General features: G+C 53.2%; 57 protein-coding genes and 1 tRNA gene (2 of these 58 running past the window's edge). 29 read left to right on the top strand and 29 right to left on the bottom strand.

The features are described from left to right. The 3 genes from O3S85_RS16005 to O3S85_RS15995 all read right to left on the bottom strand — a co-directional run. A protein-coding gene (locus O3S85_RS16005) for an abortive infection system antitoxin AbiGi family protein (RefSeq protein WP_269541708.1) crosses the window boundary here: on the bottom strand, positions 1-422 show its 5' portion. 328 nt of this gene lie to the left of the window's left edge; 422 of the gene's 750 nt are visible here — the first part of the coding sequence; the start codon lies at positions 420-422; the stop codon falls past the left edge of the window. Between the two features lie 686 nt (positions 423-1,108). Then, positions 1,109-1,774, bottom strand: coding sequence for a hypothetical protein (locus O3S85_RS16000; protein ID WP_269541707.1), 666 nt, complete (start codon positions 1,772-1,774; stop codon positions 1,109-1,111). 188 nt (positions 1,775-1,962) lie between these two features. Next, a complete protein-coding gene (locus tag O3S85_RS15995) occupies positions 1,963-2,724 on the bottom strand; it encodes an inositol monophosphatase family protein (RefSeq protein WP_269541706.1) in 762 nt (253 codons plus the stop codon). 157 nt (positions 2,725-2,881) lie between these two features. Between O3S85_RS15995 and O3S85_RS15990 the strand changes: the two genes are divergently transcribed. The 8 genes from O3S85_RS15990 to O3S85_RS15955 all read left to right on the top strand — a co-directional run bounded on the left by O3S85_RS15990 (position 2,882) and on the right by O3S85_RS15955 (position 12,348). Further along, positions 2,882-4,075 carry a hypothetical protein gene (locus O3S85_RS15990; RefSeq protein WP_269541705.1) on the top strand — a complete coding sequence of 398 codons (1,194 nt, stop codon included), beginning with the start codon at positions 2,882-2,884 and terminating at the stop codon, positions 4,073-4,075. Positions 4,076-4,183: 108 nt separating this feature from the next. Further along, entirely contained in the window at positions 4,184-5,863 is a 1,680-nt protein-coding gene (locus O3S85_RS15985) for a cytochrome ubiquinol oxidase subunit I (protein WP_269541704.1), read from the top strand. A gap of 17 nt (positions 5,864-5,880) precedes the next feature. Beyond that, the gene (cydB, locus tag O3S85_RS15980; protein ID WP_269541702.1) at positions 5,881-6,900 is read left to right on the top strand and encodes a cytochrome d ubiquinol oxidase subunit II; all 1,020 of its coding nucleotides are present in this window, start codon (positions 5,881-5,883) and stop codon (positions 6,898-6,900) included. A gap of 94 nt (positions 6,901-6,994) precedes the next feature. Next, the gene (locus O3S85_RS15975) at positions 6,995-8,446 is read left to right on the top strand and encodes a circularly permuted type 2 ATP-grasp protein (protein WP_269541701.1); all 1,452 of its coding nucleotides are present in this window, start codon (positions 6,995-6,997) and stop codon (positions 8,444-8,446) included. Between the two features lie 106 nt (positions 8,447-8,552). Continuing rightward, entirely contained in the window at positions 8,553-9,563 is a 1,011-nt protein-coding gene (locus O3S85_RS15970; protein WP_269541699.1) for an alpha-E domain-containing protein, read from the top strand. 41 nt (positions 9,564-9,604) lie between these two features. Then, positions 9,605-9,955 (top strand): hypothetical protein, encoded by a 351-nt coding sequence (locus O3S85_RS15965; RefSeq protein ID WP_269541698.1) that lies wholly within the window; start codon positions 9,605-9,607, stop codon positions 9,953-9,955. Positions 9,956-10,031: 76 nt separating this feature from the next. After that, on the top strand, positions 10,032-10,892 hold the full coding sequence (locus tag O3S85_RS15960) for a transglutaminase family protein (RefSeq protein ID WP_269541696.1): 861 nt from the start codon (positions 10,032-10,034) through the stop codon (positions 10,890-10,892). Further along, positions 10,876-12,348: a tetratricopeptide repeat protein gene (locus O3S85_RS15955; RefSeq protein WP_269541694.1), complete on the top strand. Its 1,473-nt coding sequence runs from the start codon at positions 10,876-10,878 to the stop codon at positions 12,346-12,348. Before O3S85_RS15960 ends, O3S85_RS15955 begins: the two co-directional genes overlap by 17 nt. Before the next feature lie 195 nt (positions 12,349-12,543). On the opposite strand, the gene O3S85_RS15950 is transcribed toward O3S85_RS15955, so the two are convergent. Next, positions 12,544-13,803, bottom strand: coding sequence for a carbohydrate porin (locus O3S85_RS15950; protein WP_269541693.1), 1,260 nt, complete (start codon positions 13,801-13,803; stop codon positions 12,544-12,546). A 97-nt stretch (positions 13,804-13,900) separates the two neighbouring features. Here O3S85_RS15950 and gad point away from each other — a divergent pair, with 97 nt between their 5' ends. After that, entirely contained in the window at positions 13,901-15,298 is a 1,398-nt protein-coding gene (gene gad / locus O3S85_RS15945) for a glutamate decarboxylase (RefSeq protein ID WP_269541691.1), read from the top strand. A 209-nt stretch (positions 15,299-15,507) separates the two neighbouring features. On the opposite strand, the gene O3S85_RS15940 is transcribed toward gad, so the two are convergent. From O3S85_RS15940 to O3S85_RS15930, 3 genes are read right to left on the bottom strand one after another with little or no spacing between them, the layout of a single operon-like run. Further along, entirely contained in the window at positions 15,508-16,116 is a 609-nt protein-coding gene (locus tag O3S85_RS15940; RefSeq protein WP_269541690.1) for a hypothetical protein, read from the bottom strand. Positions 16,117-16,136: 20 nt separating this feature from the next. Further along, the gene (locus tag O3S85_RS15935; protein WP_269541689.1) at positions 16,137-17,114 is read right to left on the bottom strand and encodes a hypothetical protein; all 978 of its coding nucleotides are present in this window, start codon (positions 17,112-17,114) and stop codon (positions 16,137-16,139) included. Positions 17,115-17,154: 40 nt separating this feature from the next. After that, positions 17,155-18,045, bottom strand: coding sequence for a ParA family protein (locus O3S85_RS15930; RefSeq protein ID WP_269541687.1), 891 nt, complete (start codon positions 18,043-18,045; stop codon positions 17,155-17,157). Positions 18,046-18,453: 408 nt separating this feature from the next. Between O3S85_RS15930 and O3S85_RS15925 the strand changes: the two genes are divergently transcribed. From O3S85_RS15925 to O3S85_RS15910, 4 genes are all read left to right on the top strand, one after another. Beyond that, the gene (locus O3S85_RS15925; protein WP_269541686.1) at positions 18,454-19,155 is read left to right on the top strand and encodes a hypothetical protein; all 702 of its coding nucleotides are present in this window, start codon (positions 18,454-18,456) and stop codon (positions 19,153-19,155) included. A 162-nt stretch (positions 19,156-19,317) separates the two neighbouring features. After that, positions 19,318-20,064, top strand: a complete 747-nt coding sequence (locus O3S85_RS15920) for a lipoyl protein ligase domain-containing protein (protein WP_269541685.1) — start codon at positions 19,318-19,320, stop codon at positions 20,062-20,064. A 50-nt stretch (positions 20,065-20,114) separates the two neighbouring features. Next, positions 20,115-20,498, top strand: a complete 384-nt coding sequence (locus O3S85_RS15915) for a hypothetical protein (protein WP_269541684.1) — start codon at positions 20,115-20,117, stop codon at positions 20,496-20,498. Between the two features lie 5 nt (positions 20,499-20,503). Next, positions 20,504-20,926 carry a hypothetical protein gene (locus tag O3S85_RS15910; RefSeq protein WP_269541683.1) on the top strand — a complete coding sequence of 141 codons (423 nt, stop codon included), beginning with the start codon at positions 20,504-20,506 and terminating at the stop codon, positions 20,924-20,926. Between the two features lie 3 nt (positions 20,927-20,929). Here the strand turns inward: O3S85_RS15910 and O3S85_RS15905 are convergent, their stop codons facing one another. The 3 genes from O3S85_RS15905 to O3S85_RS15895 form a co-directional block, all read right to left on the bottom strand. After that, positions 20,930-21,244: a putative signal transducing protein gene (locus tag O3S85_RS15905; protein WP_269541682.1), complete on the bottom strand. Its 315-nt coding sequence runs from the start codon at positions 21,242-21,244 to the stop codon at positions 20,930-20,932. A gap of 348 nt (positions 21,245-21,592) precedes the next feature. Next, positions 21,593-23,431 carry a translational GTPase TypA gene (gene typA / locus O3S85_RS15900; protein WP_269541681.1) on the bottom strand — a complete coding sequence of 613 codons (1,839 nt, stop codon included), beginning with the start codon at positions 23,429-23,431 and terminating at the stop codon, positions 21,593-21,595. A gap of 51 nt (positions 23,432-23,482) precedes the next feature. Beyond that, on the bottom strand, positions 23,483-23,641 hold the full coding sequence (locus O3S85_RS15895) for a YqaE/Pmp3 family membrane protein (RefSeq protein WP_269541680.1): 159 nt from the start codon (positions 23,639-23,641) through the stop codon (positions 23,483-23,485). A gap of 120 nt (positions 23,642-23,761) precedes the next feature. Here O3S85_RS15895 and O3S85_RS15890 point away from each other — a divergent pair. Then, a tRNA-Phe gene (locus tag O3S85_RS15890) sits at positions 23,762-23,837 on the top strand. 211 nt (positions 23,838-24,048) lie between these two features. Here the strand turns inward: O3S85_RS15890 and O3S85_RS15885 are convergent. The 3 genes from O3S85_RS15885 to O3S85_RS15875 form a co-directional block, all read right to left on the bottom strand. Next, a complete protein-coding gene (locus tag O3S85_RS15885; RefSeq protein ID WP_220622115.1) occupies positions 24,049-24,690 on the bottom strand; it encodes a class I SAM-dependent methyltransferase in 642 nt (213 codons plus the stop codon). Between the two features lie 48 nt (positions 24,691-24,738). Then, the gene (locus O3S85_RS15880; RefSeq protein ID WP_269541679.1) at positions 24,739-26,490 is read right to left on the bottom strand and encodes a DUF3560 domain-containing protein; all 1,752 of its coding nucleotides are present in this window, start codon (positions 26,488-26,490) and stop codon (positions 24,739-24,741) included. A 287-nt stretch (positions 26,491-26,777) separates the two neighbouring features. Beyond that, complete coding sequence (locus O3S85_RS15875; RefSeq protein ID WP_269541678.1) at positions 26,778-27,029, bottom strand: hypothetical protein; 252 nt, start codon at positions 27,027-27,029, stop codon at positions 26,778-26,780. A gap of 73 nt (positions 27,030-27,102) precedes the next feature. Here O3S85_RS15875 and O3S85_RS15870 point away from each other — a divergent pair, with 73 nt between their 5' ends. Beyond that, positions 27,103-27,357 (top strand): helix-turn-helix domain-containing protein, encoded by a 255-nt coding sequence (locus O3S85_RS15870; RefSeq protein WP_269541677.1) that lies wholly within the window; start codon positions 27,103-27,105, stop codon positions 27,355-27,357. A 121-nt stretch (positions 27,358-27,478) separates the two neighbouring features. On the opposite strand, the gene O3S85_RS15865 is transcribed toward O3S85_RS15870, so the two are convergent. Then, a complete protein-coding gene (locus tag O3S85_RS15865; protein ID WP_269541676.1) occupies positions 27,479-27,736 on the bottom strand; it encodes a hypothetical protein in 258 nt (85 codons plus the stop codon). A gap of 265 nt (positions 27,737-28,001) precedes the next feature. Between O3S85_RS15865 and O3S85_RS15860 the strand changes: the two genes are divergently transcribed. After that, positions 28,002-28,775 carry a PEP-CTERM sorting domain-containing protein gene (locus O3S85_RS15860; RefSeq protein ID WP_269541675.1) on the top strand — a complete coding sequence of 258 codons (774 nt, stop codon included), beginning with the start codon at positions 28,002-28,004 and terminating at the stop codon, positions 28,773-28,775. Between the two features lie 140 nt (positions 28,776-28,915). Here the strand turns inward: O3S85_RS15860 and O3S85_RS15855 are convergent, their stop codons facing one another. Continuing rightward, positions 28,916-29,230: a hypothetical protein gene (locus O3S85_RS15855; RefSeq protein WP_269541674.1), complete on the bottom strand. Its 315-nt coding sequence runs from the start codon at positions 29,228-29,230 to the stop codon at positions 28,916-28,918. Positions 29,231-29,234: 4 nt separating this feature from the next. Further along, on the bottom strand, positions 29,235-31,412 hold the full coding sequence (locus O3S85_RS15850) for an RHS repeat domain-containing protein (protein ID WP_269541673.1): 2,178 nt from the start codon (positions 31,410-31,412) through the stop codon (positions 29,235-29,237). 403 nt (positions 31,413-31,815) lie between these two features. Between O3S85_RS15850 and O3S85_RS15845 the strand changes: the two genes are divergently transcribed. Continuing rightward, positions 31,816-32,058 (top strand): helix-turn-helix domain-containing protein, encoded by a 243-nt coding sequence (locus O3S85_RS15845; protein WP_269541672.1) that lies wholly within the window; start codon positions 31,816-31,818, stop codon positions 32,056-32,058. A 219-nt stretch (positions 32,059-32,277) separates the two neighbouring features. On the opposite strand, the gene O3S85_RS15840 is transcribed toward O3S85_RS15845, so the two are convergent. The 13 genes from O3S85_RS15840 to O3S85_RS15780 all read right to left on the bottom strand — a co-directional run bounded on the left by O3S85_RS15840 (position 32,278) and on the right by O3S85_RS15780 (position 42,559). Continuing rightward, a complete protein-coding gene (locus tag O3S85_RS15840) occupies positions 32,278-32,556 on the bottom strand; it encodes a hypothetical protein (RefSeq protein WP_269541671.1) in 279 nt (92 codons plus the stop codon). Between the two features lie 88 nt (positions 32,557-32,644). After that, entirely contained in the window at positions 32,645-33,022 is a 378-nt protein-coding gene (locus O3S85_RS15835) for a hypothetical protein (protein ID WP_269541670.1), read from the bottom strand. A 122-nt stretch (positions 33,023-33,144) separates the two neighbouring features. Then, positions 33,145-33,666, bottom strand: a complete 522-nt coding sequence (locus O3S85_RS15830; protein WP_269541669.1) for a hypothetical protein — start codon at positions 33,664-33,666, stop codon at positions 33,145-33,147. After that, on the bottom strand, positions 33,656-34,726 hold the full coding sequence (locus tag O3S85_RS15825; protein ID WP_269541668.1) for a TrbI/VirB10 family protein: 1,071 nt from the start codon (positions 34,724-34,726) through the stop codon (positions 33,656-33,658). The genes O3S85_RS15830 and O3S85_RS15825 overlap by 11 nt, the downstream gene beginning before the upstream one ends. A 12-nt stretch (positions 34,727-34,738) precedes the next feature. Further along, a complete protein-coding gene (locus O3S85_RS15820) occupies positions 34,739-35,629 on the bottom strand; it encodes a hypothetical protein (RefSeq protein WP_269541667.1) in 891 nt (296 codons plus the stop codon). Between the two features lie 7 nt (positions 35,630-35,636). Then, on the bottom strand, positions 35,637-36,323 hold the full coding sequence (locus tag O3S85_RS15815) for a hypothetical protein (RefSeq protein WP_269541666.1): 687 nt from the start codon (positions 36,321-36,323) through the stop codon (positions 35,637-35,639). After that, the gene (locus O3S85_RS15810; protein WP_269541665.1) at positions 36,320-37,540 is read right to left on the bottom strand and encodes a hypothetical protein; all 1,221 of its coding nucleotides are present in this window, start codon (positions 37,538-37,540) and stop codon (positions 36,320-36,322) included. Before O3S85_RS15810 ends, O3S85_RS15815 begins: the two co-directional genes overlap by 4 nt. A 15-nt stretch (positions 37,541-37,555) precedes the next feature. Next, positions 37,556-37,969 carry a hypothetical protein gene (locus tag O3S85_RS15805; protein ID WP_269541664.1) on the bottom strand — a complete coding sequence of 138 codons (414 nt, stop codon included), beginning with the start codon at positions 37,967-37,969 and terminating at the stop codon, positions 37,556-37,558. 44 nt (positions 37,970-38,013) lie between these two features. Next, entirely contained in the window at positions 38,014-38,817 is an 804-nt protein-coding gene (locus O3S85_RS15800; protein ID WP_269541663.1) for a DUF4141 domain-containing protein, read from the bottom strand. A gap of 4 nt (positions 38,818-38,821) precedes the next feature. Continuing rightward, on the bottom strand, positions 38,822-39,268 hold the full coding sequence (locus tag O3S85_RS15795; RefSeq protein ID WP_269541662.1) for a hypothetical protein: 447 nt from the start codon (positions 39,266-39,268) through the stop codon (positions 38,822-38,824). Next, on the bottom strand, positions 39,265-41,904 hold the full coding sequence (locus tag O3S85_RS15790) for a VirB4 family type IV secretion system protein (RefSeq protein ID WP_269541661.1): 2,640 nt from the start codon (positions 41,902-41,904) through the stop codon (positions 39,265-39,267). The genes O3S85_RS15795 and O3S85_RS15790 overlap by 4 nt, the downstream gene beginning before the upstream one ends. After that, positions 41,897-42,238 (bottom strand): hypothetical protein, encoded by a 342-nt coding sequence (locus O3S85_RS15785; RefSeq protein ID WP_269541660.1) that lies wholly within the window; start codon positions 42,236-42,238, stop codon positions 41,897-41,899. The genes O3S85_RS15790 and O3S85_RS15785 overlap by 8 nt, the downstream gene beginning before the upstream one ends. Positions 42,239-42,286: 48 nt before the next feature. Further along, positions 42,287-42,559, bottom strand: coding sequence for a hypothetical protein (locus O3S85_RS15780; protein ID WP_269541659.1), 273 nt, complete (start codon positions 42,557-42,559; stop codon positions 42,287-42,289). Between the two features lie 187 nt (positions 42,560-42,746). On the opposite strand from O3S85_RS15780, the gene O3S85_RS15775 reads away from it, so the two are divergent. The 12 genes from O3S85_RS15775 to O3S85_RS15725 all read left to right on the top strand — a co-directional run. After that, entirely contained in the window at positions 42,747-43,682 is a 936-nt protein-coding gene (locus tag O3S85_RS15775; RefSeq protein ID WP_269541658.1) for an AAA family ATPase, read from the top strand. 95 nt (positions 43,683-43,777) lie between these two features. Beyond that, on the top strand, positions 43,778-44,116 hold the full coding sequence (locus O3S85_RS15770) for a hypothetical protein (RefSeq protein ID WP_269541657.1): 339 nt from the start codon (positions 43,778-43,780) through the stop codon (positions 44,114-44,116). Next, positions 44,113-44,583: a Spy/CpxP family protein refolding chaperone gene (locus O3S85_RS15765; RefSeq protein WP_269541656.1), complete on the top strand. Its 471-nt coding sequence runs from the start codon at positions 44,113-44,115 to the stop codon at positions 44,581-44,583. The genes O3S85_RS15770 and O3S85_RS15765 overlap by 4 nt, the downstream gene beginning before the upstream one ends. Before the next feature lie 7 nt (positions 44,584-44,590). Further along, positions 44,591-45,166, top strand: a complete 576-nt coding sequence (locus O3S85_RS15760; protein WP_269541655.1) for an RNA polymerase sigma factor — start codon at positions 44,591-44,593, stop codon at positions 45,164-45,166. A 148-nt stretch (positions 45,167-45,314) separates the two neighbouring features. Further along, positions 45,315-46,052 carry a glutaredoxin family protein gene (locus O3S85_RS15755; RefSeq protein ID WP_269541654.1) on the top strand — a complete coding sequence of 246 codons (738 nt, stop codon included), beginning with the start codon at positions 45,315-45,317 and terminating at the stop codon, positions 46,050-46,052. Between the two features lie 40 nt (positions 46,053-46,092). Then, on the top strand, positions 46,093-47,436 hold the full coding sequence (locus O3S85_RS15750) for an APC family permease (RefSeq protein ID WP_269541653.1): 1,344 nt from the start codon (positions 46,093-46,095) through the stop codon (positions 47,434-47,436). After that, a complete protein-coding gene (locus O3S85_RS15745; protein ID WP_269541651.1) occupies positions 47,433-47,858 on the top strand; it encodes an ion channel in 426 nt (141 codons plus the stop codon). Before O3S85_RS15750 ends, O3S85_RS15745 begins: the two co-directional genes overlap by 4 nt. Before the next feature lie 80 nt (positions 47,859-47,938). Further along, positions 47,939-49,270 (top strand): TolC family protein, encoded by a 1,332-nt coding sequence (locus O3S85_RS15740; protein WP_269541649.1) that lies wholly within the window; start codon positions 47,939-47,941, stop codon positions 49,268-49,270. Beyond that, complete coding sequence (locus O3S85_RS15735) at positions 49,263-51,194, top strand: heavy metal-binding domain-containing protein (RefSeq protein ID WP_269541647.1); 1,932 nt, start codon at positions 49,263-49,265, stop codon at positions 51,192-51,194. The genes O3S85_RS15740 and O3S85_RS15735 overlap by 8 nt, the downstream gene beginning before the upstream one ends. Continuing rightward, complete coding sequence (locus tag O3S85_RS15730; RefSeq protein ID WP_269541645.1) at positions 51,184-54,966, top strand: efflux RND transporter permease subunit; 3,783 nt, start codon at positions 51,184-51,186, stop codon at positions 54,964-54,966. The genes O3S85_RS15735 and O3S85_RS15730 overlap by 11 nt, the downstream gene beginning before the upstream one ends. 317 nt (positions 54,967-55,283) lie before the next feature. Further along, entirely contained in the window at positions 55,284-56,165 is an 882-nt protein-coding gene (locus O3S85_RS21290) for a methyltransferase domain-containing protein (protein ID WP_425499856.1), read from the top strand. Between the two features lie 172 nt (positions 56,166-56,337). Continuing rightward, positions 56,338-56,441, top strand: partial view of a copper resistance system multicopper oxidase gene (locus O3S85_RS15725; protein WP_269541643.1) — the 5' portion only. It continues 1,744 nt past the right edge of the window; only the first 104 of its 1,848 coding nucleotides appear in the window; its start codon is at positions 56,338-56,340; the stop codon falls past the right edge of the window.

Here is a 56,441-nt window from a genome sequence, read left to right as displayed (position 1 = left end):
CGCTTTAAATCTGCTTCGTAATTTTTCGTGTATCTTAGAATATTGACGGCCTGATGACCCAAATGGTCGATATTTTGTATGCTTTCTTTTCCCTCCAAGAAATGTAAGAGTAAGTCGCTAAGCGATGCCGCGAGAGTAGAATTAGTATCTAGATAGAATACGGGGTTCAGTCTATTGATTTGTGCCCATGTCTTTGAAAATCCAACGGCATATTTGCCGTAGCTATCAATATGATTTTTAATTTCAGATAGTGGGAGATCGCAGAAGCTCACCATTGGCACTGCTATAGATACACCAGTCTCATCAAAAATACCGTTGATATCTTCCTTGCAATAGCTGACCTGAAGTCCTTCTGATAAAATGCCCTTCAGAGCATTGATATCATTTGTGAAATGGAATACGGAACTGGAACTTATAGGCATTTTATTCGAACAGTATTATTGATGACATCTCAAAGCAAACGAACGACGTTATCCTTGGGTGATATCATGCGTTGAAAAATGTCCTCGAACCGTTAGTTCGTCAAGGCTTCGAGATGATACAGGGCATTTCCCATTCACAAAGGCCATTATTACAGTTGGTGTCCAAAATATTAATCCGATAAAGCGACTTTTAGCTCCTCCCCTTGCCAATGGGAGGCGGACGCGTAGCGGACGGAGGGGTCCGGGATGCTGGCTTGGCTAAACGCAGAGACCTCCCCGGCTCGGACTGATCGTCCGAGCCTCCCCTCCTTGCGAAGGAGGGGAGCTTTGGCGCGATTGTCGGTATACGATCTCAGGTCTGCCTTCCGGGTATCGCACTTGAACACGCCTACGCAACGCAACGAACACGCCCTTATGTTGAGGCAAACGCAGCCCGCGAGTGAAAGCGATATAGCCCCTTGTCTTGGTTGAAGCGTCGGCGACGCTTCGCGGGAGTGTCGCCGACACTTCGAGTAACAGTCGGCGACGCTTGGTAGCGCAGTCGGCGATACTTCAGATGCGGCAGAAGCCTGTATCGGGCCGACTTTTCATGCAAAAAGTATGGCCGAAAGCAGCGTTCGCGGCAATCGCAGAATGCAGTTACCCGGAGATTTATCCGCGGAGCCAGTGCACCGATGCCGTTGCAATCACTCCTTGAGCTCGGGATATTTTTTCTCGATATCCTCCTGAGCCTTGCGACTGGTGGCATAGGAGTCCGTGACCTTGCCTGATTGGTCGAAGACGTAGATGACCAGATCTAAACGCGCCAGGCTGGACGAACTGTCCCCACCGTCATAAACCGCGGTCGACGCCGTCGTTTCACCCTCTACTTCGAATTCCCAAGTTTTATCAAAGGAAACGGTGCCCTTCTTGCGCGAGCGGCTGAAGTGCCCCGAACGGCAAGTAAATACCCATGCTTTCGCCTCGACCTCGAATGGGCAAAAAGACGTCACCTTCACCTCCCAAACGCGTTTCTTATAGGTCGATTCATAAGTGGCCCCATCCATAGACATCCCACTTGAGGTTCGGCTGGAATTGTTGACCGAACGAACGCGCAGCCTGGGTGGACTCAGCTTTGCCAGCTCCTCGCGAACCAACTGCTGGGAAGGCTCATCCAGCATACTGTATTCGTAACGAAAGGTGCGGCCATCGGCAAACTTCATCGCGACAAGCCCGTCGTTGAAACCGGTAATCTGGCAGACGACTTCCTTTCCGTCGGTGTTCTTGAGCGTTAAGTAATCGTCTGCACCCATGCACTGCCCCCCTATCAGGAGCAGCAAGAACGCAATAAGGCTGGGCTGAAAGATTTTCATGTGCTTCGCATCACGGAAGTGATTTTCCCATAATCCGTGACCGGCGAATCTTATCAATCAAAAAACACCAACCAGTATCCAGGCAACCATAGAGCATTCCAGAATGACGAATGCAACTCCTGCGATGTGCTAGCGCGCACGGACATTCAACTTTCAGTAAATTTGCCCCAACGGGGCTACGCAACCCACTAACCCGGGAGCCACTCCTTGCGACCGCCAACCCATACATTGTAGGCAAAGGGTTTGTTGTTCTTGGACGGGGTAACGGAGATCGTGGCACCGCTGGCCGCAGCCAGGGCCATGCCGCCGGCGATGTCCCAGAGGCGAATCGTGTCTTCGGTATAGACGTCCATGCGACCAATGGCAACGTAGGTCAACGCGAGCGCCGCGCTGCCGACCATGCGGATTTTCTGGAAGCTCTGGACGTCCTTCACGAACGCGCGCAATGCGGTATCGCCGTAGTCACGGCCATGCGGGAAGCCGGTGCAGAGCACGGCGTGTTCCTTGAGCTCCGGCCACCAGGGGGTGAGCGGTTTGCCGTTGCAAGTAAGGCCCCAACCAGCGGCACCGGCAAAGAGTTCGTCCGCATTAAAGTCATACACGACGCCCACCTCTGGCTCCATCCCGCGCATCAGGCCGATCGACACACAGCACGCGGGCAGACCGCGCAAGTAGTTATAAGTGCCGTCCAGCGGATCGACGACCCAGTAGAGCTCGTCCTTGGTCGGCAGGGATTCGTCGCCGCCCTGCTCTTCCCCGATAATCGGCAGGCCGGTGGCCTCGCCCAGCATGCGGCGAATGAGCTTCTCCGACTCCACATCGGCCTTGAGTTTGACGTCTTTGGCGTCCTGAAAATTGACGGTGCGCAGGTCCGCCCCTTCGGCAAGCACGGCCCCGGCGGCGCGGGCGGCTTCGGTGGCGATTTTTAAGTAATCTGGCTGGTCGGGCATGGTGGGGCAGTTTGCGGAATGCCTAGCGCCGGGCAATGCATTATTCAGTCAGCCCACAAGATCGACTTCACGATTGGGACAACCAACCGACGGGTATTTTTAACAATTTTAGAGATTTACAGCAATTGGCTTTATTCTAGCATAGTGCCAATCTCCCATGAAAGCATCACTCTACTGCCTATTTGCGCTGCTAGGCACCCAAATTGCGAGCGCTGACAGCATCATCTCGATTCCGCTGCAGAAGGACACGATCACGCTGCAGAATGAGTCTACCAAGGTAGCCTATGGCCTCTACGTGAAAGTCGGCGATGGCGGCCATCACCGTTTGTTCCAGCTCGATACCGGCAGCGCGGCCTTCATGGCTGGCTATTCCTCCAGCGCCGGTGCCAACCAGTTTTGGGGTTCGTTTGACTCAATCTCCGGTGCCGAAAATCTTGGCGAGTCGTTCGGTAGCGGCGTCGAGTTCTACCCCATCACCCCCGTCCACGCCAAGGTAACACTAAGCAACTCCACCGGTTCGGATTTGTTCTCGTTTGACAATGTGCGGGTGGGCCAGGTCAAAGACGCGACCAACGCGGGCCCGGGCGACTGGGTGACCGACCTCAACAATGGCCAACCCCCGCTGCACAATAAATACTTTGGCAACTTCGGCGGACGCCTCTCCACCATCGGCTCCGGCAGCGTCAATGAGCAAAGTGTGCTCTTCTCGGCCTTGGGCCAGATCGAGGGCGTCAAAGGTTTTTCCATTCGTTTGGATGGCGGCAACGAAACCTTACGCGTCATCATGAATGACTCCGCCGGGCAGAGCTACGCCGACCAATTTTCGTTCGCCTCACTGATGCCTACATCCGGAGAGGCCAACTTCCCCATCAGCGGATTGCCCACCTATAGTGACGCCCCGGCCGCACCCGATAACTTTGCCGTGGAGGGAAGCCAGGTGGACGGAGCCAGCGGCATCTTCGACACCGGTGGCGTTGCTTTCAAAATCCCCGAGACGCCGCAGCTTCCTTCAAACCTGCTCGAAGACGGGGCGGTGATTCCGGGGGCAAACTTCGAGATCTTCATGTCGGGCGCAGGCATGGTCGATGGTCAGAATTACGAAGACTATGTGCTGTCTTTCACCACCACCGATGATGCCAACAATGGCAAAGTGGAGCAAAGCTCGCCCGGGGGCGGTGGTGCCTACAACTTCGGCACCAGCATCTACCACTACTACGAAGTGATGTACGACTTGGAAGACGGCGTGATGCGCTTTCGCGCCATCCCGGAGCCACGGGCCATCGCCATGGGTGCCCTCTGCTTTTTGGGTGTTTTGCTGCTGCGCCGCAGGCAGTCCCAAAGGCATGGTTAATACACTCAATTAAGCGTGCTAACCAATTGGTCGTCACTGGATTGTAATCGAAAAAATCTCCGAATATGCGTGCTTTCGGCGCCAAAGCAGCTTTACTCCTAAGCCTGCATGGACGTTGAAATACTTTCGCGAATCCAATTCGCCTTCACGATTGCTTTCCACTACATTTACCCGCCGATCAGCATTGGCCTGGGCGTTCAGTTGGTCTTGATGCAAGCCTTCTGGCTAAAGACCCGCAATCCACTTTACCACAACATGGCGCGCTTCTGGACGCGCGTTTTCGGCCTGAGCTTCGCGATTGGCGTCGCCACCGGCATCGTGATGGAGTTCGAGTTCGGCACCAACTGGGCAACCTACTCCCGCTTCGTGGGTGACGTCTTTGGCAGCCCGCTGGCGATTGAGGGCATCTACGCGTTTTTCCTCGAATCGGGCTTCCTCGCGATCCTGCTCTTTGGCTGGGATAAGGTAGGCCCGAAGACGCACTTTTTCGCCACGTGTATGGTCTGCCTCGGCGCACACTTTTCGGCGATCTGGATTCTCGTGGCCAACTCCTGGATGCAGACTCCGGCCGGCTTCCACCTAGCCAAGAAGGTCAAGGAAACCGCCGACGGCGTGCAGCACGATTTCAACGCCGACCTTGGCGACATTCCTTACAAGGTGTTAGAAGTGCCGCTGCCCGAAGGCTACATCCTGCAAGAGGGTGACTTGACCAGTATTCGCGCCGTGGTAACGGATTTCTGGGAAATGGCGCTCAACCCCTCCACGCTCGACCGCATCACCCACACCGTGATCGGCTGCTGGCTGACCGGGGCGTTCCTCGTCGTCAGCATCAGCGCGTTCTATCTCATTAAAAAGCGCCACGTGAAGTTTGCGCAGACCTCGCTCAAGTTCGGCTTGGCCGTAGGCTGCATCGCTTCGCTGCTCCAGCTCGTCAGCGCGGACTCCACCGCCCGCGGCGTGGCCGACAACCAACCGGTCAAGCTCGCCGCCATCGAAGGCCTGGCCGACTCCACCACCGAGGCCCCGCTCGGCATCGCGGGCATCGTCATGTGGGACAAGGATGACGAGGGCAACATCGTCGGCATCAAGGAGTATTCTTTCAAAATAAAAGGCATGCTGAGCATCCTCGTGGACGGCGATTTCCTGCACCCCGTCGAGGCCAGCAAAACGATGGTCAAGGGCCTGAATGATTTGCCCAGTGATGAGTTTATCCTGGAGCGACATCCGGGTGCCACGCCCGAAGAGATCAAAAAGATACGCCCCGAATATTGGCCCAATGTGCCCGTGGTCTTCCAGACTTACCACCTGATGATCGCGCTTGGCATGGGGCTGATCGGCATTTCGGTGCTCGGCGTCATCCTGTGGAAAACCGGCCACCTCTTCCGCACCGATATCAAGTGGGTGCGGTGGTTCCTGTGGATTTTGGTGATCTCCGTCTTCATGCCGCAGGTGGCGAATCAGGCCGGTTGGTTTACGGCCGAGATGGGCCGCCAGCCGTGGGTCGTTTATGAGATTTTGAAGACCAGCGAAGGCCTCTCCAAGGCCGTCGTCGCCGGGCAGGTGCTCAGCTCACTGATCATGTTTGCCTTCGTGTATCTGCTGCTGTTCCTCGTGTTCATCTACACGCTGACGAAGAAGATTCACCATGGCCCGAAGGATGATGAGTCCATCGAAATCCTGCCCGAGAAATGGCGCCCCATCGCGCTCAAGGGCGGCCGCCACACCAGCGCCGGGAACGACGCGGAAGACCAACCCGACCTGTCCGGCAAATCCAGCCCCGGCAACTAATCAAGGAGACTGCTACTATGGATTTAAATACTACTTGGTTCATTCTGGTCGGCGTGCTGTTCACCGGTTATGCGATGCTCGACGGCTTCGACCTCGGCGTTGGCATCCTGCACCTCTTTGACAAAAGCGACACCAACCGCCGCATCCACCTGAACGCCATTGGCCCGGTCTGGGATGGGAACGAGGTGTGGCTGGTCACCGGAGGCGGCGCGCTGTTCGCGGCCTTCCCCGAAGTTTACGCCACGGCGTTTTCCGGCTTTTACGACGCCTTCATGATGCTGCTGTGCGCGCTCATCTTCCGCGCGGTTGCGATTGAGTTTCGCAGTAAGGAAAAATTCGGCTGGTGGCGCAAAGGCTGGGACATCGCCTTTACCTTCGGCAGCGTGCTATCGGCCTTCCTGATCGGCGTCGCCATGGGTAACATCACCTGGGGCATTCCGCTGGACAAGCATCACGAGTTCACGGGTAACTTCCTGACACTGATCCACCCCTACTCGGTCTTCCTGGGCATCACGACGGTCGCGCTGTTTGCCATGCACGGCAACATCTACCTGATCCTCAAAACCGAGGGTGAGCTGCAGGCCAAGCTCCGCCGCTGGATCAAGATCACCATCCCGATCTACGTCGTCTGCTTCCTGATCTTCAACTTCTGGACGATCTACGCCTGCCCGCACATTCAGCAGGCCATTGCCGGGCGCATTCCGGTGCTCGTGATCGTCGCCACGCTGGCGGTGCTCGCCGTCGGCGCCATCCCGCGCGAGGTGCACAAAGGCCGCGAGGGCCGCGCATTTATTTTCTCCTGCGCGCAGATGGCATTCCTGATGATGCTGTTCGGCATCAGCGTTTACCCGAACATGATTTTCTCCAACCCCGACATCGCCAACAGCCTGAACATTTACAACGGCTCATCGACGGACAAGACCCTGAGCTTCATGTTCTGGGTTGCGCTCATCGGCGTGCCGATTGTGCTGACCTACACGGCTTGCGTTTATTACATTTTCCGCGGCAAGGTGAAGTTGACCGAAGAAAGTTATTAACTGGCACGCCGTTAGCTGAGCGCTTGCGATGAACCATTTTCATACCCACAATCCGTTTACAAAACGAGATAACCTGCTACGTTAGAAGCACCATATGGACCTCAGCAGCTACCAAACTGACGGCTTTTTCGATGAAATGTTTAGCGCTCCGGGCGTAGTCCGGCCCCACTACCAGAAAGTTCTGGAGCGCCTCGACCGCATGAATTTGCAGGACTTCGAGCAAAAGCAGCAAGCCGTCGATCTACTTTTCTTGCGCGCCGGCGTGACCTTCACGGTCTATTCCGACAACCAGGGCACCGAGCGGATTTTCCCGTTCGACCTGATGCCGCGCATCATCCCGCAGAGCGAATGGGAGTTCCTCGAGCGCGGGCTCAAGCAGCGCATCATCGCGCTCAACATGTTCCTGCACGACATCTACCACGATCAGAAGATCCTGAAGGACGGCGTCATCCCGCCCTCCTACGTACTATCGGCCAAGCACTTCCGCCGCGAGTTCGTCGGCTCGGACGTGCCGAAAGATATTTACATCCACATTTGCGGCTCCGACCTGATCCGCGATAAGGACGGCCGCTATCTCGTGCTGGAGGACAACGGCCGCTGCCCGTCCGGCGTATCCTACGTTTTGGAAAACCGCCAGGCTATGCGCCGCGCGTTCCCCAATCTGTTCCCCACTGCCGGCGTGCGCCCGGTGGAGAATTACGCCGAAAAGCTGCTCAAGATGCTGCGCAACATCGCGCCTAAGGGGCAGGACAATCCGACCGTTTGCGTGCTGACGCCTGGTGTTTACAACAGCGCCTACTTCGAGCACTGCTTCCTGGCCCGCCAGATGGGTGTGGAAATCGTCGAAGGCCGCGACCTGCTCGTGCGCGACTTCAAGGTTTACATGCGCACGACCAAGGGCCTCCAACAGGTAGACGTGCTTTACCGTCGCATCGACGACGACTTTATCGACCCTAGCGTCTTCCGGCCTGACTCCATGCTCGGCGTCCCGGGCCTCGTCAACGCCGTGCGCGCGGGTAACGTCGCCCTGGCCAACTCCATCGGCACCGGCGTGGCGGACGACAAGGTCATGTATTACTTCGTGCCGAAGATGATCAAATACTACCTCGGCGAGGACCCGATTCTCGACCAGGTGGAAACGTATTTGGCCTCCGAGGACAAAGACCGGCAGCACATTTTGGCCAACCTCGACAAGCTCGTGGTCAAGTCTGCCAACGAAGCCGGCGGCTACGGCATGCTCATGGGTCCCTGGGCCGAAAAGGAAGAAATCGAGCGCTTCCGCGTGGAGATCGAGCGCAACCCGCGTAACTTCATCGCGCAGTCGCCCATCTCACTCTCGCGCCACCCCACCTGGATTCCCGAAACGGAGGCCTTCGAGGGCCGCCACATCGACTTCCGTCCTTACATTCTCTACAGTGGCCCGGACGACATTTCGATCATCCCCGGCGGCCTGACCCGCGTCGCCCTCAAGCGCGGCTCACTGGTAGTCAACTCCTCCCAGGGCGGCGGCTCCAAAGACACCTGGGTCCTCTATGGCAATGAATGATTAAGACGTTCGAAGGTTCGGAAGTTCGAAGGTTCCAAAGTATTTTTTGACCACGAACACCAACCTTCAAACCTGCAAACATCCAAACTTTCGAACCTACCTACACATGCTTTCCCGCGTCGCAGATTCACTCTACTGGCTCGCTCGCTACACCGAGCGCGCTGACAACCTCGCACGCCTCGTCGAAGTCAACCTGCAGTTGCTGCTCGACTTTAAAGACCTCGACAACGACAAGCTCAAGGAACACTGGGACCCGGTTATCCGGTCCACTGGCGACGAAGAGCGCTTCTACGAACTCTATGATGAGGCCAACAGCCAGACCGTCACCGACTTCCTGACGTTCAACAGCGAGAATCCCAACTCCGTCATCGGCTGCATTTCCGCGGCGCGTGAGAATGCCCGCATGATCCGCGACCAGATCTCCAGCGAGCTCTGGGAAACGCTGAACAACCTGTATCTTTTCCTGAAGTCCAACGACGCCAAACACATCTGGGAGCACTCCGGTGCCTACGAATTCTACGATCACATCAAGGATCACTCCCTGCGGTTTCAGGGGCTCGTCGCCGCCACGCTACCGCGTGACGAATGCTACGACTTCATGCAGTTTGGCCGCTTCATCGAGCGCGCGGATAAGACCACCCGTATGCTCGACATCAAATACCACATCCTGCTGCCCAGCCCAAATGATGTCGGTGGTGCCGTGGATACCGCCCAGTGGGTCGCCCTGCTCCGCGCCGCGTCGGCCTACGACGCCTACCACGCACAATACCTGGCCAGCATCGATCCGGCCAACATCGCCGAGTTCTTGATCTTCTCGGACACCTTCCCGCGCTCGATCCGCTACTGCGTCACGCAGATCAACGCCCGTCTGCACAACATTTCCGGTTGCCCGTGGGGCAGCTACTCGAACGAGCCGGAAAAACTCTGCGGCAAGCTGATGAGCGACCTCATTTACTCCAACGTGCAGGACGTGATCAGCTTCGGCATGCACGAGTGGCTCGACCAGTGCCAGCAGCGCCTCAACGAGATCAGCCAAGCCACCTACCAGACCTATATGTTCCAAAAGCCCATCGACCTGGCCGAGGAAATCCAGCAACAACAACAACAGCAGCAGTAAACCGCGGGAACCTCGCGGACTGCCGGAGGTCTAAAGAGCGCATGATTCGTTCCACTGCGCTGTCCATTATGTTGTCAATGTCATCGGCTTCGGCGGGTGACCAAACCGGCTTGACGGCATCGGGCGACGAATACGTCAACCAGTGCCAAATCGAAGCGGATTATTACCGCAGCAAAGCCGCCGCTTTGATGCAGAAATACGAGCCACCCGCCAATGACGAAGATGCCGTCTCCCGGGTCGTGCTGGACGTATTAAAAATCCGCGCCGACCAGGAGTCTTCCTACCTGAGCCGCTTAAACAAAGCGCCCGAGGTTGACCGCGCTGCAATTTACGTGAGCGAGCTCTACCTGGACCACATTCAGCGCGAGATAGCCGCGATTGAGCGCGCCTGAGGCACGCCAACTGAGAACAGCTTTGGCTTGCCATTGTGAGCTTGAGGCATTCGCTTAGCGGCCTCAGAAGCCCGCAATGCTGTTGAACATCCACCATCGGACGACTTATCGCTATGCCCGCCCCGCGCAGGATAGCTTTAACGAAGTGCGCCTGCAGCCGATCCATCTCGACTGGCAGCGGCGGCTTTCTTTTCGGCTGACCAGCAATCCGCCGACCGCTCAGCACAGCTACCTGGACCTGTATAAAAACTGCGTCCATGTGTTGGAGCTTTCCAGGCCGCACACCGAGCTCTCCATCGAGACGCATTCCACGGTGGAAACCTCTCCGCGCCCGCTTCCCCAGCCCGAGGACCCGACCGGCCTGCAAGCGCCGATGATCGAGTTTGAGCACCACGACTTCCTGATGGACACCCAGTTCGTCGCGCTCACGCCCGAGTTGTGGCGCTGTGCGGTGGATTGCCTGCCTGGTGGCCTAACCGACGTCTGGGCCGACGCCATGGCGCTCAGCGACTGGGTTCATGACGAGTTTGAATACGCGCCCGGCGTCACCACCGCGCACACCACGGTGAACGAAACGCTGGCCGACCGTCGCGGCGTTTGCCAGGACTTTGCCCACATCTTGCTCGGCCTGTGCCGAAGCATGAAAATGCCGGCCCGCTACGTGAGCGGTTATTTCTTTAACGAGGAATACGACGAAGCCATTGGCGGCAGCGAGGCCTCGCACGCGTGGGTGGAAGTTTTCCTGCCACAGCAGGGTTGGTTTGGGCTCGATCCCACGCACCGTCGCCCCGCCGACGAGCGCTACGTGAGCATGGCCGTCGGCCGCGACTACGCCGACATCCGCCCGGTGAGCGGTGCCTATCGCGGCGCACGCGAACGCGAAATGGACGTACACGTCCGCATTACCCAGGAAGCCACCAATGAAACTGCGATTTAAGCGACACCTGAAAAAGTCGGGCGGCACGATCCTGTTTGGCCTCCTGCGCATCACCAAATCCAAGGGCAAGGGCTGGGGCTCAGCCACGGTCAATGTCGACCCGATGCGCCTGTTGGCGTTGATCGGCGTGCTCGCGGTTTTGGGTTACATTGGGGGAGTCGCCGCCGCCTACACGATTCGCAGTCAGCGCCCGTATAACGAAATTACCCTGACCGACATCGCCTTCCCGTGGAATTGGTCCGGGCTCAGTGAAAAAGCAGGCAACACCAACCTCACCCACGGCAAGGCGCTCATGGAAGAAGGCGATTACCGCAACGCCCTGCACATGCTGCGCTCGGGGCTCATGCGCAAGCCCGACGACCACGATGCCCGCTTCATGCTCGCGCAGATTTACCAGGCCATCGGCCAATCCGAAGCCGCGACCAACATCCTCGACATCGGCCTGAACTACGGGCCGCCGGAGAACCCCCAATATACGCAGTTTTTGCTCGTGCTGCTGGCCATGCGTGAGGACTACGAGTCGATCAGCTCCGTCTCCCGCAAGCTGCGTGCCTTCCCACAAGTCCGTGACGATGCCGACATGTGGAAGAAGCTCGCCGACCTGGAACTTAATGCGCTGAAGAAGAGTCGCGACTTTGAGAAGCTGCTGGAGTACGCCGAGGAGATGCGCGCCATCGATCCAAATGAACCCCGCTATGAGGACCTCGAAATTTTGTCCAAAATCAAGCTCGGCTTTATCGATGACGCCCTTGCCCAAATGGAGACACAGCCGCTGGCCCGCAAGCACTCTCCGCAGTATCGCTATCTGGAGGCGATGATTGCGCTGCAAACCGATGACCTCGCCTCACTCGATAAGCACTACGACGCCATTATGAAGTGGCCGACTAACCCCTACCCGCTCCAAGGCCAGATGATTATCGAGCTCGAATACGCTGGCCTCAACGATCGCCGCGACCAGCGCATCACCGAATACCTCGACAACTATGCCCGCAACGCCGCCGCGCTCGAGCTCGGGCTGCGTCTGTTTTACCGTTTTCAAGACGTCGCGCAAAACGACGCGCTCGTGGCCAGCATTAGCGCGCTACAACCCGACAAAGCGCAAAACCTCGCGCTGGTCGCGATCCAATCCCGCATTCAGGCCCAGCGCTACACGGAGGCCAACCAGATGTTCCAGCAGTGGCTCAGCGAAGTCCCGGAAGAATCCAGCAAACAATACAAGTGGCTGAACCAATTGCTGATCACGCTCATCGAAAAGCGCCAGGACGACCGCCTCGATCTTGTGAAATACATGCAGGAAAACCGCTTGCCCAATGAAGCTTACAAGATCACCGCGACCACCCTTTATGATGCCAACGAATTCGAGACCGCAGAGCACATTGCCGAGAGCGGCCTGAAATTCTACCCGCACGATGAAGAGCTGGCCACCCTGCGCCGCGAGTCTCTGGCCCAGCGCTGACCCAGCGAGCACCACTCAGGTGTCGGCCGATATCCTTATCGGCCAGAATGGGGGCTCATAACTCATCATGTGCGAATAGGCTTAATTGGCGGATATGGCTTGGCGCGGACCTATCCATTCTATCCGAACTCGCCTCTGGCCGATAAGGATATCGGCCGCCACCTTGAAGCGATACGCATTGCGCCAAATGACCGACTAGAAAGTCACCCCGCACTGGAAGCCGAGGACCAGGGCGTCGTCGATGTTGTTATAACCCAGTGGATCGAGGATAATTTGCAGGTCCGGCTGGACGGTGAGCCACGGAGTGACTTGAAACATGTAAGTCAGCTCGATATTGGTCTCGTGGTTTTGACCCGCCAGCTGGTCATTCATGTAGGCGACGCCACAGCCGATGGCCAGCGCGTCTTCCGGCCGACCCGGCAAGATGCCCTCATACACAAAGCCCAGCGAATAAAACCAAGGCGACACCGCCACGCTGTCCGGCCCGGTCCAGCTAGCCGCCGCCCACCCCGTCAGGCCGGTATCGTCATCCGTTTTTCCGGGAATAAACTGCTGCTCGATAATCACCCACGCCGCGCCTATGCCGTCATCCAGCGGAGACCCGCCGGGCGGCGGCGCGACCACGCGCGGCACCGAAGCCGTGTCATAATAGCCACCCACCTTCACGTGCCCCGGTAGTGGCTGCGGATGGAACAGCTCGGCCTGCCAGTTGTAGCGGATTTCGGCCATAAACATCGCCCCTTTTGCCGGGTCGAAATCGAAGTTCACACCGCGCTCAAAGGGTGCCGTGATGTCCAGCTCCGACGTGTTGGCGAAGCCCAGCGAGACGTTCCACTTTTCATCGATTTGATACGAGCCGGTGGCCATCCAGACCGCCCCCGGGAAACCGGAAAAGTTCGGGTTACTCGCGCTCAAATTCCACGGATTATCATTGAAGGCAAGGCTGACAAAGTAATCCCACAAAGGGCTGGAGCCGTAGTATTGCTCAGGCGTCAGGCGGCCGACTTTGCCCGTAAAGTCATCGGTCTCGTATTGAAAATACAGCTGCGACAAACCCACCGGCACCACACCACTAAAGAGCGTCGAAGGCTGCACGGCGTTGCCAATGTCATTGGCCAGGTTTTTGCCTTCCGCGTTGTAACCGAGCGCGGTAAAACTCCAATGCTCCAAAGACTCCCACCCCGTCGCCACACCGAGGTCGACTTCCAACCCAAACGAACCCAGCGTTGAGTAACGCAGCGCCTGGTTTTGACCGCCCACTGGATTCCCCAGTACATCGACGTAGTAATTACCGATAAAGCTGACACCTGTCTCTTTCGCGAACTCGTCGCGCCAGCCATGGGCGTCCAGCATGTAATCACCGGCAAGCCATTCATCGAAGGCGCTGGCATCGCTGGTCAGCGGAGGGTCATTTTCGGTTTTAGCGTTGGCAAGCGGCACCATCGCAGCAATCATCACAGACAACCACCGGCAACGACGACGCAGCGTTATGATTTCGTTACGAACTAATTCACCGTTGCCCCCCATCTAGGAAACACCCTATATAACTACTATGAAACAGGTCAAGCATCTCGAAGAGCATAACGAACCCCTTAACTTCACCTATGCCGATCGGCATATGGACGAAACAGTCTCGAAATACGAGATACCTGAAAACGGCATGGACGCCCGGGTCGCCTTTCAGGTGATCAAGGACGAGCTCAATCTCGACGGCAACCCGGCGCTAAACCTCGCCAGCTTTGTGACGACCTGGATGGAGCCCGAGGCTGACGAGCTACTGAAAATTTCCGCCAACAAGAACCTCGTCGACCAGGATGAGTATCCGCAAACCGAGGAGATTCACCAGCGCGTCGTCAGCATGATGGGCCGCATGCTCAATGCGCCCAAGGACTGCGACCCCGTTGGCACCTGCACCGTTGGCTCCTCCGAGGCGATTATGCTCGGCCTGCTCGCCCACAAATGGAGTTGGAAAAAGCGTCGCCAGGCCGCCGGTCTTTCCATCGACAAGCCTAACGTCGTCTTCTCCGCCGATGTCCACACTTGCTGGGAAAAGTTTGCACTCTATTTCGATGTCGAGATGCGCGTGGTGCCGCTGAAGAAGGACCAGTTCTACATGACCGCCGACCAGCTCGACGGCTATGTCGATGAAAACACCGTCGCCGTGGGCTGCGTGATCGGCACCACCTTCACCGGCCAGCTCGACGACGTGCGCGGCATCAACGACTACCTGAAGAAACTGAAAGCCGAAAAGGGTTGGGACATTCCGATCCATTGCGACGGTGCCAGCGGCGGCTTCGTGGCACCCTTTGTCTACCCGGATGTCGAGTGGGACTTCCGCCTGGAGCACGTCAAGTCGGTCAACATTTCCAACCACAAGTTTGGCCTCGTTTACCCGGGCATCGGCACCGTCGTCTTCCGCGACCGCAGTGATCTGCCGGAGGAGTTGGTGTTCAACATCACCTACCTTGGTGGCAACATGCCCAACTACAGCCTCAACTTCTCCCGCGCCTCCTCCATGGTGCTCCTGCAGTACTACAACTTCCTCCGCCTCGGCAAGGATGGCTACCGCAAGATCATGAAGAACATCATGGACAACGCGCAATTCCTCGAAGGCAAGCTGATGGAGCTCGGCGTTTTCGAGCTGCTCAACGAGTCCAAGTATTTGCCGACCGTCACCGTGCGCCTCAAGGACCACGACGCCGACAACAAGATCATTTATCTGCTTAGCGACCTGCTGCGCCAATACGGCTGGATTGTCCCCGCCTACTCCCTGCCTGCCGACGCCGACAGCGTCCACGTGCTCCGCATGGTGGTGAAGGAAAACTTCTCCCGCGACATGGCCGAGAAGTTCGCCGAGGACATGAAGCTTTGTATCGCAAAGCTCAATGAAGACGCCGTCGACTACGAAAAGCTCACCGCCGAGTCCCGCACCAAAGGCCGCGTCTGCTAGCGCAGCGCGCCGCATGGGCTGAGCCTGTCGAAGCCTGGATCGATAGATTTGCGCAGTGCGCAAATGAGTCGCGAACATTCAAAAGCGCAGTGGCGAGATGCCCTGCGCTTTTTCTATGGTCTGGCGATGAGAACAAGCGAGATATAGTTCAGCACGAGCGACAAAAAGATGTAACGCAAACCGGCGTTACATCGAGTAAACTGGCGCGGCTAACCCTGCTTCAGCTTGGCTTCGAGCTTCTGGAGCTCCTCCATGCGTTGCTCGATCTCGGTCTCTTTTTCCTGCTGCTCCATCATCTTTTCGAAGAGCGCATTTTCGGATTCCTCAATGAAGGCTTCGCGCTCCTTGAGCTGCTCTTTCGCCTCCTTGATGGCCTGCTCCCGCTGGTCGAGGGTTTCGCGTAAGTGCTCCAGGGCCTGGCGCTCCTCGCTGGACATTGAGCCATTGTCGCTATTTTCGTCGCCGGCCTCGGCCTTGGCTTTTTGAAATTCGCTCATCTTGGCGGCAAGCATTTCCTGCTTCACCTTGATGAGGGCTTCGCCTTCCCAGATATCGCGTTCGCGTTCGGCAAGCTTGGCTTCGTAGTCGGCGGCATTGCGCTCGCGCTCCAGAAGATCAGCTTCCAGCTTGCGCAGACTTTTCTCCAGCGAATCGATTTCCGCTTTGGCCATGTGATCATGCTCATCGAAAGGCGCGCGCGTGCGGCGCATGATGAGGTCAATCGTTTCCTTAGATTTCAGCGAAGCTTCTGCGGCTTGCTGCAGTTTCGGTCTGAGACTGATTACGCGTTTTTTCTGCGGTGGTTTGGGTGCGGTCATGCCTTAGCGGCTCTCTGAAATTAACGTCCAAATAGTCGCGAGAAGAAGCCTCGCTTTTTCGCAGTTTCGGGTTCCGGCAAGTCAGCGATAGCGTTTTCCTTCAAGTAGCGTTGGGTGATATTCGCGCAGATGCACTCGCGCTCCGGCTCGTCCACCACCATAAAGATGCGTTCCAGTGTTTTGCCGCCCTTGATGTCCATCGCGAGCTGCTTGTACTGTTCCGGGAAGTAATCGCAGATTTCCTTCAGCTTGCTCTGGAGAATGTCTTCCAATTGGCTGACCTGCTCCTTGCTGAGGCGGGCCTTGGCCTCCATGTTGTCCGTCATCCGGTCGTAGCCGAATTTCTTGAGCAAGGAGCACTTTTCCACCTCGCTCAGCTGGTTGAGCAACAGGCCGATACACTCTGGCAAATGCAGGCCGAGGCTGCCCGGGCGGAAAGGAACATACTTGGCCAAGGTCTGCTGGTCCTCGGTGCTCAGCGAGTTGAGCAGCGCACGGAAGTCACCACCGATGACGATGTTTTGCGCCATGTTTTGCGCAAAATGGCCAAAGTCCTTCAGCGTCTTGATATCCTCATTCTGGCAGAAGGAAAGCGTGTCCGCGGACAAGCCACTGAGGGCCATCGGGAAGTCTTCCGGGATCTTCAGACGGTTGATATTTTTCTCCAGCGTGCGGTCAACGCTCGCATGGGCATCCACCGTAGCCACCATATCGCCGAACGGGTCATCGAAAGCCTGCGTTTCGCGCAGGATGTGGATGAGCAAATCGATACGGGCAGGCTTATCAGCCAAGCCAGGGAGCTCCTGAAGTTCTTCCCAGGTGAAGTCGATATACTTAGACGGAGTTTCGCCGGAGCCCTTGATCGGCCATTCCTCGATTTCCAAATTCTGGGAGAGACTCAACAGGCCGGTGTCCACCATCAGCGAAGTGGCGAACGCCAAGCGAATTTCATCCCAGTCATCTTTGTTGTATCGAAGCGTTGGCGATTCTTCAGACATATTCTCCTAACTATCCCGTCTTAAACTAAGTTTGCAAGCGTTACCAAGAAATGGCGTGGCGGTCAATCTCCGCAGCGAGGCGTGCATAGTCCTTAACGACGCTATCTTCCTCCTGAGCGGCCTGGCCAACCAGGCTAACCGGCAGACCCAAAGTCACCGCACGGCGAACAACCGTGGCGTCGCGGATCATCGATTCAAAGATTTTTGCGTCTTGAGACACGCGGCGCTGATTGCGGAACTGGTTCATACGCAGCTGCATACGCATCTTCGGAACCTCGATGTCCACGTTGGCCTTAATCGAATTGAAGATGATGCCGCGAACGGCAGCTGGCGGAGCCATGCCCGACGTGCGGAAGCTCGCAGAACGCTTGTGAAAAAGAAGTAATTTTTCAACGAGCAGCGTAAAACCGATCAAACTGAGGGCGTCCGGGTTGGACGGAACGTAGATTTCCGAGCTCGTGAACACACCGCATTGCGAAGCATTGAGGATGTTCGGCGGGCAGTCAAAAACGACGTAATCGTAGTCATCTTCGATCTCCGACAGCTGATCGTTAATGATCTTGTAGTGCGGCTGTTGTGGATCCCCCTTGAACTCATTTTCCAAGTCGACGAGGTTGAAGGTGGTCGGCACAATATCCAAGCCCGGCAAAACTTTTTCACCCGTTTTGCTCTGCACCACGTCCTTAACGACGATGTCTTTGATCGTGCTCTGGGCGGGCTCAAACACGGAGTAAATCGAGCCGGCACCGTTGATGTTCAACTTGTTCCACCGGTCGAGGCGCATCAACCAGATGCTGGCATTCGACTGAGTATCAAAATCAAATAGAAGAACGCGTTTACCCTTGTGCGCCAGGCAGGCAGCGGTGTTAACGATGAGCGATGTTTTGCCCACCCCGCCTTTATAGTTCAGGAAACAAATTTTACGTGGCATAGAAAGAGAGGAGTTGAACGGGTGATTCGCAATCGAAATGACATGCGACGATGAATGCAAGCTTTTCACCGTCAAAATGCTAGATATCGAGCAGCCCGGCAGTTAGCCGTTCCAAGTGGGTCTTATCGACACATTCGCTGGCAAGTCAAGCCGTTGGTTGTCACATAACTAAAACTAGGGTGAATTCAGGGTCTTAAAATGGGCCCTGATCAGTGGTGGGGTGCGATTGGCTGGCTAAACATCGATGACCACCACACCAGCTGGATTGATCAAGCCTTGCCAATCTGCCAATTTAGGGTTGAACTTGGCTTTTCACGTACTTAATGTTCGTCGAATAGCGTATTAAAACAGCCCATAAACCCTATATTATTCGGGCGCCATTCACAATAATCTCTACAGGAATCAGACATGAGAAAATTCAAGGTTGTTACCCGCATCACCAACTACATCTGGGCGGAGTCCCCGGAAGATGCGCGGAAGTTTCACGAAGACCTAATCAACAAGGGTAAAGTCACCCTCCAGAAGGACGGTGAAACAACCGTGAAGTTCTCCCGAGCGCTCGGCGTTCAATTCCTCGAAGCACCCGAAGATATTTCCAGATCCCGCGATCCGATCGAAAAGCCGCGCCCGCTCGACTGGCTCGAAATCGAACAAGACGGCATGTCTCTGATCGCCTTGGTGACCAAGCTTTCCAAGCGCCGCGTATATTATTACGAAGCCCTTACCCAGACTCAGCGATCCATCGACCGTGACGCCTGGGCAAAGTGGGCTGGCAGCCACAAGGTTCACCCAAGCTATCAGGAAAAGCTGCCACCATTCATCATCCATGAGTGCGTGCGCGTCCACCGCGAAAAGGGCCTGATCTCCGACCACGGCGGCACCCCGGATTCATCCGTTATCCTGGCCACCCTCGAAAAGTACGGCTACGAGCCAGACGACTACGAGCTGCAGAACGGCTACTGGGCGGAAAACATTCTCGATAAGGAGCTGAACACCTACATTCTCGAAACTTCCAGCAAGGCAGGCCCGCCCGCCGAAGGCGAAGAGATCGACGAATGGGACATCCAGCTCGGGGACGACCTTCCCACCTTGGACGAACTGTCCAAGTAGAGTCTCCCGCCATCATTTGGCAAAGCCCGGCGCCCCAACGCGCCGGGTTTTTTATTGGGTTGATCACCCACCGCCGCAGCCAAAGTATTCAATCCTGAGTCGCGCTCAAAGGCACATTGCCGTTCTCTTTGATTTTTAATTTGCTCACTTTAATCCTCCCTCATGCACACCTTTCCAACCCGTAAGCTTTCCGCCGCGGCCAACATGGCCGTCGACCAGCTGTTGCTGGAGAACTACCCGCAGCCGGAACAGCCGCGGTTTCGCCACTACGAGTGGGACCGCCCAGCCTTCACCTTCGGCCGCACCCAGAAGTTTGCTGAGGCGCAGGAGCTAATGCCCGTTCACGCCACCTGGCGCGAGGCGCATGAGCATTTCGCGGACAAGTTTCAACTCGTTCGCCGCTCCACTGGCGGCGGCGTGGTCGACCACCGCGACGACTGGACCTACTCCCTCGTCGTGCCCGCCACCCATGCACTGGCCAAGCTCAAGGCCGGCGACGCCTACCGCGAAGTCCACAACATCCTGATCTGGGCCCTCAAGGCGCAGGACATCGAAGCCGCCCTCGCCCCCTGCCCTTGCGCAGAAGCCGCCGAGGAGGCCAGCGCGCCCACCGTCGCCCAAATATGCTTCCAGCGTGCCGAGCCCGGCGACGTCATCGACGAAAACGGTGAGAAAATCGCGGGTGCCGCCCAGCGGCGCACCCGCGACGGCCTACTCATGCAGGGCAGCATCCACCGCGCCCCGATTCGCGCGCTCAACTGGACCCGCTTTGAATCAGACTTCACCGGCGCGCTCGCAGAATGGCTGGGCGGCGCTGCCAGCAGCCAGCCCTTCCCCAAGTGGTCGGCTAACGAGCTCAAGGCCCTGATCGCCCATTACGAGTCCGCCGACTGGAACGAGCGCCGCTGACCGCGCAACTCCATTCTGCCAATTCGTGATTAACGGCAAATGTCGCCTACATGGAGCCTGACGACGACGAAAAGAACCCGTATCTCCAGTCAGCCTTCGGCATGTTCGAAGACATTGCCCCCGGCGGTCTGGACGATCCGGAGGCTGCCGTTCGTAGCCTGATCGACCAGATGGCCTGGCTCATCATTTCGCCGATCACATCACCAACCCCGGATCAGCTGAAGGCGCTGCAAGAGTTGGAGCCCCTCGAGGGCCAGAATTTGGTCCAGATCCACCAAGCCATCACCTCGGGCGACGTTCGCTGGGGTCCGCAAATTATCAGCGTCGCCGACAGCGTCATGCGCCCCATCCTGGAAGAGCATGGCCTGCAAGTGCGCGTCGTCCCCCTCACCGCCGAGGAAAAGCAGCGCGAGCTGGACGACATGGAGCTTTAGTCCGCATGAATTGGCTTAAGAAGTCTCTGCACACCCGAGTTCGCATTGATGGAACAGTGTTCCTCATTGCTCTGCTGATGCTTTTCCCCTCGCCCACTACGCTTGGACTGCTGCCCCTACTCATCCTGAAGGCGCCGATGCGATTCGCCTGGAAAAAGACTGAAAGCCGCGTGCTTTGGCGAGTCGGCAGCAGCCTGTGGCTTTGTATTTCGCTCATCGCGGGCGTCATGGCGTCTCTCTGGCTGCACGGCGAGGCCCCACAGCGAATTGGCTGGCCGATGGGGTATGAAGTCAGCCCGGGCTACTACGGCCCGTGGCCCATCGCGGGCCTGTTTCATGGGCTCAATGTCTGCTTAATCGCGGGCACACTCATGCTGCCGATTTCTGCCCTGTCATACATCGAGACAAAAAAACGCCTTAAGCAGTAAGGACTATTCCGCGACTTCCCGCTCCCGCTGACACTGCCAGCACTCGCCAACGGCACCGACATTATCCGCGCCGCAATGCGGGCACTGCCAATCAGGCAAATCGGCCGCCTGTTCGGCTTCCTCAATGATGGCCCGCGCCCGCTTGAAGTCCTCTTGGCTAAAGACGACGATATTGGGATACATCACCGGGATCGGGATCTCCGTCGTCATGCTGACGGCGTTCCAATTGCGGATCATCGTCTTAATCCCCGCACCGCGCAACACCCCGTCGTAAAGGCCGACCTTCGTAGCATCGATATCGCGGTAAACTTCGAACATGCGTTAATTAATGGAAAAAGGAAAAAGATTAAAGTTCCGACGCGATTTTTCGCCGCGCACTGAGTCACGGATATGGAGTGCGCCAGCCCTCTGGTGCCTTCAGGATTTTGGGTGATGCCCGGATGCTCCGGGGACACCATAGCAGAACGCTCTTCGCGACGGATATAGCGTGCGTTGAAAATGCTAAAGCGCCAGGGCTGGCGCACTCCATATCTTAGCACGACGCGTAGATACGCCAGAAACTTAGACACACCCATCTGAGGCATAGCTAAACCTCAGCCCACCAAGCCGAAACTTTTTCCTTTAATCTTTTTCCTTTAATCTCCAAGGGCTCCGCCCTTGGCTAGCCTAGCTCTTGCCGCGCTTGGCGATGCGGCGGCGCTCTTCGGCGTCGAGGACGCGCTTGCGCAGACGCAGGAACTTCGGTGTGGCTTCGACCAGCTCGTCCGCAGCAATGTATTCGATCGCGCGCTCAAGGGAGAAGCGGATTGGCGGTGCGAGCTGGACGTTGTCGTCCTTACCAGCGGAGCGCATGTTGTCGAGCTGCTTGGCCTTGCAAGGGTTGACCGGCAGGTCTTCCTTGCGCGGGCATTCACCGATTACCTGGCCGTTGTAAACCTCGTCACCCGGGGCAACGAACAGTTTACCGCGCTCCTGGATCAGGTTCAGCGTATAGGCCATGGCCGGGCCGGTGGCGATGGAGCACAGTGTGCCCGTCTTACGAGTAATGATTTCCGCGCCCTTGGGACGATATTCCAGGAACATGTGCGAGCAGACACCGTGACCGCTGGTCAGCGTGACGAGGTCGCTCTCGAAGCCGATCAGGCCACGGGTCGAGATCGTCGCCTCCACGGTGACACCCGCGTGGTGGTGCTCCATGTTGGTGATCTGCGCCTTGCGGTTGGAAAGGTTTTCCATGACCGAGCCCAACATGTCCTCGGGCACTTCGACCCAGACTTGCTCGAAGGGTTCGCACATTTGGCCATCGATCTCTTTAAAGAGAACGGTCGGGCGCGAAACCATCACTTCGTAACCTTCGCGGCGCATGGTTTCGACGAGCACCGCGATCTGCATCGAGCCGCGGGCGTTGACGAGGAATCGCGTGCCCTCAGTCGTGTCCGCAATCTTAATGGAAATGTTGGCCTTGGTCTCCTGAATCAGGCGCTCGCGAATCTGGCGCGAGGTGACCTTTTTACCGTCCTTGCCGGCCAACGGACCGTCGTTGACGTGAAATTCCATTTGCACCGTGGCCGGATCGATCTCCATGAACGGCAACGGCTCTGCTTCCTTGTCGGCAGCAAGCGTTTCGCCGATGTCGATTTCTTCAAAGCCGGCAATACCGACGATGTCGCCAGCGCCGCAGGACTCGACCGGCACCACGCCGAGGCCGGTAAACTGGGTGAGCTTGGTGATCTTCACGCGCTCGACTTTGCCGTCCTTGCGCAGGGCGTGGATAGTGGAACCGCTCTCGACCTTGCCGGAGAGGATGCGGCCAATGGCCAGACGGCCGACAAAGGGGTCCCAGTCGATGTTCGAAACGAGCATGCGGAAGTCGCCCTCTTCCACGGTCGGGGCCGGGATGCGCTCGACGATGGTTTCAAACAGCGCGGTCATGTTTTCGCGCGGGCCGTTTTCCTCACGGTCGGCAAAGCCGTTTTTGGCGGATGCGTAGAGGAATGGCGCGTTAAATTGGTCTTCGTCGGCCTCCAGGTCGAGGAACAGCTCCAGCACCTTGTCGTGAACCCAATCCGGGCGCGCGGTGTCGCGGTCGACCTTGTTAATCACGCAAATCGTCTTGAGGCCATGGCCAAGCGCCTTGCGGAGCACCCAGCGGGTCTGCGCCTGCGGGCCGCCAACGGCGTCGGTGAGCAGCAACACGCCGTCCACCATTTTCATTACGCGCTCCACCTCGGCACCGAAGTCGGCGTGGCCGGGGGTGTCGACGATGTTAATCGTGTAGCCGTTCCACTGGATCGCGGTGTTCTTGGCCTTAATGGTGATGCCCTTTTCGCGCTCAAGGTCCATGCTGTCCATGGCGCGTTCTTGAACTTCCTGATTTTCCCGGAAGGTGCCAGACTGTTGCAGCAGGCAATCCACCAAAGTGGTTTTACCGTGGTCGACGTGGGCGATAATTGCGATGTTGCGGATCTTCTCCGCAGTGCGTGTTGGTTCGGCGAGCGCGCTCATAATGGTCAAAAGAGCGCGCTACGGTGACAGCTTTTCTCTATTTAGCGAGAATCATTTTTGATTCAGCACATAAAATGCGTGAATAACGCCGCCAATCCAAAAAAAGAAGCAACAAATGATGTTGATCAGTAAATCCACCCCGATGCCTTTCTTGACAGCAACGGCGACGGGAGGAAGGAAGATGCATAGCAGTATTTCAACTAAACTCATGGTGATAACAAGGATAGCATAATTTCGGCTATTGTCTATTTTGAAATGAATTCAGAATATTTTCGAAAAACACCTTGACGGAAGCCAATTGAGTGCAATTATCCACCTCTTTCCAATTTTGGCCAGATAGCTCAGTTGGTAGAGCAGAGGACTGAAAATCCTTGTGTCCCGTGTTCGATTCACGGTCTGGCCACCATTTTTAAAGCCCTAACCATCAATTGGTTAGGGCTTTTTCTATCAGTATGTCCGAGATTAAGCAACAACGCTGTTGCTTGCTTGTTGCTTACTCTGGAGGTGCCAAGTCCTGCCGAAAAAGCAACATGACTATGCTCTGAAAACCTGCCTAGTTCCGCCCTAGCGGCGATTTGCACATGGAGAACTCGGCACAATCTAAGCCGTTTCATCGCTTATGCGTCTCGACTAATCGTTAACAGAACAGCGTCAACCTTTGTCCCTGCCTCGGCAAAGGTTGACGCCGGGAGAACTTCCCACGAATCGCACAAGGGCCTTAGCGCCCGCTCCCGGTGGTCCGTGCTCATGCAGATAGCCGCAAGCCTTCCTCCGGGTTTTAGAAAGCATCTGGCGTGTAAAATGTGCGCAATATCGCTGCGCATGTGAAACGGCGGATTCATCGCCACGGCGTCAAAGGCACCGATTTCGCCGGGGGTAACGGTGAGGAAATCACGTTGCTTGATGGTCACACGCTCGCGTTCCTGCTGGAAAAGCTCCCCGGCGCACTGCGGGGCCATTTCGACGGCGACAACCTCAGCGGGGGCATGGGACTGTAATTGATCTAAAAGGCGCCCTAGCCCTGCTGAGGGCTCTAAAACACGTGCTCCCGGCGCCAGTTCAAGCAAGCTGACGAGCTTGCGGGCCAGAGCGGGCGGCGTCTGGAAAAGCTGGTATGCGGTGACGGCGCGGGGCGCGGCGCCGTTCTCGTGCCGATTGGCCAAACGTTCAAAGCGCGGGCGCATCGCTTCTTGGTCAAAACCGGCTTGGCCATTCTCCAAGCGCAAGCGTTGCAAGCGGTGATAATTTTCTGGTTTCATTGTTCAAGGAAGGTTGAGGCGGGAGGGTTCGGACCTCCCGCGCATGTTTTAAATATTGGCGGTTTCACGTTGCCGGGCAAAGAAGGCGGTGCAGAGCTTACGGCCTTCGTCTGTCCAGTTCGCTTGATGGGTGGATGGGCAATCGACGATTCCGTTTTCGTCGGCTTCACGCAGTAGCTTTGCCTGCTGCTCGTTGGCTCCGCAGCCGTTGGCGGCGGCAATGGCTTCGTGCAGCTTCGCAATGTCCGGTTGATAGGTCTCCCGATGCCAGAGGGCGATAGGAAAAGGCTTTTGCGGCTTGTCGGTCAGCACGATGACAGAATCAGCGCGGTAAAAGCTCACCCCTGCTGAATCCATCCGGCGAACTTTGCAAACGGCGTCGCCCGTCTGGACCTTGTAATAACGTGAGCGGCATTCGAGGCCTCCGGGGTCAAGGTGGACGGTTTTTGCGCTAGCGTAGGTTCCGGCGCTCGTGCGCTTGTATTCGGCTTGCGTCATCTCGGTAACGGTGGACGGTTCGGGAAGCGTGACGCGAGCATGGCGCTTTGCGTCCGCCAAAGCCTTTTCATTCCACAAGGTTTGCAAACGCTCGGCGTCCTCGCGGGTCGGGTTGATGAGCGGGCAAGATTTCTTTAGCGGTGCCTGGGCTTGCTTGACCTCGGCCTTAATGCGCTTGAGCTCGGCTCGGCTTTCGTGGGTCGGCGGCGTGTAGGCGTCCGGGGAAAGGCGCTCGGTTTCAATCGAATATTCGGCCCATTCAGTACCGGCAATGTTCGTTGCGCGATAAGTCCAGCTCTCAACCTTCGGCCCAAGGACCGAAACCGAAGTCACGCGCTTAGTTTTGGGCGATTTGTTGACCTTGTAAACGAGCTTGCCGCCAATATACCCGCCCGGCTCAATCTCAACACTAGCAAGGCGTCCGCCTTGGGCGTCGAGCATCTGTCTTTCGTAAGCAAGGCGTAATTCGCAATGGCGTGTCCATTGCATGATTCTGGTGTGTTCAAACTCGGCGCTCTCGGGGTCAATCTGTCCCTTGAACCAAAGGGCGGCGGCTTCGGCGCCGGTAATTGGGTCGTTTTCCTGCGTTAAGAGTGAATACAAGCTGGTTCCGTGCTCGCGCACGTAGGTCGTAGCCGACTCGGGGCGCGGGTGGCGGTAATGGTGGCCGTGACAGAAGTTTGCGACGTGAACAGCGGCGGCGGTCTGTTCCTTGGGGTCTTCAATCGCCGCGACTTGCTGCCAGTTGCGGAAACGCTTCTTGTATTGTTCTACGGCTTCGGCTCGCTTGCGCTGTTCGGATTCAAGGCGCTTGATTCGGCCCATGCGAACGCTCGGCGTTGACACGTAAAGGGCATGTTGAATCACTCCAGCGGTGCGGCGCTGCCAGTATTCGGCCTTGCTCCAAGCGTCGCAAGCATAGCCCGCTATGCGGTCATGTCGGGCGGCGGCGCGTTGTGCTCGCTGTTCGTTTTGGTAGCCATGCGCAAGCGGCGTTGCCTCGTAGCGGTTGGCATGGCCTACGGCTTCGGCGGTACGCTTTTCGCGGTATTCGGCGAAGCGTTCGGCCCGGTCGGCGGATCGCTCCGCCGGTTCCATGTCTTCATCTTCAATAATGCCCGCATAATCAAGGCAGGTGTCACGGCGCCGGGGCGTCCAAGTGGCGGCAAAATCGCAATCCTGTTTCGGCGTGCTCGTCCAGCCTTCGGCCTTCAGGGCAAGGTATTCGTCATGCGGGACGCGCCCCACATAAAGGCGTAGCTTGTTGTCCTCGGGGCAATAAGTCGCGGTGTTGGTGGTCATTCTTGAATCTCCGTTGTTTAGGCTCCCGTCATTGGTCGCCTGTTTTTCCCTGCCAAGCGGCGAGCGAAAGCGAAAGCGTGCCCGGAGCGGACGCCACAGGCGTCCTGTCAGGGTGGAGATTTTTCCGCGCAGCGCGGAAGCAAGGAGCAAAGCGACGAAGCTGCACAAGCGAGCGGGGAAATTCTACCTTGACAGGTTTCCGCGCAGGGCTGGCACGATCCTTTTCCTGCGTGGCAGGAAAACAGGCGAGTGAATACCGCTACTTGCGGTTTCGATGCTCAACCTCGCTAGTCGAGCTTTTCTATTTCGCGTTCTGCTTCTTTGATGGGCGCGAAATTCTCCAGCACAGATAATATATCGATCGCATAGAGACTGAGCAAAAGATGAATCGCACCGAGAGAATTGGGGCAAATCGCTGATTGGTCGTCAGACGATTGCTCTAAGTGGGCGAGTGTTTGAGTAATCGCACAAATCTTTTTGGCACTCTGATCAATTTCTTTTCTCGCTTGGATGTAGCGACGAATCGTAGCTGGCTCCATTCTATCTGTCATACCAATAGCCTAGCCTGCTAAGAATTTTTTAGCAACCCACTTTGCTCATAAAATATGAGCAATGAAAAAAACTATCCATAGCGAGCATGGCGCCATAATTGCCGGTCTTTTGACCGAATTGAGAAATCAGGCAGGAATGACCCAGCGAGACCTGGCGACGAAGCTGGATGTTGCCCATGCTCTTGTCGCCAATTGGGAATTGGGTGAGCGGCGTGTTGATCTCGCAGAATTCTATTGGATTTGCGAGGCTTGCGGCGCCTCCGCAGAATCCGAAGCATCCAAGTTAATCAAAGCTTTTGCCAAACTTGATGCCTGATGCAGTCCAATAAAATGTTTCAAAAAAGTCCCCCAAGTCGCAACTCGGCGAATGGGGGATTTAGGGGGTTTTAGTGGTGGGGAGCTTTGCGCAGAAAAGCGGGAACCTAAGCTTTTAACTTCTAACTTATCCCGGCCATTTGTTCGGCTGTCGCTCTGGATCGTCTAGCAGGCTTCGCTTCCAAAGCCGACTTAATCACCTTTGCCACAAACTTCTCGGTGATGATTTTCTGAATCGCTCGTTCTTCCGCCTTGCCTAGCTCGGCTTCAATCAAGGGCGAAGCTGCATCAATAACGGTTTCCAAAAGAGCCGGTGGTAGCTTGTCCAAGTCATACCCACGACCCACGTGTTTCAATCTCTCGGTAATCTTCGCTTTCATGAAAGTAAGCATATTAAAATTGAATGGAAAAAAATAGGGAAATTCGCGGAAGGCGTCATTCCCAATTCAATTGAAATAGTCCTACCTCCGGGGTGGCGATATATTGCCCATGTTATACCTGCTATAAGGTGGTGCCCCGTAATAATTGGGGGAAATTATTGCTATGATTTGTCGAGGTTCTGACTTGCGATGTACGGCTCAACAGGCAGGGTAAAGACGTATGCGAAGTGTATCATTTCCAGCTATCCTTATTGCCGTTGCTAGCATGAGCTGCACGCTGGGCTTGAGGGCATCTCTATCGATTACCACGTCAACTCAAGGTGGCAACTACAGCGCTGAGTTACAACTGAGTGAAATAACATTGGAAGAGCATGCTAGCCAGATGGTGGTGGAGGGTAGCACGACAACTTGGACATCGGAAAGCGTAATCAGTGGAACAGGGGAATTTGGAACTCCATATGGCTTCTTGGATTCTCGTTTCACTCGCTCAGCTACTGCTTCCAATGATAATCAATACATACTGGACACATTCGAACACGAGGCGCATGGGACTTCTCAAGCTCAATACAGTTATAGTTTTTCGAGACAGGTTAATATCCAAGGGAATGACAATCTTCTCATTAAAAGCCTGTATTTTTACTTAAATGGAAATGGTATCCAAGTGGAATCATTCAGGATCGTGGACAACCAAAATGAACGGTTGCTTTACGAATTGGTCGGCTACGATGATAGAAGCCCTCATGAAACTGTTTCCTATCCTGAGTATGATGTAACATTCATACTTACCGATTTCAACTATACCTTATTTGGGCTTACTAATGTGATTGGGGAATACGATTTGACCGTATCATGGGAGGTAGGATTTGACTACGATACAAGTGAATATTGGACTCACGCTTCAAACGCAGAACTCATCCATCAATTTGAGGCGACGACGGTTGTTCCAGAGCCATCAACATATTCCTTACTAGCTGCAATGGCTGCCTTAGCTTATGCTTTCAAGCGAAGGAGAGAGGTTTTTCATCGCACTCGAATCTGAAGATCGCTTTATCGACACCCTCATTTTTCTCAGCCTGCGCTTTAAGGTCATCTGCGATCAGTCTTAGCTCCTGATATGCTGGAGCTTCATAGTTATAATCGACCATCATTGGCGTACGACCGTACGGATGTTTGACTGGATCATAGCCATGTTATCAAGCGTTTCGCACTATTTTGAACATCAGATTCATTTAGCCGATGAATCCCATTGAACCACAAGTCTAGCTTGTCCATGAGGATGCCGATACCTCCTCGCGGTTTTAACTCCGGCAAATATGGATCGATGTAATTAAAGTATTCTTTATAAAATTTCCTTCGCTCAGGTCCAGACAACTCCTGATCTAGTCCATTATTGATTGCATCCAATGCGCACTGTTGTAGGCCAAAAACGCTTTCGCGTCCATTGAGATACCGATCAAGACATTTATGCAAATCTGCTCGCTGCTTACTTTTCATGCGCTCACCACTTTGGAAGATAATGAACAATTTTGTTTGTGAATATGTTTCGGACAATAGCGCCGCCATTGCCTATCGGATACCTTACAGTTGTTAGTAATTTCCCAATCCCCTGTCCAGTATTCAGATATGCCTTCCCGCTTTGAAAGGCAGCTCTTACTGCCGTTTCTGACCAATAACGCTGCCCGAATGGCCAAGGGCGAACCTGTGAGGCGACATGCTTAGAAAGAGTAAATCCACCGCGAGCAGCAATGCGCCCTCCTATACCAACGCCAGCGGCCGTAGTTGCTGCTGTGAATCCTACCGTTCCTAAAAACTTGGAGGCACCTAACCCGTAGCAATCGGAATTGTAAAATCCTGCACTTTCAAAGGGATCGCCAAACGGGTTAAACCCATCTGCATATGCCGCAGCCCCCATAGCAGCTCCTGAGCCCGCTGATCCGAAATAGTCACCTACGTTGTCCCAAAATCCCTTTCCGTCATCAAATTCTAAGCCCAATACGCTGTATAAGCCTGTCGGATCATTATAAAGTATCGGATTGCCCAAAGCGTAAGCATAGACATTCGTTCCGTCTGGTCCTAGCTCTCCTAAGAAGTCACGGCTCAACCAGCGTCCGAGTAGAGGGCTGTACGAACGATATGGAGCTATATGTATTGGCGTATCGGCATCGCCATAGTATAGATGACCCGCATAAAGCAAGTCAGCTTCTACAGAACCACTGAGCTTAGTAACTTCGCCCCATGGACCGTAATCATAGCGGGTAATGACGTTGTAAGCGTCATCTAAAATTTCACGGGTAGAACCAAGGTGATCGCGCAGCGTATAATATTTGTTCGCCGCAGCTCCATTGAGCGATTCGGTAAAGCCATTCGCTAGGTAGCGTTGATACACAGTCGGCGAGCCATCAGGACTCTCACGGCCTAATCTCTTCAAGCCGTCCCAAAAGTAATCATCACGTTGACCGCTAATATTAATGGCCCGCACCATGCGGTCTGCTCCGTCGTATTCGAAAGATTGAATCAATTGCGAATCCACCTCAATGCTGCGCAGCCGGTTCGCCGCATCCCAGTGATATTCCACCGTTGTTCCATCCGCCTTAATCCACTCTGTCAAATTTCCAGCGGCATCGTAAGAGAAACTGTCCCCAGTATCCGATGCTACGGTCAGGGAATAATCCTGGGTCGTGGTTTCGCCAAAAATGTCGGCTGCAATTATTCTAAAAGTATTGGAGCCAACGGGCAATTCGAGATTGGCATAAAACTCATTGCCGGAGTAAAGCGCGGCTTCTTGTGAGTCCGTCACGTTCCCGCTGCCATCGAGTTGCTGGACGAACACTTTTCCCGGTTCGCCGATTACTCCATGAATGAGCGTTCCACCTTCACTGCCTTGGGCGACCAGTTGATTAATGTCGTTGAACTCGACATTGGACTGATCACCGTCAACATACGCCAATACGCGGTTTCCTGCATCATCGTAGCGGTATTCGTGGCGTTTCAGAGGAGCACTTTGCTCATCGAGTCCATCATGTTTAATGGCATTTTCAAGTTGGCTATCCTCGTTATATCGATAACTGAAACTCTGGACTGAGTCCTCGCTCCATTGCTGCCACAGCTTAATAAGCCCGCTGACATCTTTCTGATAGGCGTGCTGAGCAATCATGCCAGATGGGTCGCCGTAGGTAATGCTCGTTAAGTTGGGAAAACGACGCTCTTCTCCACCCGCGATTTTATGATCATACCCGAGCGCCATGCTCAGGCCGTTGACGCCAGAGACCGAATTTTGAACCGTCTGAATGCGCCCCGTGAGGCCGTCATAACCATAGTCAAAGTCCCCCAAAGGATCGCTCATGCTCTCCAACCGGTCGAGTTCGTCGTAATTAAAAGTCTCCGTATCGCCCTTGAATGTCCGAGTGTAAAGACGTCCCAAGTCATCGTATGAATAATCGATGTCATTATTAACCGTGACCGAATCACGAATCTTGGAGATCGTGACCTTCTGCACCTGATTTGCGTTTCCATCACCCGTGAATCCGTAATAAGCAAAAGTATAGTCGTCGGGGTCTCCCGCCGTCGTCTGCGTCAGGATGCGGTTGAAATAAGCATCGTAGGTGTAAAGATTGCCATCAATCTGATATTTGAATTCCCGGTCATACCCGCGCTGATCCGTTACTTTACTGAGCAAGCCGGATTCAGGCTCGTAGGCGTAATTGATTTCGGAGTCGTCCGCATAAATCTTTGTTTCCGAGAGACCGTTCGCGTATAAAAATGTTTCATCATGGTTATTATTATTTCTATCACAAGGCGTGCGCGAATTCGCAGAATATTCGAAAATGGCGAAAAGCCTTTGCAGCTAGACCATATTGGCGGAGGCTGGACATACCTATTCTAATAGCGAGTTAAAAATCGGCTTCTACAGTGAGTCCTGAAAATAATAGCCCTCAAATATGAGGGTTTTATGCGATTTTATCGCGCTTTAGAGCTGATCGAACCGAAATTTTCACGCCCAATCAAAGAAATGGACTCATTATAAATGCTAGATATACCTAGTCGCTCTATTTACAGCAAAATGCTAGTATGTGCGCTGCATGGACGCGACAAAAGGCAAAGCTGCAAAAAAAATAGCTATCGGACTAGGCCAAGCTATACGTGCACGTCGCGAACAGGCGGATATCAGTCAGGATGAACTTGCTTGGCGTGCTGAGGTGCACCGCGCTTACATGGGAACCATTGAGCGCGGTCAGCAAAACATTACCGTTTTTAAGCTTTTTCAGATAGCTCGGGCACTCGGTCTCAAACCTTCCGACATCCTCAAGGATATCGGGCTATAGGCTGGATTGGTAAAATACTACCAGGTATGGGTTGGAAGCTTGGCAATGCTCTATTGCAAGTAAGCCGGTGTACACTGCAAGCTTGCCTTAATTGATTCGACAGCTTGCTATCGAATTGAAGCAGCACCCCGGAAATTGGCTACTACCGCTACAAATAAACCGCCGCCGGAGCATCTCCGGCGGCGGTTCCATTTTAGATTGAGATTTGCCACTCAAGACTCAGGCGAGTCCTTCGTTTTCCATATCAAGGTAAGTTTGCATCAAGTGCTCATCCTCGTCAGCGGGCGGATTTTTGCCAGAGAGCAATAACACCTGCCTTTCAAGGCTAGTGACGATCTCATGGGAGGCTACGCCAGATAAAAAGAAGACGATTAGCTCTTCCGGGCTCAGGCGAATGGAATCATACCGGCGTTTGAGGTAGTCGCTTGAGTTCACGAATACATCGAATATTTCAATAGGCAATGCGACGGGGGCGGCGCTGTTCGTGTTTGTTTCCATGATGTTTAAATATCCAATTAATTTGGGTTAATGGTTAAATATATGGTTGGCCGGGCCAAGAATTGCTGCGCCCGGCCAACCCGGTTAATCAGCTTATTTTCAGGGCTGTTCGGGTTGCTTCCTGCCTCCCAAGGCGCATGCGCGCATCCTGTTTCTGATCGTCGGGCACGCGTGAAATGCGTTTCTCAATGTCCTGAGCAATTTCAGGGTTTTCCTTGAGAAAGCTTCCCACCGCTTCGTTCACTTTGACCCGCTGCTTCATGGTCGCGTCGTATTTCAAGGCGTCCTTGAGGATGGCGCGTCGGAGCAGTTGGTCTTTGGTTTCTGTTTTCAAATAAGCAATCCGCTGGGGATGCTCTTTGATGTACCTGTCAATCATTGCGTCGATTTCAGGATTCTTCTTAGGGCCAGGCGATTTGACTGCCTCTTTATTCTGATTAACTCGATTTTTTAGTGATGTTGCCATAGGATTGTCCTATCAAACCCCACGCTTTCTTAACCTGTCCGTGGGGCCGCTATTTGTTCAGCTTTGATTACAGGTTTGGCAGAATGCCAAAGGTGATAGATTGGTGTGTGTTCATGATGAAATTACTGTTCTTCCAGATTCGAAATGCGTCGTGACAAGTTCTCGATGGCCTTGTCCTTTTGCTGGAGCTGGCCTTGCAACTGGTCGTTTTGCTCAATCAGAGCGGCAATCAGGTTGTTCGCCTGAGTAATCTTGTTTTCCAGCTCACCTGTAAGCAGACCGGTTTGCTGGGCGGGATCGGCCACGGCGACAACCGGTCCCAAAGGCACGGCGGTCGGGGCGCTTGGCGTCAAGTTCCACTGTGCCGGGCGTTCGACTCGGGCAATCCGGTGGCCATCATGCCGTATGCCGGAATCCTGTGGGTCAACGTATGGTCCCAAGTGGTAGGCGTGAATCGCCTCGGGGGTACGAACCTTGGCCATATTGTAAGGATCAAGCTGAGTGCCCGAAACTTGAATGGGCTGTGCTGGTTGCACTGGCGGGGCTTGTGTGGAAGCTGATTCAGTCGTTTCGCAACCATTCAACATCAAGGCGATGGGCGTAATCGCTAAAATGGCAGTGAGTAGTTTTAATTTATCCTTCATTGGTATCATCCTCCTTTTTCCAAATATCCTTGTTGCTGACGTTACCCCGCGAGCCTTCGCGGGCGTCGATAGTTTGGGTGACGTAAACGTAGAATTGCTTCCCGGTGGGCACGCGAATGTAGTAGCCGTCACGCTGAATCGTTTCCCGAATCTGCTCCGCATACTCGGCCATGACGGCGGTGGCGCCGTCTAAGGCCGCATTACCGACGGAGCTTTCGGCGATCTGAACCGTAGAGCCAGTGTCGGTAATAAAGTTGTCGTATTCCTTGAACCCCTGCGTAGCGGCGGCAAGGAAGGTGGCCGCGAACAGCTTAATTTCGTTCCAGCTATCGCTCTCTATGAGATGGCCTTTTAAGCCTGCGGAGCCATCACGCAGTCCCCATTCTCCGGTGTTGAAATTGTATTCGCGGTCAAGGGCAATGCCCTGTAAGGCTAGCTCGGTGCCATTTAGACGGTCCTGAGTCCGCCAGACGAAATTCCATGTGCCGGTGGCGGCAATACGGTCACGGTTACGGCTTTCGCTGGCGCGGCCATGAACTTCGGCGCCTGCTGGGATAATGACTTTGCCCGCATTGACAACATCCTCGGTGACGAGCCCAATAATCGGCGTATTAATCGCATTACTCTCAACGGTGATAGTAAGCTCGCATGGAACGAGGCGGCCATACGGAGCATAGTTTTCGGAAAGCTCCGGTTGATCCTTGGGCGGCTTGCCCGTAAAGAGATTTAGCGGCAGTGCCGGCTTCGTCTTCTCCTTGGACTCTGGTTGACGCGCCAAAAGTGGCCGGGATACGGCTGGTTCTGGCGCTGTCTTTTCTTCTGTGGGCTTAGGCGTCTCGACGGAGTTCGATTCAACAATGGCGCCTGGCATTTTAAAACGCGGGATGTCCCGCTTATAAACCTCCGGCTTGTAATTGTAGGTTTCCTCATCTGGCTCGTTAAAGTCTGCCTTGGCCTGTCCCTCCCCAATGGAGTCGAGTATAACCACGGTGCCAATTGAGCCAACAAGGAGTAAGAGGACAACGGCGTTCCCGAGTGGTGATTTAATAAATGTAAGCATCGTAGTCAGAGATTAGGGGATGAGGAGTTTCGCCGGATCATTCACTTGGGATACAATGATCTGGAATGGATTCCTGATGCTCAGGTCGGCTCGTTCGCCGTTCGGCTTGCCGGTAATCGCGATGTAGGCGATGCTATCAGACTGAGGGGGGATGATGCCCGATGCGTCCGTGATTGAGGGAAAGTAGAGATTCTGCCCAATCCTGACGGCTATCATTTGCGGCGTGTAAAAGACCGCTTCTTCGGATTCGTTCCGTAAGCTGATCTTGAAAACAAGCGTGTCGTACTGGTTGAATCGATAAATGTCATCGATGCGGACATTAAAGTCCCGGTATTCCGTGGTCAGGTTTTGCGGGGCAATATGTTGGATCTCTTCATCCAACATATTCGGGTAGGCTTCGCTGATCAGGTGGTAGCTTTTGGCGCGATCCAGCAAATCAACCAATGCACTCGGCGTAGCCTTGCGTATGACGGCGGGTTGGGCTCCATAGCCTGATTCAACCATCGCCGTTTCACCGGAATCCACCAAGCGAACTGTCCGGTAAGGAATCTCGTCCTCATGATGATAGAAATTAAAAACGTAGGTCTGATTCTGATAAACCACGTTGAGCGCTCCCCTTGCATTGGGCTCGGTAGCCCGGACGGAAAAGAAGTAGCGGCCTTCAATGTAACTGAGTAGTACCGGCGCCTTGTTCTTGGGGTCACTGCTGACGTTAGCCCCATCGATGGATGACAACGGTCCCGGAAACGTGATCGTGGTCGGCGTATTGCCAATGGGGATGTTGTAGACGGTTTGCGGATTGAGCGCATACTGCTTGATAACATCACGGTTATAGCGGTCTACCTCCGCCAACAATAAGGCTGGCGTCAGCCAAAGAAACAAGTGAATGAGACGTAGATTCATGGTGCAATTACAGTAAAATTTTGTCCTCAAAGGATGTGACCGCTAAAGGAAAACGCTTGTTATCGAGCATGTTCGGGTTGCGGTGCAAAACGAGGGTGAGCGTAAATTCCGGGTCTTCGACAAAGGTCTTACCTTCAAAGGTTCCGGTTCGGATCAGTTGCCCTTTTACCTGGGCGAAGACTTGTTCTTCTCTGGTTTCGAGAATCTTGATTTCAAAGACTTCAACTTTCTGGTGAATGTCCTTCTCCCGAAATTCCTTGGATGCTTGCGAATGCAAGTCGCGTGCGTGCTTCAAGGCTTTATCCAGAAATAGTTTGTCGAGTAATTCAGGCATATCGAACCCGTTGGGATTCTGCGAAAACAGGGCGTAAGTTGCCCATAAAGCCAGTTCTTCGTGCACACGAGTCGCCTCCTGAAAGTCCAAAGTTGGAGCCACGGAAAAAGTTCCTGCGCCATCCATGACAACGATACGTTCACGAGTGCGATAGGCGTTGATGATGAAAAAGGGCTGGATGACCACAAGGCCGAGTAAGAGAAGCGATACGAGAAACCACATGCGGGCCGCCCATGCGTTGTCCGTGAACAACTTCAGGGGATGGAACTGCTTTTGCGGCAGACGCTTTGCTCCACGCTCCTGCGCTTTTGTCGGGTCAGGCTTGGAGTAGTCTAATGTTTCTGGATTATCTGAACTCATACATCAATTACGGGTTTCGCGGCGGTTCCAAGGGCGAACAGTTTGGCCGCATGTTGACTTCCCGTTGGATCACTTGGAGATACGGGAAGCATGGGGTTCGTAGGCTCCGGTGGCGCTGGCAAGGCTGGTTGACTTTCGCTCGTAAGCTCAAGTGCGCCCCCTTGAAGAGCTGGCTGTTGAAAGTGTCTGAGTGCGGGGCCTAGTTCGGTTGATGAATCTCCGCCGTATGCGGGGGGTGGTTCGCCAGTCGTGTATCCACCAGAACCACCAATACTGTCGTAGGTTGATGATGGAGCTGGCGCCGGGGCCGGGTTACTTGGTGGAGTTTCACTTTTCGGGGCCGATTCGCCATTTCCTCTAAAGCCCATGCTTCCTCCCATGTAGGTTGCAAATGCGGCGGCGCCAGTTACGGCGCCGGTAATCCCCTGCAAGATGGCGCCGCTGGAAAAAAGAATAAACATGATCGTCGGCGTTGCCAGAGTCCCGATCACCAGAATTAACGACGCCATTATGCCCATGATAAGGGAACCAAAACTCATCATGTAGAGCGATGTTCCTGTATCGTTTCCGGTAAAAGTGGATGCGCCGGAAAAATCCTTAATAACTGCCATTGCAGCGAGATTCGTTATCGCAAAGCCAATAGGCCATGCCATGACAGCCATGATGTTTGAAATCAGCTTTACGCCGATATTACCGAGTGAGGGGAAAATGAATAGCGACAAGCCAATGGGCAGGAATAGAAAACCCAGCCACGTTAATACATATTGCAATATATAGAAAGGAACCTGAAAGAGCGCCGCTAGCGTAATCCCTAGCTTTGCCACTCCGTAGACAACACTCAAATAAAGCGAGTTGACGATACGATCCACTCCCCAGCCTTCAGCTTCCGGGTCTTCATCGATCGTATTAATCAACGCCTCGGTAACGGCGAATGGTTCGCTTGCATAATCTTCGTTGATAATTTCTGCGGCCTGAGCGAACCCGCTGTTGAGCCCGTCAAACCAGAAGCGTACCGATGATATTAATGCAATTAGAAGGAAGCAGATGAAAATAGGCTTAACCATTGCCACCATGTCTGCCTCGGTATCTGAAAGCCGAACCAATCGAACAATGAGTCCAGCAATCAGAATAAAGTAAGGCACAAACATGAGCCCTTCTTGCAGCTCAAGAATCGTGCTTTGAAAGTCTTCAAGATATATCGGGCCGAGAAGGTTCATGATCCTAAAATTGAATTATTGTGAGTCCTGAATGCCTTTAAAATAATCGCTGCCCGTAGTTCGGGTTCCATTTGCGGCGGAAGCCTCAACTTTGAAATCGATGCCCCCGTGCTCCTTCATTTTCTCAATGATGTACTTCTTGCGAAGGCTTTGTAGTTCTTGAACGCGAGAACCAGTTTGATCACGAAGTTCACCAAAGGCTTTACGCTCCTCGCGAGTCATCGATTCATGTTCTTTGATGTATCGACTCCGCTGTTCCATGTATTCAGCCGAGAGCGTTTCGATTTCCTCAATATACGGGTCTTCGATGATAACATTCTCCTTGCCTTCAACGATGATGTTGATTGTCCGGGCGGGTTGTCCCTTTTCGGCAATGGCAATTGTAGCTTCCTGCTGATCATCGCTGCATCCGTAGAAAGCCAGCGACACAGTTAATATAAATATTCCGATGCTTCTCATAACTGGTAGGTTTTTTAGTTTTCGGAGCTGGTGAGCCCCGTTAGATACTGTTGCAAAGATTGATAGGCGGCGTGCTGGTCCTGTAACTGCGCCTTAATGGAGACGGATTTTGCTTTTGCCTCTTGGTTTTCACCCAGTTCCTTCAATGCGTTGTACTGCTGGTATTGCTTTTCGCGCTCGGATATCAGCAAAGCGATTTGGCCGTTCTGAGCGTTCACAATGGCGGAAAGCTTCTGCACTTCCGCGTCGGTGGCGGCGTTTTTCAATTCGGTCAGAGTGAGGGCCTGGTTTTCCTGAAGCTCCAGCAAGCGCGCATCGATCTCTGTGGCGGCTTCAACGTAGTTGGTGTACTGCCGATCCACTGCGGCATACTTCTTTAAAGCAGCATCGTTGATGTTTACCGCTTGGCCGGTGACGGTTACAGAGGGGACTTCCTCGAACAAACCGCCATGAGTTTCATCAAGACTGTCAGAACCATCTGCCTGCTCAATGACTTCGTTCCACGGAATGCCGTAGTTGAGGTCATCAATAAAGTCATCGACCGACAACACTTCCAAGGAAGGCAGGTTGACCGCAATCGGGTCGCCCATCCAGTCTTTCATAATGGTTTCCACTTCAAGCTGCTGGGTCATCGTATCAATTTGCTGAGTCAGTTGTTCGTACTGCTGCTGCCACTCGGCTAAGACTTCGCCGTGATTAGCGATGTCTTGTATTCTCGCCGCAATTGTCTGCGCGGTATGTCCGGGGTCGGTTACGACCCATTGCGCACGCGCCGAAAGCGCGCATAGCAAGATGGAGAAAAATAGAATAAGCTTCATGCGATTACCTTGCTTTTAAGTAGATGACTCGCTCGTCCCTGAGTTCGCCGTTGATTTCCTGTTCGGGAATAACAATCGGAACGAAGGTTTCCGTTTCGTCCTGATCGCCATACTGCTGCTGCATTTGCTGGTTCTGCATGATCCAGTACTGCTGTTTGACGCTTTGGTTGAGCGCCGCTTCGTAGCCGCTGCGGTAAGCAAGGCGCTCGCTTTCCTCGGCATAAGCGTTGGCTCCCAAGGCCGCCAAAGCGCCTATCGCCGCGCCCCCGGTTGTCCATGCGGCGTCGCCGTCTGAGGCTTCATAGGCGGTGAATGCGCCGAGTGCGCTTCCGCCGACTACGGTTGCGCCCTTACCGACATCGCTACTCGCGCAACCGGCAAGCAACGCGCTGACGATAACTAGGACAGAGAATATATGGTGACGCCCTGTTGGGGGAAAGTGTGTCTTCATTGGGTAATGTTCTCCTTTTCAGGCTGGGCCTTGGTTTGGTTGTAATAGGTCTGCGCTTGTATATTCAGGGCGGTTCCACAAAGAGGCGGTCTGGCTCCAGGTGCGTAGTAGCACACACTGGAATACTTGTGCCCCTCGGCTTGTTGCTCTACGAGTGGGTAATCCATGATGGATTCCTGCACTGATGGCGGTAGCCCGGTGTCCTGCGCAATCTCCTGAATGTCGGCCTTGTCCAACTGACGCATCAATAGATGCTGCTTGGAATTACCCATGACGACGGAGCGAATGCGCGAGCTTTTGAAGCGCTCGTATTGTTGCACGATGGAACAAGTCCAGCATGAGAACTTGCGAAGCTGCGCGTATGCTTCGGAAACCGTTTTCTCGCCTCCCGGCACATCAAGGAAGCGCGAGACTTCTTCAAAGATGATCCGTTTGCGCAAGCTGCGCGGCAGTGAAATGATATGCTGCCGGGCGAATGAGGTAATGAGCAATCCAGCGGCAGTGCGTAGTTCCACGGCTTCGTCGCCCAATTGCCCTAACTCAAAATGAGCAATCCGATTTTTCAAATCGATGTTGGTGGCGCCATCGAACAGTTTACCGTAACTGCCGGTAGCAGTCCACGCCGCCATGAGGGTAGCCAGCTCGTCAATTTCCTCCTTGGGGTGATACGAGCTGCGCCCGAATCGCATCAGCTCAATCAATTGAGAGTGGATCGGATATTCTTCGGGTTCAAAGTAGGCAAAAGCGGTGTCCTTCACGTAATCGCTCGTGTCGGCGTGCTTGGCAAACTCGACAATCTTGTCCGGTTGGATCGAGTTGAAAAATTCCAAAGCTTCCTCGTTCTCTGAGGCAAGTAAGTCCCGGAATATGCTGAATGCTTCGACAAAGCTGGTCTTGGTCTGAATCTTCTCCTGCTTCCATAGGTAGGTGGCGCACGCCATCTTGCGGACCTCAGGCATACGGTCACGGTGCTTGTTACTCCACGATTCAAATTGGTCCCGGTAGAGCAAATCGATGTAGTGTCCAATCTGCGCCTGCCTGACCTGCTGCCGCTCCTGCGAATCGGGCACGCCAATCATACGTGAAACCAAGGCGACGCCAGAGGATATTTGCAGGCGGGTCAGCGGCATACCTGCCGTATCGAGATAATTGATAACGAGGTCGCTATCGGGTTGGATAATGATTGGTACCCCTCCAAGGTTATTCGTGAAGCTTTCGTACGATAGCCCTTCTTCAATGATAACCGTGTAGGCGAATTTGTGAGCGGTTTGCGATAGAAGGTCTTCCATGAAGACCGATTTACCGGCGCCACTGATGCCAAACAAAACCGTATGTTGTGGGGTTCCGCCGACAAAGGTGTTGATGCCAACAAGATTGCTCTGGTTGCCATCATAGAGCGCTTCGGCATTATCCAGATAGCCGGTGAAGGTCGCGGAAAAGGGCAATAAATCGGCCAAGTAGCCGTCTTCGGCATACTCGTCGCGGTGGGTGTAGCTGGAACCAGTCCAGCCCGGCCATGAGGCAAAGAACAGCTTCTTGCTACTGGCAAAAAGGGTGTTCTGGTAAATCTCGGCTCCGTTCATCTGAGCGACGGCCTGCTTGAGTTCGGCTGTTTTGGCGCGAAGGGTTTCCAAGTCCTTCGCCCAGGTGCGAATAATATAGGTAACGCTGAACGGCTTCGTGTAGCCCTGCGCAAGCGCGTCGATGGTTTTCTCTTTCTTCTGGATGGCCGTGGCGTCCGATTGGCGCCCCTTGTGCCGGTGCTCGTTTTTGAGCCGGTCGGCTTCCTTTTCCTCCTTGCGGATAATCTGCCGAATGTCGAGGGGTTGAATATTGACGGTGATCTGATAATCCAGTGACGGCAGACTCGTCAGGTTATGGATGATGCCGGGGTAGGTTTCGCTGGGCCAGCGCTGGACCGTAAAAATGCTGTGGTAATAGCCGTCAAATTCCAAAGCGGCCTTGTCCGCCGAACGTATGTCACAATGCAGGCAATTTTCCTGAATCGTGTATCGCTCGTCGAAACTACGTTCGTAGTCGTAGTCAAAACTCTCGGAAAGTGAGGGGTTAAGGAACTGCTTGCAATAGGCGTAGTGTTCCACGTCATTCATGGGGGCAACGGATGTGTCCGCACCCAAGATGTTGCGCATCTGATTTTCCCGTTCGCTAAAATGCGTCCTCAAACTGTCGAGCTGCGCGTCATAGAATTTGCGCAGTCCGGGCTTGGATTTCAGGTTGCCCGAGTAACTTTCCATTTCACAGACAATGAAAATGACAAGGTGCTCGCGCCTGAGTTGACGCGCTAGCATCCTTGACCAGTAGCGCGAGAAACGCTCATTGCGAATGGCCTTCAAATAGTCGTCCTGGCAATGATCGAGTGTTTCCTGATAATACTGCGTCAACGCGTGGCGGTAATCATTGTTGCAAGTCCATTGCACTTGCATCGACTCATTCGATCCCAGCGAATTTAGCAGGTGCCGTATTTTACGTTTGTACTCATTTTTGAGGCTCACGCTGCCGCCTCGCAAATCAGGCGTTTCGACCACGAAACCCTTGGCGACACGGCAGCCCTTTTCCAGTGAGCCGAAAATGAGCATGTCATCGGCAAACCAGCCATTGGGCGCCTGACTACTCATAGAGCCCTCCTAGATAGCGTGGATTAACCGGCTGATTCGCCTTCACAAATGAGAAGCCCGATGAGGTAATATTGTGGAGCCAATCACGGTCATATCCTCGCGGTTTGTTGTGACGAAGCGTGAAGACATAGATGGTGGGCAGCGCCAAGAATGGCGCCGCCACCAATATTGAAGCGACTAATCCAAGCCCAATAATGCTAAAGGAAATCATGCTTACCGATAGCGCCACAACGACGCCAATAATCGGATAGAGAAAGAGATTCCCTGAGAGGCCAAATGCCTGGCCTTTTGAATCATTCGCCGCATTGGTGCGGGTACGCTCAAGCTGCTCCATAATAACTGATGAGGTTAATGGAAATAATTTCTACGGCCTGAGGCCGTATTAGAACGAGGGCGTGACAACGGCGTCGCCGAGGCCAGCGAGCACGAAAAACGAGGACATGATGAGCCCAGCGCCAGCGATGATCACACCGCCGAATATCGATGAGTAGCCTTCTGAATCGCCATCCGAAATCTTTCGGGCGCCACGCCACACAAGGAATACTCCGTAGACAAATCCGAAGAAAAAGATAACGCCTAACGCCAGAGAAAACATATCTTTGAGGTCAGTCAGCGTGGCTTGTGCGAGGATGGGTGTAAGCGTTGTTGCATTCATAGATATTGATATTTTGATATTTATTTTTAGTTTCTATGGCCCATTGGACTTAGTATATTATCTTCTTATCGATCTATCCTAAACCCGGGAACAACACTTAGATCGTTAGCCCTCTAAAAGTATTCCAGTTATTTCCGCCCTTAACAAAATAATTACATTTATCGGATCTCAAACCATACTAGATTAAATGATAAACGCCGATCATATTACAAAAATGAAAGGTCATTTGCTGGCCAATATCCGGGGGCAAAATACCGCCATCGATAAAGCCTGCTCCGTGCTGGAACGTGGAGCTTTCAAATTATCTTCCCCGGATCGTCCGTTAGGTTCTTTTCTGTTCGTGGGGCCAACGGGTGTTGGCAAAACTGAACTGACCAAGTGTTTTACGCATTACCTTTTCCCCGGTGATAATCGCCTCATCCGTTTCGATATGTCCGAGTATCAAAACAAGGAGCAATTGGAAGTACTCCTTGGTGACGGCAACAATGCACAAGGGCAAATGGGTCGCCAGTTCGATTTGAACCGGGATGCCAGCGGCAATCTTCAAGGCGGAACAATCCTGCTTGATGAAATTGAAAAAGCGCATCCCGATTTGCTGCTGATTCTCCTGCAAATACTGGAAGACGGTCGCTTGACCTTGCGGGACGGCACGCTCCTGAATGTCTCGAATTTCTTTGTGGTGCTCACTTCTAACATCGGTGCCGCCGAAGCAATGGAGATGCGAAAATCGAGCGTCGAAACCGTTGAACGCGTCGTGTTCAACTTGGTCAAAGAGAAGCTTCGGCATGAGCTTGTCGGGCGTATTACTGAGCAAATAGTATTTCGTCGGCTGGAATATGAGGTGCAAGTCGAGATCGCTGGACTCTTACTTGCTCGCGAAATCGAGCGGTTGAATCGTCAATTCGATACGCAGATTTCGTTCAACAAAACCGTCTTGGAATTTGTGCTCATCGAAGGTTTCGATGCCCGCTTTGGTGCCCGGCCCCTGCGCCGGTGCATTGAACGCTTGATTGGCGACGCCCTCGTTGAACAACTCAAGCTAGGCAATCAGCCTGCCGGAATGCTGGTTGTCGATTCCGACGCCGGTAAGCTGCGTTTGCAGACTGAAAGCCATCCCGCCTAGCGGTTCGCCAGGCGGGACAAGTGGGCTTTTTAGATTTAAAAAATTTGCAGTATTTTTGTTTGAGGGTTTTCTGGAAATATTTCGTTTAAGAGGTCATGAAACAGAATGATTTCGACCAAATAATTCGTCGCATGAAGGATGCGACAGTTCCTGATTGCCCGCCTTCACTTGAGAACAATGTGCTGCGACGAATCCGGATCACTGCGGATGAAACAACTCAGTCAATCTCCGAATGGTTGTTTGGGCTGGTCCCTCAACCGCAGTTCATTCTTTCTGCTGTTGCACTTACATTGACCGTCAGCCTGGGGAGCACTATCATTTCCACCAATTTGCAGGCCGATGTTACACAAAAGAAAGCATTGGCATTAACAGCACTTGATTTTGATGTATTTCAGGACAATGACTACCTCAACTTAAATAATGATAATCCATGAGCTGCGATTGTAATAAAAAAAACAAAACGGTGATTATATTCGGATTAATCGCAGGCCTCGTTTTTCTTTGCGTTCTTGTATCCTCACTTACTTCCAATCTACTTACCCATCAAACAGATTGGACCAAGCAATATGAGCGGGATGGACACCAATGGCTCCATCATGAACTGAACCTTACTCCTGAGGAACTCGCGGCGATCAATACGTTCGAGCCCGATTACCGAAATGAGCGTGCGAAATTGCAGCATCAATTTCAGTCTAAAATCGAGCAGCTACGTCAGGAAATTGTCAGTTCGGACGAATTTTCTAATGAGGCAAGAGTGATTATTCACGAACTTCACATTATTCACGGGCAACTACAGGAGTTATCGATTCAGCACTACTATCAAATGATGAGTGTATTGCCACCAGAAAAGCAATCTCGCCTGAGAGATATCGCAGCGAAAGCACTGAGCGTTCCGCAGTAATGTTTACATGGAATCTGAGCCCAAAGACGAGGAGCTGATTGCAAAGATTGGCCATGGAAATGAAAATGCGCTCGTTCATCTGATGGTACGCCACAAACAGGCAGTATTTCAGTTTATTTACCGATATCTATGCAATCCGAATGACGCAGCAGAAATCACCGAAGAAACCTTTTTGAAGGTGTATCAAAATGCCGCCCGATTTAAGGTCAAGGCGACACCCAAGACCTGGATTTTTGCCATCGCGCTCAATTTGAGTCGTGATCGTATCCGCAAAGAGAAGAAACGTAAAGGACATCTATCTCTACATGCTGCGTCGGAAGAAGGGCATGCTGGCTGGAGTCTTGAGGAAAGGTTGCAATCCAGTACACCCGCCCCCTTACAGAGCATAGAGTCGAGCGAAGAATTGATTCGCATCCAGAACGAGATAGCACAACTCCCGGAGAAGCTTAAGTTCCCGTTCATCTACTGCATTCTGGAAGAGCACTCCTACGACGAATGCGCCGCTATTATCAAGACTAGTCGTAAAACTGTAGAAACGCGAATCTATCGGGCTCGTCAGATCCTTAAGTCTCAGCTCGAATAAGGTTTAGAAGAAATCTTGAGGGTTTAGTCAGTTTTCTTCGTTAAAGCATTATTCACCCGGGTAAGCTATTTCCCGCCTCACAAAATCAAGATGGTACTCTTGTCGTCAGTAGCGATTCGTTTTTTCATTTAAAAAGTAAATTATATCTATGAATAAAAAGGCAGATATTTATCGTATGGTGACGCCTAATCATCTCTGCCCTTGGGGAATCAAGGCGTGGGACCTCCTCAAGCGCAACGGCTACAAGGTTAACGACCACCACATCGAATCGATGGAGGCCAATAAGCGGTATAAGGAGGAACACGGCGTAAACGAAACGCCGCAAATCTACATCGAAGGTGAGCACATAGGGGGATATGATCTACTACGCGAGCGCTTGGGGCTTGGTCCTGACCCGAAGGAGGGAGAGACCTACCAACCGATCATCGCGATTTTCGCGGTCGCGCTGGGCATGGGCCTTACCACGACATGGGCCTTTCTTGGCAGCATTGATTTGGTTAGAGTAATTGAGTTGTTCATTGCCTTTAGCATGTGCGCACTGGGGATTCAAAAGCTGAAAGACCTACAGTCGTATACCAACGGTTTCGTGCAATACGATTTACTGGCTCAGCGCTACGTGCCTTATGCCTCGGTTTACGCTTATATTGAGACGCTGGGCGGCATCTTGATGATAGCCGGTTTGCTGACCTGGATCGTCGCACCAATTGTTTTTATCGCGACTGCAGTTGGGGCGATTTCGATCATTAAAGCAGTATACATTGAAAAGCGGAACTTAAAGTGCGCCTGCGTCGGTGGCGGGAGCGATGTGCCTCTGGGCTTCATCTCGTTGACCGAGAATCTTATGATGATGGCGATGGCCATTTGGATGATGATTCAGGCGGTTTAGTTAGAGAGTTGTCAGAGGGTATTCGAGCAAGGACAGAAGAATGGCAGAACATCAGCACGCCAATGACAAAAACTCCCTTAGTTTATGGGGCGCCGTATCGATGGGCACTGGCGTAATGATAGGCGCTGGAATCTTCGCGCTTACCGGACAAATTGCAGAGCTCGCGGGGACTTGGTTCCCGTTAGCTTTTTTCGTCGCTGCGGTTGTGGCGGGTTTCAGTGCTTACAGCTATGTGAAGATGGCGCAAATATACCCTTCTGCCGGAGGAATTGCAATGTTTCTCAAAAAAGCGTACGGCCGTGGTCTGATGACCGGCGCCTGTGCCTTACTGATGTATTTCTCCATGGTGATCAACGAGAGTCTGGTTGCCCGCACATTTGGCACATACGTCCTTCAGATTTTCGATGCCAAGGATGCTCAATGGCTTATTCCCGCACTGGGCGTTGGTCTGCTCTGCTTTGCTTTTTTTGTCAATATTCTCAGTAATAAGTTTATCCAGACCTTCTCGTTTGCCACAGCTTTCGTCAAAATCGCGGGGTTGGCGGTTCTGGCTATAGGTGGTTTGTGGGCTACCGGTTGGTCTTTTGAAAGTGTTTCCGTTGAACCACAGGATACTGGAATTACGAGCTTTCTTGGGGCAGTCGCGCTGGCTATCCTCGGTTACAAAGGCTTCACCACCATCACCAATAGCGGTGGTGAACTGAAGAATGCCAACGAGAACGTCGGACTCGCCATTATTTGGTCCATCTCCATTTGCGTCGTGCTTTATGTTTTCGTCGCGCTGGCGGTCGGGGCGAATCTAACGATTGAAGAAATCGTGAAGGCAAAAGACTACTCTTTGGCTGAAGCCTCGCGCCCGGCGTTTGGCCAATTCGGAGTGTGGTTCACGGTTGGATTCGCCATCATTGCGACGGTATCAGGCGTCATTGCCAGTGTCTTCGCCGTATCTCGTATGCTGGCCATGCTAACTTCCATGCAACTGGTGCCTCATCGGCATTTCAAGCTACCCGGAAATCTTCAGCGGCACACACTTGTTTACACCGTTTCCATTGCCATTCTACTAACCATCTTTTTCGACTTGAGCCGGATTGCTTCGCTCGGTGCGGTGTTTTACATCGTGATGGATATCTGTATTCACTGGGGTGTGCTCAGGCACTTGCGCGAAGACGTACAGGCTAAGGCATGGGTGCTCATTACCGCAATAAATCTGGATGTGGTTATTCTTATTGCTTTTCTTTCGGTAAAAGCCCAGTCGGATATGCTGGTGGTTTGGATTTCCCTTATTGGCCTCGTCCTGGTTTTCGTAGCTGAAAAGTGGTTCCTAAAACTGCACGAATACGATGAGGATGACCCACACTACTCAAAGGAGACAAGCTCATCATGATTGCTGCAATTGTCCTTGTCATTATCCTTATCGTTTTTGCCATCGCCTTTCATTACTGGGCTTTGGGAGCATTATTGAAACTATTACCGGATGAATGCGGACCAAATCGGCATTTTCTCCATGCGGTAGGCGTTTTACTACTGGTCATGGGCATCCACGTGACAATTATTTTCTGCTTCACTATCGTATTTTGGTCCGGCACCCAGTATTTGAACTTGGGAAGTTTGAACGTGGGCGGCGCTACATCCTTCATGGATTATTTCTACCACTCAGCAGTCAGCTATTCTACTTTGGGATTGAGTGAAGTGCCAGAGGGGCACTTGAAGATTATGACAGCTTTCGAATCGCTAGCAGGGATCATGCTATTAACATGGTCAGCAACCTTTTATTACACTGTCATCGGAAGAAATTCTAAGCAGTGATTATATTTTCTGCCATACCCAGAAAATTCCTACTGATTTTTTGAGGGTTTTAACCGGCGACTACGTTTAAGCAGTCATTCATGAAACCAATTTTCTTTAAAGCCCTCAAAGTGATGCCCGTGTGCGTGCTATTTTTATTATCGCTAGCATATAGGGTTGCTTTTGCAACTGATGAAATTGCGTCACCATCGGAGTTGACCGATCTGCAAAGCTACCTGACACAGGCGCTAGCGGAAAATCCGCAACTAGATGCTTTTGAAAAGCGTTACGAAGCTGCAATACAGCGTATCCCACAGGCATCCGCCTTACCAGATCCGATGTTTCAAGTAACCCACTTCGTTGAGTCGGTGCAAACACGAACCGGACCACAGGAAAACGTGTTCATGCTTAGCCAGAAGATACCGTGGTTCGGTAAATTGAGCAGTCGGGAAAATGCCGCTTCAGCTGAAGCTGAAGCGCTCTGGTATGCTTACCAAAGCCAGCAGTTAATGTTAGCTCGCATGGTATCGGTAGCCTTTTATGAATATGGCTACACCCAAGAGGCAATTCGCCTGACAGAAGAAAATCGCGATCTACTCCGCAAGCTGGAACCCATCGTTGAAGAAAAAGTAAGAACTGGGGGCGACCTTAATGCGTTACTGCGTCTGAAGGTCGAAATTGGAAAAATTGATGACCGGTTACAATCCTTGCGACAGAAACGCATCGCTCAATCGGCCAAACTTGGCGAACTCCTTGCTTTGCCTGAATCAACGTTATTGCCTTGGCCTAAGTGGGCAGCTCCAGAAACCGTTTCACCGGATGGCTTATCTTTAGTGGCTGCTATTCGGGAAAATAATCCAGAATTACAAATGCTGGAGCGAAAAATTTCCAGTGCGGAGGCCCGCCGTGAAATTGCCCGCTTGGAAAGCTTTCCCGATATTACATTGGGATTTAATTATATCCAGACCGGCGACCCCGTCGTGAACCCAACGACTCCAGACGCCGGGAAAGACCCTTGGGGGTTTACGGTCGCGGTAAATATTCCTATTTGGTTTGAGAAATACGATGCCGCAAAAGCGGAAGCATTGGCCAACCAGCGTTCTTTTGAGAGCGAGTATAACAATCGGCTGAACGCGCTTCGTGCGGAACTGTCCACGAGCTTAGCAACGCTGGAAGACGCAAATCGGCGCCTTAAACTCTACGGTGATGAGTTGCTTGGCTTGGCAGAGCAGGCGGTGGAAAACAGCCGCGCAAGCTATGAATCGGGGAGGACGGGGATACTTGAAGTGATCGATAGCGAGCGTTCGCTGCTGGATCTGCAACTGCTCTTTTGGCGCGCCGCATCCGATGCTTGGCAGCAGCGCATCACCATTCAAACCCTGGCCAATTTGCCTATCCTAGGAACCTTTCACGCAACTCAGAACAATGAATAAGAAACATATTTTAATCCTTGGCAGCTCAATTGCTGCGGCCCTGGTCGTTGGCATTGGGGTAGGACGCTTCGCCTTCAGTAACGCACCCGCGCACGACCATTCAGCCGGTGTGACTGAAACGGTAGAAAAGAATACTCAGAAGGCGACAGAGCCGACCATCTGGACATGCTCAATGCATCCGCAAATACGACAGTCGGAACCGGGAAAATGCCCGATTTGCGGCATGGATTTAATTCCCTTGGTTAACGACGCAAGTGCGGATGATGACCCACGTGTTCTAAGCATGAGTGAGGCCTCTCGCGCCTTGGCAAATATTCAGACATCGGAAGTCTTTCAAGAGTATCCGGAGGCAGAAATCCGTTTGGTAGGCAAGCTCGATTATGACGAAACCCGGGAGAAGTCCCTCACTGCGCGTTTCCCTGCGCGGATCGACGAGTTGTTTGTCAATTTCACCGGCATACCCGTTAAAACGGGTGAGCATTTGGCTAAGGTCTACAGCCCGGATTTACTCACTGCGCAGCGCGAACTATTGACGGCCTACCGAGCCGATCCGAATAGTTCCATCACTCGCGCCGCCCGCGATAAACTGCGTCTCTGGGATCTGCTTCCCGAACAAATCGACGCCATTATCGAAAGTGGCGAAGCCAAGGATCATTTTGTGCTGAAGGCGCCTGTAGGAGGAGTCGTGGTGGCAAAACACGTGAAAGAAGGCGACTACGTAAAAACGGGCGAACCACTCTTCAAGATCGTTGATCTTTCAGTGCTCTGGGCTTACTTAGATGCTTACGAGTCCGACCTGCCATGGTTGCGCTATGGTCAGGATGTGGCCTTTTCCGTAGAATCCTTTCCCGGCGAAACCTTTCACGGGCAGATCGCTTTCATTGAACCCGAGGTCAACCGCAAAACGCGAACGGTTCCCATCCGTGTCAATGTCCCAAACAAGGATGACCGTCTTAAACCGGGCATGTTCGTTCGTGCCGTTGTCGAATCACGTTTAGCTGAAGATGGAAAGGTTTATGCGCCGGAGTTTGCAGGTAAATGGATTAGCCCAATGCACCCGGAAATCGTGAAAGACGGCCCGGGTCAATGCGATATCTGTGGCATGGATCTTGTGCCTGCCGAGGAGTTGGGCTACGTTAATAACGCTAAGAAATCCGTCCCTGTTATAATACCTAGTTCCGCCGTTATGAGAACAGGAAAGCGCGCCGTCGTTTACGTGGAAAAGCCTAATGCGGAACGCCCAACCTACGAAGGACGTGAGATCGTGCTCGGCCCACGAGCTGGTGACAACTACATAGTCGTCGCCGGGTTGGACGAGGGCGAGCGAGTCGTGACCAAGGGAGCCTTTAAGATCGACAGCGCCCTGCAAATTCAGGCTAAGCCGAGCATGATGAACCCAGAAGGCGGAGGCCCCATGCCCGGCCACAATCACGGTGGCCAAGCGCAGGCAGGGACTGGCAATGACCACTCTCAGCATCAGGGAATGACGATGGTGGAAATTCCCGCTGACATGCTCTCGAAGCTTCTCGGGCCTTACTTGGAAATGCAGGCCGCGCTAGCGGCGGACGATTTGGACACCGCCAAGGCGCAGGCTAAAGCGATGATGGTGATTACCGGTCATAGTGGCAGCTTGCCCGAGTTGCTTCACGATATGCTCGCAGCCGAAACACTGGATGCATTTCGCCTACCTTACTTTGAGAGACTATCCAATGCATTTATCGAAGCGGCGAAGAAAAGCCCAGATAACTTGGAACTAGACTTGATTGTGATGCATTGCCCAATGGCGAATAACAATGCTGGTGCGGATTGGCTGCAATCGTCAGAGCCCCTGCGGAATCCATATTTCGGCGAAATGATGCTGAAATGCGGCGAGGTGAAAGAAACGATCAAAATCCGTCAGGAGTCGGCAAGCCATGCCCATTGAGCCATCCCGCAATCCGATCAATTTGCTGATCCGGTTCTGTCTGGAAAATAAATTGGTCGTCATTCTTTTCGCAGTCGTGTTGATTCTCTGGGGCACAGCCGTTGCTCCATTTGACTGGGAGTCCGACATGCTACCACGTGATCCTGTACCGGTCGATGCCATACCGGACATCGGCGAGAATCAGCAAATCGTATTTACCGAGTGGATGGGGCGCTCTCCGCAGGATATTGAGGATCAGATTACGTATCCCTTGACGACTGCCTTGCTTGGCCTTCCTGAGGTCAAAACCATCCGCAGTTACTCGATGTTTGGGTTCTCGTCGATTTATATTATCTTCAAAGACGACGCGGAGTTTTATTGGACGCGGTCACGCATCCTTGAAAAACTTAACAGTCTGCCTTCGGGAACACTACCTCAAGGCGTCTCGCCGCAACTTGGCCCTGATGCGACCGCTCTAGGGCAGGTATTCTGGTATACCCTCGAAGGCATGAGCCCGGATGGAGAGCCCACCGGAGGCTGGGACTTGGACGAGCTTCGCAGCACACAGGACTGGTATGTCCGCTATGCCCTGCAAGGAGTGGATGGTGTCGCTGAAGTCGCTTCCATCGGCGGCTATGTCAAAGAATACCAGGTCGATGTCGATCCTGATGCGCTGCGTACTTATGATATCGCCCTGCATGAGGTCTTTGACGCGGTTCGAGGGAGCAATCTCGACGTCGGGGCTCGCACGATTGAAATCAACTCTGCTGAGTATGTCATTCGTGGGTTAGGTTTTATCGAAAGTCTCGACGATTTGCGTAAGACCGTCATCACGCAGCGCGATAATATCCCTATCACACTGGACGAAGTAGCCGAGATTGAATACGGTCCAGCACTGCGACGTGGCGCACTCGATAAGGCGGGCGCGGAAGCTGTCGGTGGTGTCGTCGTGACGCGCTACGGTGAGAATCCCCTGGCCGTGATCAAGCGCGTTAAGGAAAAGATTGCGGAGATATCGCCAGGCTTGCCCAAGAAGACGCTCGAAGACGGAACCATCAGTCAGGTGGAGATCGTTCCTTTCTATGACCGCACCGGTCTGATTTACGAGACGCTGGGTACTTTGGAGGATGCGGTCCGTCAGCAGATTCTCGTCACCATCATTGTCGTAGTCATCATGGTACTGCACTTGCGTAGCGCGTCCCTGATTTCAGGCGTCCTGCCGCTGGCAGTTCTGTTTTCTTTTATCGGCATGAAGCTCTTTGGAGTCGATGCCAACGTCGTTGCGTTATCCGGTATTGCCATCGCCATCGGCACCATTGTCGACATGGGCGTCGTCTTGATCGAGAACATACTTAAGCACCTCGATGATGCGCCACCGCAAGAAAATCGACTTGAGGTTGTCTATCGTGCTTGCACGGAAGTCGCCAGTGCCGTGGTCACGGCAGTCTTAACGACCGTTATCAGCTTTCTTCCCGTCTTCACGATGGAGGCAGCCGAGGGCAAGCTGTTCCGCCCTCTCGCTTACACCAAGACCTTCGCGCTGATTGGCTCGATCATAGTTGCCTTGACCATTATTCCGCCGCTGGCCCACTGGTTTATTGCCGGACGCTATCAGTCTCACCTGGCAAAATATGGCCTCTGGGGAGGAATCGGCATCATTGGCTTACTCGCGGCATTATTCGTTTCCTGGTTTCCCTGGTGGCTAGGACTCTTGATGGTCGTTGCCGCAGTCTTTCATTTAGCCAGTCCCAAAATCCCGGCAAAGGTGCAGCGCACGGTGCTCTTTGCCTTCAACTTCATTGTCGCTGTCCTGGTTGCACTCTGGCTCGCAGCCGACTGGAAACCACTCGGTCCTGAAGAACATATACACAACATCATTTTTGTCCTGATCACCGTTGGAGGACTCCTTGGTTTCTTCTACATTTTCATCAAGTTCTATGCGCGTATGCTTGCAGTGCTCCTGCGCATGAAAATCGTCTTCATCGGGCTTAGTGCATTAATCGTTGTCTTTGGCTTCACCGTCTGGGTGGGGTGGAGTAGTCTCTTTGGCTGGCTTCCCGAATCCGTTCAAAAGTCCAAGCCCTACGTGGCAATGGCCCATGCCGTTCCGGGTTTGGGGAAAGAGTTTATGCCCGCGCTTGATGAGGGTTCCTACCTGCTCATGCCGACAACGATGCCGCACGCTTCCATCGGCGAGGTAATGGATGTGCTCAGCAAGCAGGACATGGCAATCAATGCGATTCCTGAGGTGGATAGTGCAGTCGGAAAACTTGGTCGGGTCGAAAGCCCACTGGATCCCGCGCCTATCTCCATGATCGAAACCATCATCAGCTATAAATCCGAGTATATCACTGATGATAATGGTCGCATTCTGACCTTTGCTTATGATGAGTCCACTGACGATTTTGAACGTTACGCAAACGGTGAACTCATACCGGACGAAGACGGAAAGCCCTACCGCCAGTGGCGCGACGAAATCAAAAGCCCGGACGACATTTGGGAGGAGATTGTCAAAGCGGCAAGCATTCCGGGCACAACCTCAGCACCGAAACTCCAGCCTATTGCAGCCCGAATCGTTATGCTGCAAAGCGGGATGCGTGCTCCTATGGGACTTAAAGTATACGGGCCCGATTTAGAAACCTTGGAAGAAGTCGCTCTGGATATTGAAGGTCTGCTAAAGCAAGTGCCATCGATCAAAGCCGAAGCTGTTCTGGCCGATCGTATTGTCGGTAAACCCTATCTGGAGATCGACATCGACCGTGATGCCATTGCCCGCTACGGCGTGAAAATCAAGATGGTTCAGGACGTTATTGAAGTTGCAATTGGCGGTAAACCGATCACGCAGACCGTTGAGGGGCGCGAACGCTATCCGGTGCGGGTTCGTTATATGAGAGAATTACGCGACACCATTGAATCGATAGAGAGCATTCTTGTCGCCGCACCGGACGGCACTCAGATCCCGCTGCGAGAATTGGCTTCGATCAATTACGTTCGTGGGCCCCAAGTCATTAAAAGTGAGGATACCTTTCTCGTCGGCTACGTTATTTTTGATAAGCGTGACGGCTACGCTGAAGTTGAAGTGGTCGAGCAAGCTCAAGACTTTCTCCAGGAAAAAATTGAAAGTGGGGAGCTGAATATTCCGGCGGGAATCAGCTACAAGTTTACCGGCAGTTATGAGAATCAGGTGCGGGCCGAGAAGAAACTGAGGGTGGTTCTGCCCATCGCGCTTTTTGCGATCTGGCTAATCCTCTATTTCCAGTTCAAACGTATTTCCACGACCTTGCTTGTCTTCTCTGGTATCCTCTTCGCTTGGTCGGGCGGCTTCATCCTGATTTGGCTCTATGGTCAGCCTTGGTTCCTCGACGTGAGCCTGTTCGGGCACAACCTGCGGGATCTGTTCCAAATGGGCACAATCAACCTTAGTGTGGCCGTCTGGGTGGGCTTTCTTGCCCTTTTCGGTATCGCCACAGACAACGGCGTCATTGTTTGCACCTATCTCCAGCAGATTTTCACGGAGAAAAATCCAAAGACCCTGAGTGAGATCCGCGCTGCTACCGTCCAGGCCGGCGACCGTCGCGTGCGCCCGGCTATGATGACCAGTGCAACCACCATCCTCGCACTCCTGCCTGTTCTTACCTCGGTTGGTCGCGGCTCGGATATCATGGTACCGATGGCAATTCCGTCCTTCGGTGGAATGCTTCTGGCGATCCTGACCATCTTTGTCGTGCCTGTCCTTTACTGCGGACTGGCCGAGATAAAACATAATTTCAATTATTCGAAAAGAGATTCATGAAGGAGCAAGTCTTCTCAAAACGACAGCTTATTTGCTCAGCTTTAGCCGTTTACAACACAGCCAATTTCAACCAAACGCTTCACGCCGATGTGCATGGGACTCGTTACGAACAAATACTACTGTCAAAATCGCCTGGAGCCTATGGCCAAAATATGGGTGAAAACAGCGTTTCCCGTCGGCCAAAGCACCTACATGCGAATACTGTCAACGGCACCATATCTACAGCACTTGTTTGCAAGAGGCGGACTTTTCTATTCATCGCAGGCATTAGACTGTAGTTTTCTAGATTTTCTAACCCTGAAACGAGGAGCTAAACCATGCTGAGGGTTGCCCAATCGCTGGCCTGTATATATTACGTCTCAACAGATATACTTGTTGGATTTGCGCGAAGTATCGGCGTAAAATCACTGGGAAGCGGAAAGCGACATGCTAGATATAGTCCCGAAAAATCTGCAGCTTACACAGAAGAGTACACGAATGTGTTCTTGAGATTACTGGGAACTGAAACTTTTCAAGGCGATATCTGTGAGATTGGACCGGGCGACTCGATATCAGGTGCTATACTAATGTTCCTTCGAGGCGCAGATAGCGTTACTTTCTATGAGCGATTTCAATCAAAGCCGAGCCATCAACACACAGAACAGATAGCAAAGATACTATTTGAGCGAGAGTGCAAGAGATTGAGCGGAATGCCACACTCGGAAAATATTCAAGATCAAATCCAAAAGGTTCGTTTCTACAACGGCTCACCTGCAGAAGATCATTTTATTGGCACGACTCAACAATTTGATCTTATCCTAAGCAATAGCGTCATACAGCACGCATGTGATCCCATTAATCTACTACAGCTTTGCTACGAGCGCCTAAAACCTAGTGGAAGAATGATTCATGTGATCGATTTGCGTAACGCAGGCCTACTGGAATCATGGGGGGAATTAGCATGGCTAAGAACCCCACCTTGGTTGCATCGATTAATGATTCGGCACACAGGGCGACCTAATCGCATCCGATTTAACGAATACCGGAATTGGTTAGAATCGACCCCTGCCAAACACTCAATCTATGTACGTCATTTGGTCGGAGAGACCAAGGCTTTGGGTGACATACCATTTAATGAAGTGACTCAGGAGGACTGGAGAAAAAGTCTCCAGTTGGTTCGCGATGCTCGCTCTGACTTCACGCCATCACTTCGATCCTAGTGCGACCGTGACCATGCGATAGCGACCTTTATAATCATGGTTAAAAAATATTGAGGGTTTTTTGCATCATCTGCGTTTAACACTAAATTGCCATCAATCTACATTCAGAGTAAGTAAGTAACCAAAATGGAGACTTCTAGAACGTGTCCCAGTATCTTAATTTAAGTTAAAAATGAATATCGACATATTCCAATCGAATCGCGGCTTTACCCGAAGGCAGTTTCTAAGGTCAACAACTGCGTTTGGAATGGCTGCCTATGCCTATCAGATACTACC

The organism is Cerasicoccus sp. TK19100, assembly GCF_027257155.1.
GTDB lineage: Bacteria > Verrucomicrobiota > Verrucomicrobiia > Opitutales > Cerasicoccaceae > Cerasicoccus > Cerasicoccus fimbriatus.
The sequence above is the reverse complement of the archived record's forward strand: the minus strand, read 5'-3'. Positions and strand labels throughout refer to the sequence as shown.

Excerpts from the sequence above, each read along its gene's own strand:
- O3S85_RS16000 (WP_269541707.1), bottom strand. The coding sequence starts at position 1,774 with ATGAAAATCTTTCAGCCCAGCCTTATTGCGTTCTTGCTGCTCCTGATA.
- O3S85_RS15995 (WP_269541706.1), bottom strand. The coding sequence starts at position 2,724 with ATGCCCGACCAGCCAGATTACTTAAAAATCGCCACCGAAGCCGCCCGC.
- O3S85_RS15990 (WP_269541705.1), top strand. The coding sequence starts at position 2,882 with ATGAAAGCATCACTCTACTGCCTATTTGCGCTGCTAGGCACCCAAATT.
- O3S85_RS15985 (WP_269541704.1), top strand. The coding sequence starts at position 4,184 with ATGGACGTTGAAATACTTTCGCGAATCCAATTCGCCTTCACGATTGCT.
- cydB (WP_269541702.1), top strand. The coding sequence starts at position 5,881 with ATGGATTTAAATACTACTTGGTTCATTCTGGTCGGCGTGCTGTTCACC.
- O3S85_RS15975 (WP_269541701.1), top strand. The coding sequence starts at position 6,995 with ATGGACCTCAGCAGCTACCAAACTGACGGCTTTTTCGATGAAATGTTT.
- O3S85_RS15970 (WP_269541699.1), top strand. The coding sequence starts at position 8,553 with ATGCTTTCCCGCGTCGCAGATTCACTCTACTGGCTCGCTCGCTACACC.
- O3S85_RS15965 (WP_269541698.1), top strand. The coding sequence starts at position 9,605 with ATGATTCGTTCCACTGCGCTGTCCATTATGTTGTCAATGTCATCGGCT.
- O3S85_RS15960 (WP_269541696.1), top strand. The coding sequence starts at position 10,032 with ATGCTGTTGAACATCCACCATCGGACGACTTATCGCTATGCCCGCCCC.
- O3S85_RS15955 (WP_269541694.1), top strand. The coding sequence starts at position 10,876 with ATGAAACTGCGATTTAAGCGACACCTGAAAAAGTCGGGCGGCACGATC.
- O3S85_RS15950 (WP_269541693.1), bottom strand. The coding sequence starts at position 13,803 with ATGATTGCTGCGATGGTGCCGCTTGCCAACGCTAAAACCGAAAATGAC.
- gad (WP_269541691.1), top strand. The coding sequence starts at position 13,901 with ATGAAACAGGTCAAGCATCTCGAAGAGCATAACGAACCCCTTAACTTC.
- O3S85_RS15940 (WP_269541690.1), bottom strand. The coding sequence starts at position 16,116 with ATGACCGCACCCAAACCACCGCAGAAAAAACGCGTAATCAGTCTCAGA.
- O3S85_RS15935 (WP_269541689.1), bottom strand. The coding sequence starts at position 17,114 with ATGTCTGAAGAATCGCCAACGCTTCGATACAACAAAGATGACTGGGAT.
- O3S85_RS15930 (WP_269541687.1), bottom strand. The coding sequence starts at position 18,045 with ATGCCACGTAAAATTTGTTTCCTGAACTATAAAGGCGGGGTGGGCAAA.
- O3S85_RS15925 (WP_269541686.1), top strand. The coding sequence starts at position 18,454 with ATGAGAAAATTCAAGGTTGTTACCCGCATCACCAACTACATCTGGGCG.
- O3S85_RS15920 (WP_269541685.1), top strand. The coding sequence starts at position 19,318 with ATGCACACCTTTCCAACCCGTAAGCTTTCCGCCGCGGCCAACATGGCC.
- O3S85_RS15915 (WP_269541684.1), top strand. The coding sequence starts at position 20,115 with ATGGAGCCTGACGACGACGAAAAGAACCCGTATCTCCAGTCAGCCTTC.
- O3S85_RS15910 (WP_269541683.1), top strand. The coding sequence starts at position 20,504 with ATGAATTGGCTTAAGAAGTCTCTGCACACCCGAGTTCGCATTGATGGA.
- O3S85_RS15905 (WP_269541682.1), bottom strand. The coding sequence starts at position 21,244 with ATGTTCGAAGTTTACCGCGATATCGATGCTACGAAGGTCGGCCTTTAC.
- typA (WP_269541681.1), bottom strand. The coding sequence starts at position 23,431 with ATGAGCGCGCTCGCCGAACCAACACGCACTGCGGAGAAGATCCGCAAC.
- O3S85_RS15895 (WP_269541680.1), bottom strand. The coding sequence starts at position 23,641 with ATGAGTTTAGTTGAAATACTGCTATGCATCTTCCTTCCTCCCGTCGCC.
- O3S85_RS15885 (WP_220622115.1), bottom strand. The coding sequence starts at position 24,690 with ATGAAACCAGAAAATTATCACCGCTTGCAACGCTTGCGCTTGGAGAAT.
- O3S85_RS15880 (WP_269541679.1), bottom strand. The coding sequence starts at position 26,490 with ATGACCACCAACACCGCGACTTATTGCCCCGAGGACAACAAGCTACGC.
- O3S85_RS15875 (WP_269541678.1), bottom strand. The coding sequence starts at position 27,029 with ATGGAGCCAGCTACGATTCGTCGCTACATCCAAGCGAGAAAAGAAATT.
- O3S85_RS15870 (WP_269541677.1), top strand. The coding sequence starts at position 27,103 with ATGAAAAAAACTATCCATAGCGAGCATGGCGCCATAATTGCCGGTCTT.
- O3S85_RS15865 (WP_269541676.1), bottom strand. The coding sequence starts at position 27,736 with ATGAAAGCGAAGATTACCGAGAGATTGAAACACGTGGGTCGTGGGTAT.
- O3S85_RS15860 (WP_269541675.1), top strand. The coding sequence starts at position 28,002 with ATGAGCTGCACGCTGGGCTTGAGGGCATCTCTATCGATTACCACGTCA.
- O3S85_RS15855 (WP_269541674.1), bottom strand. The coding sequence starts at position 29,230 with ATGAAAAGTAAGCAGCGAGCAGATTTGCATAAATGTCTTGATCGGTAT.
- O3S85_RS15845 (WP_269541672.1), top strand. The coding sequence starts at position 31,816 with ATGGACGCGACAAAAGGCAAAGCTGCAAAAAAAATAGCTATCGGACTA.
- O3S85_RS15840 (WP_269541671.1), bottom strand. The coding sequence starts at position 32,556 with ATGGAAACAAACACGAACAGCGCCGCCCCCGTCGCATTGCCTATTGAA.
- O3S85_RS15835 (WP_269541670.1), bottom strand. The coding sequence starts at position 33,022 with ATGGCAACATCACTAAAAAATCGAGTTAATCAGAATAAAGAGGCAGTC.
- O3S85_RS15830 (WP_269541669.1), bottom strand. The coding sequence starts at position 33,666 with ATGAAGGATAAATTAAAACTACTCACTGCCATTTTAGCGATTACGCCC.
- O3S85_RS15825 (WP_269541668.1), bottom strand. The coding sequence starts at position 34,726 with ATGCTTACATTTATTAAATCACCACTCGGGAACGCCGTTGTCCTCTTA.
- O3S85_RS15820 (WP_269541667.1), bottom strand. The coding sequence starts at position 35,629 with ATGAATCTACGTCTCATTCACTTGTTTCTTTGGCTGACGCCAGCCTTA.
- O3S85_RS15815 (WP_269541666.1), bottom strand. The coding sequence starts at position 36,323 with ATGAGTTCAGATAATCCAGAAACATTAGACTACTCCAAGCCTGACCCG.
- O3S85_RS15810 (WP_269541665.1), bottom strand. The coding sequence starts at position 37,540 with ATGAACCTTCTCGGCCCGATATATCTTGAAGACTTTCAAAGCACGATT.
- O3S85_RS15800 (WP_269541663.1), bottom strand. The coding sequence starts at position 38,817 with ATGAAGCTTATTCTATTTTTCTCCATCTTGCTATGCGCGCTTTCGGCG.
- O3S85_RS15795 (WP_269541662.1), bottom strand. The coding sequence starts at position 39,268 with ATGAAGACACACTTTCCCCCAACAGGGCGTCACCATATATTCTCTGTC.
- O3S85_RS15790 (WP_269541661.1), bottom strand. The coding sequence starts at position 41,904 with ATGAGTAGTCAGGCGCCCAATGGCTGGTTTGCCGATGACATGCTCATT.
- O3S85_RS15785 (WP_269541660.1), bottom strand. The coding sequence starts at position 42,238 with ATGGAGCAGCTTGAGCGTACCCGCACCAATGCGGCGAATGATTCAAAA.
- O3S85_RS15780 (WP_269541659.1), bottom strand. The coding sequence starts at position 42,559 with ATGAATGCAACAACGCTTACACCCATCCTCGCACAAGCCACGCTGACT.
- O3S85_RS15775 (WP_269541658.1), top strand. The coding sequence starts at position 42,747 with ATGATAAACGCCGATCATATTACAAAAATGAAAGGTCATTTGCTGGCC.
- O3S85_RS15770 (WP_269541657.1), top strand. The coding sequence starts at position 43,778 with ATGAAACAGAATGATTTCGACCAAATAATTCGTCGCATGAAGGATGCG.
- O3S85_RS15765 (WP_269541656.1), top strand. The coding sequence starts at position 44,113 with ATGAGCTGCGATTGTAATAAAAAAAACAAAACGGTGATTATATTCGGA.
- O3S85_RS15760 (WP_269541655.1), top strand. The coding sequence starts at position 44,591 with ATGGAATCTGAGCCCAAAGACGAGGAGCTGATTGCAAAGATTGGCCAT.
- O3S85_RS15755 (WP_269541654.1), top strand. The coding sequence starts at position 45,315 with ATGAATAAAAAGGCAGATATTTATCGTATGGTGACGCCTAATCATCTC.
- O3S85_RS15750 (WP_269541653.1), top strand. The coding sequence starts at position 46,093 with ATGGCAGAACATCAGCACGCCAATGACAAAAACTCCCTTAGTTTATGG.
- O3S85_RS15745 (WP_269541651.1), top strand. The coding sequence starts at position 47,433 with ATGATTGCTGCAATTGTCCTTGTCATTATCCTTATCGTTTTTGCCATC.
- O3S85_RS15740 (WP_269541649.1), top strand. The coding sequence starts at position 47,939 with ATGAAACCAATTTTCTTTAAAGCCCTCAAAGTGATGCCCGTGTGCGTG.
- O3S85_RS15735 (WP_269541647.1), top strand. The coding sequence starts at position 49,263 with ATGAATAAGAAACATATTTTAATCCTTGGCAGCTCAATTGCTGCGGCC.
- O3S85_RS15730 (WP_269541645.1), top strand. The coding sequence starts at position 51,184 with ATGCCCATTGAGCCATCCCGCAATCCGATCAATTTGCTGATCCGGTTC.
- O3S85_RS21290 (WP_425499856.1), top strand. The coding sequence starts at position 55,284 with ATGCTGAGGGTTGCCCAATCGCTGGCCTGTATATATTACGTCTCAACA.